The sequence below is a fragment of the Mycobacterium sp. MAC_080597_8934 genome (genome assembly GCF_000523975.1).
In the GTDB taxonomy this organism is placed as follows: domain Bacteria; phylum Actinomycetota; class Actinomycetes; order Mycobacteriales; family Mycobacteriaceae; genus Mycobacterium; species Mycobacterium avium.
In genome coordinates, this window is sequence record NZ_JAOS01000019.1 from 1 (window position 1) to 57,671 (window position 57,671).

General features: G+C 67.8%; 28 protein-coding genes and 4 pseudogenes (1 of these 32 running past the window's edge). 12 read left to right on the forward strand and 20 right to left on the reverse strand.

Annotation, left to right across the window (positions count from 1 at the left end; all coding sequences use genetic code 11):
- A pseudogene (locus NF20_RS08955) lies at positions 1 to 1,837 on the forward strand (AMP-binding protein); the annotation flags it as partial.
- Between the two features lie 6 nt (positions 1,838 to 1,843).
- Here the strand turns inward: NF20_RS08955 and NF20_RS08960 are convergent.
- From NF20_RS08960 to NF20_RS08975, 4 genes and pseudogenes are all read right to left on the reverse strand, one after another.
- The gene (locus tag NF20_RS08960; protein WP_033717284.1) at positions 1,844 to 4,243 is read right to left on the reverse strand and encodes a non-ribosomal peptide synthetase; all 2,400 of its coding nucleotides are present in this window, start codon (positions 4,241 to 4,243) and stop codon (positions 1,844 to 1,846) included.
- 575 nt (positions 4,244 to 4,818) lie between these two features.
- Complete coding sequence (locus tag NF20_RS28685) at positions 4,819 to 12,477, reverse strand: non-ribosomal peptide synthetase (RefSeq protein ID WP_033717266.1); 7,659 nt, start codon at positions 12,475 to 12,477, stop codon at positions 4,819 to 4,821.
- A pseudogene (locus tag NF20_RS28690) lies at positions 12,474 to 22,722 on the reverse strand (amino acid adenylation domain-containing protein). The gene NF20_RS28685 and the pseudogene NF20_RS28690 overlap by 4 nt, the downstream one beginning before the upstream one ends.
- Before the next feature lie 44 nt (positions 22,723 to 22,766).
- On the reverse strand, positions 22,767 to 22,997 hold the full coding sequence (locus NF20_RS08975) for an MbtH family protein (protein WP_003877688.1): 231 nt from the start codon (positions 22,995 to 22,997) through the stop codon (positions 22,767 to 22,769).
- An 891-nt stretch (positions 22,998 to 23,888) separates the two neighbouring features.
- Between NF20_RS08975 and NF20_RS08980 the strand changes: the two genes are divergently transcribed.
- The 6 genes from NF20_RS08980 to NF20_RS09005 all read left to right on the forward strand — a co-directional run bounded on the left by NF20_RS08980 (position 23,889) and on the right by NF20_RS09005 (position 32,873).
- Entirely contained in the window at positions 23,889 to 24,308 is a 420-nt protein-coding gene (locus NF20_RS08980; RefSeq protein WP_003876149.1) for an MmpS family protein, read from the forward strand.
- Positions 24,305 to 27,196 (forward strand): RND family transporter, encoded by a 2,892-nt coding sequence (locus NF20_RS08985; RefSeq protein WP_011725356.1) that lies wholly within the window; start codon positions 24,305 to 24,307, stop codon positions 27,194 to 27,196. Before NF20_RS08980 ends, NF20_RS08985 begins: the two co-directional genes overlap by 4 nt.
- A gap of 58 nt (positions 27,197 to 27,254) precedes the next feature.
- Positions 27,255 to 30,173: an RND family transporter gene (locus tag NF20_RS08990; RefSeq protein ID WP_023861794.1), complete on the forward strand. Its 2,919-nt coding sequence runs from the start codon at positions 27,255 to 27,257 to the stop codon at positions 30,171 to 30,173.
- A 224-nt stretch (positions 30,174 to 30,397) separates the two neighbouring features.
- Positions 30,398 to 31,345: a daunorubicin resistance protein DrrA family ABC transporter ATP-binding protein gene (locus tag NF20_RS08995; RefSeq protein ID WP_011725358.1), complete on the forward strand. Its 948-nt coding sequence runs from the start codon at positions 30,398 to 30,400 to the stop codon at positions 31,343 to 31,345.
- Positions 31,342 to 32,082 (forward strand): ABC transporter permease, encoded by a 741-nt coding sequence (locus tag NF20_RS09000; RefSeq protein ID WP_011725359.1) that lies wholly within the window; start codon positions 31,342 to 31,344, stop codon positions 32,080 to 32,082. The genes NF20_RS08995 and NF20_RS09000 overlap by 4 nt, the downstream gene beginning before the upstream one ends.
- A complete protein-coding gene (locus tag NF20_RS09005; protein ID WP_024636805.1) occupies positions 32,082 to 32,873 on the forward strand; it encodes an ABC transporter permease in 792 nt (263 codons plus the stop codon). Before NF20_RS09000 ends, NF20_RS09005 begins: the two co-directional genes overlap by 1 nt.
- A gap of 24 nt (positions 32,874 to 32,897) precedes the next feature.
- Here NF20_RS09005 and NF20_RS09010 read toward each other — a convergent pair.
- Positions 32,898 to 33,437: pseudogene (locus NF20_RS09010) on the reverse strand (glycosyltransferase); the annotation flags it as partial.
- A gap of 342 nt (positions 33,438 to 33,779) precedes the next feature.
- Between NF20_RS09010 and NF20_RS09015 the strand changes: the two are divergent.
- The 5 genes from NF20_RS09015 to NF20_RS09035 all read left to right on the forward strand — a co-directional run bounded on the left by NF20_RS09015 (position 33,780) and on the right by NF20_RS09035 (position 39,294).
- On the forward strand, positions 33,780 to 35,060 hold the full coding sequence (locus NF20_RS09015; RefSeq protein WP_369798118.1) for an IS256 family transposase: 1,281 nt from the start codon (positions 33,780 to 33,782) through the stop codon (positions 35,058 to 35,060).
- A gap of 93 nt (positions 35,061 to 35,153) precedes the next feature.
- On the forward strand, positions 35,154 to 36,179 hold the full coding sequence (locus NF20_RS09020) for a glycosyltransferase (protein WP_023862304.1): 1,026 nt from the start codon (positions 35,154 to 35,156) through the stop codon (positions 36,177 to 36,179).
- A 2-nt stretch (positions 36,180 to 36,181) separates the two neighbouring features.
- The gene (locus NF20_RS09025) at positions 36,182 to 37,231 is read left to right on the forward strand and encodes a polysaccharide pyruvyl transferase family protein (protein WP_011725363.1); all 1,050 of its coding nucleotides are present in this window, start codon (positions 36,182 to 36,184) and stop codon (positions 37,229 to 37,231) included.
- Positions 37,228 to 37,905, forward strand: coding sequence for a class I SAM-dependent methyltransferase (locus NF20_RS09030; protein WP_099459086.1), 678 nt, complete (start codon positions 37,228 to 37,230; stop codon positions 37,903 to 37,905). The genes NF20_RS09025 and NF20_RS09030 overlap by 4 nt, the downstream gene beginning before the upstream one ends.
- A gap of 132 nt (positions 37,906 to 38,037) precedes the next feature.
- Positions 38,038 to 39,294 carry a glycosyltransferase gene (locus NF20_RS09035; protein WP_011725365.1) on the forward strand — a complete coding sequence of 419 codons (1,257 nt, stop codon included), beginning with the start codon at positions 38,038 to 38,040 and terminating at the stop codon, positions 39,292 to 39,294.
- 6 nt (positions 39,295 to 39,300) lie between these two features.
- Here the strand turns inward: NF20_RS09035 and NF20_RS09040 are convergent, their stop codons facing one another.
- From NF20_RS09040 to mutA, 15 genes and pseudogenes are all read right to left on the reverse strand, one after another.
- Positions 39,301 to 40,080, reverse strand: coding sequence for an SDR family NAD(P)-dependent oxidoreductase (locus NF20_RS09040; protein WP_011725366.1), 780 nt, complete (start codon positions 40,078 to 40,080; stop codon positions 39,301 to 39,303).
- Positions 40,081 to 40,153: 73 nt separating this feature from the next.
- Positions 40,154 to 40,957, reverse strand: a complete 804-nt coding sequence (locus NF20_RS09045; protein WP_023862303.1) for a class I SAM-dependent methyltransferase — start codon at positions 40,955 to 40,957, stop codon at positions 40,154 to 40,156.
- A 114-nt stretch (positions 40,958 to 41,071) separates the two neighbouring features.
- The gene (locus tag NF20_RS09050) at positions 41,072 to 41,878 is read right to left on the reverse strand and encodes a TylF/MycF/NovP-related O-methyltransferase (RefSeq protein WP_023862302.1); all 807 of its coding nucleotides are present in this window, start codon (positions 41,876 to 41,878) and stop codon (positions 41,072 to 41,074) included.
- A 96-nt stretch (positions 41,879 to 41,974) separates the two neighbouring features.
- Positions 41,975 to 43,261, reverse strand: a complete 1,287-nt coding sequence (locus NF20_RS09055) for a glycosyltransferase (protein ID WP_080516362.1) — start codon at positions 43,259 to 43,261, stop codon at positions 41,975 to 41,977.
- Between the two features lie 403 nt (positions 43,262 to 43,664).
- Positions 43,665 to 44,942 (reverse strand): glycosyltransferase, encoded by a 1,278-nt coding sequence (locus tag NF20_RS09060; RefSeq protein WP_009977506.1) that lies wholly within the window; start codon positions 44,940 to 44,942, stop codon positions 43,665 to 43,667.
- Positions 44,943 to 45,064: 122 nt separating this feature from the next.
- Positions 45,065 to 45,871: a TylF/MycF/NovP-related O-methyltransferase gene (locus NF20_RS09065; protein ID WP_009977507.1), complete on the reverse strand. Its 807-nt coding sequence runs from the start codon at positions 45,869 to 45,871 to the stop codon at positions 45,065 to 45,067.
- Positions 45,872 to 46,152: 281 nt separating this feature from the next.
- Positions 46,153 to 47,280, reverse strand: a complete 1,128-nt coding sequence (locus NF20_RS09070) for a class I SAM-dependent methyltransferase (protein ID WP_011725372.1) — start codon at positions 47,278 to 47,280, stop codon at positions 46,153 to 46,155.
- Positions 47,281 to 47,543: 263 nt separating this feature from the next.
- Positions 47,544 to 48,593 carry an NAD-dependent epimerase/dehydratase family protein gene (locus tag NF20_RS09075; RefSeq protein WP_009977510.1) on the reverse strand — a complete coding sequence of 350 codons (1,050 nt, stop codon included), beginning with the start codon at positions 48,591 to 48,593 and terminating at the stop codon, positions 47,544 to 47,546.
- Between the two features lie 131 nt (positions 48,594 to 48,724).
- Positions 48,725 to 49,750 (reverse strand): sulfotransferase family protein, encoded by a 1,026-nt coding sequence (locus tag NF20_RS09080; RefSeq protein ID WP_011725373.1) that lies wholly within the window; start codon positions 49,748 to 49,750, stop codon positions 48,725 to 48,727.
- A 448-nt stretch (positions 49,751 to 50,198) separates the two neighbouring features.
- On the reverse strand, positions 50,199 to 51,113 hold the full coding sequence (locus tag NF20_RS09085; protein ID WP_031347731.1) for a sulfotransferase family protein: 915 nt from the start codon (positions 51,111 to 51,113) through the stop codon (positions 50,199 to 50,201).
- 321 nt (positions 51,114 to 51,434) lie between these two features.
- Positions 51,435 to 52,631, reverse strand: a complete 1,197-nt coding sequence (locus NF20_RS09090) for an acyltransferase family protein (protein ID WP_023861235.1) — start codon at positions 52,629 to 52,631, stop codon at positions 51,435 to 51,437.
- Between the two features lie 174 nt (positions 52,632 to 52,805).
- Entirely contained in the window at positions 52,806 to 54,092 is a 1,287-nt protein-coding gene (locus NF20_RS09095; RefSeq protein ID WP_009977515.1) for a serine hydrolase domain-containing protein, read from the reverse strand.
- A gap of 52 nt (positions 54,093 to 54,144) precedes the next feature.
- Positions 54,145 to 55,136 (reverse strand): annotated as a pseudogene (meaB, locus tag NF20_RS09100) (methylmalonyl Co-A mutase-associated GTPase MeaB).
- An 82-nt stretch (positions 55,137 to 55,218) separates the two neighbouring features.
- Positions 55,219 to 57,471 carry a methylmalonyl-CoA mutase gene (gene scpA / locus NF20_RS09105; protein WP_033710663.1) on the reverse strand — a complete coding sequence of 751 codons (2,253 nt, stop codon included), beginning with the start codon at positions 57,469 to 57,471 and terminating at the stop codon, positions 55,219 to 55,221.
- A 5-nt stretch (positions 57,472 to 57,476) separates the two neighbouring features.
- A protein-coding gene (gene mutA, locus NF20_RS09110; protein ID WP_033710662.1) for a methylmalonyl-CoA mutase small subunit crosses the window boundary here: on the reverse strand, positions 57,477 to 57,671 show its final stretch. It continues 1,683 nt past the right edge of the window; the window shows 195 of its 1,878 coding nt (coding positions 1,684-1,878); its start codon lies beyond the right edge, outside the window; the stop codon is at positions 57,477 to 57,479.

The following is a 57,671-nucleotide window of genomic DNA, read 5'->3' on the forward strand; positions in this document are numbered from 1 at the left end:
CGGGCTGGTCGGTCACCGCATCGCCTCCATCTACTCCGCGATCGTCGCCGCCGGACCCATCCCGACGGCCGTCTTCGGCTCGCTGCGGGAGCTGGTCGAGTGCGAGTCGCACTACGAATCCTCGGCCGACTACCGCGACGACGAGGCCTACTGGCTGGCGAACCTTCCGCCCGAAACCACCCGGCTGCCGGCCGCCCCGGCGCAGCGTGACCCGTGGCCGTCGGCGCCGGTGCCGCTGGACGCCGACGTCGTGCGCCGGGTGCGCCGGCTGTCGGAGGTCTGGGGCGTCTCGCAGACCTCGGTCATCACCGCGGCCTGCGCCCTGCTGGTGCGGGCCTGGGACGGCGACGGCTCCGGCGTCGTGCTCGACTTCCCGGTCAGCCGGCGGGTGCGCCCGGAGCTCAAGACGCTGCCCGGGATGGTCGCCGGGGTGGTGCCGCTGGTGTTGAGCCTGGCGCCGCAGTGCACGGTCGCCGCCTTCTGCCGGCACGTCGAGACCCGCATCGACGAGGCGATCCAGCACCAGCGATTCCCGGTGCACGCGCTGGAGCGCAAGGTCCGCGGCTTGGCCCGGCCGCCCGAACGGGTGAGCGTCAACTTCATCCCGTCGGCATTCACCCTGCCGTTCGGCGGCGTCACCGCGTCGGCGTCGTACACCAACTCCGGCCAGGCCGACGGGTTCGGGTTGATCTTCTCCAGCGACGGCGACGAGCTGTTCTTCAGCACGGCGGGTAGCTGGGCACCGTGGTCGGGGCTGGGCGCTGCCGAGTTGGCCGACCGGCTGCAAGGGGTGCTGACGGCGATGACCGCCGATCCCACCCGGCCGTTGCGGTCGCTGCAGCTGCTCGACCAGAGCGGGCGCGACCGACTCGATCTGTTCGGCCGCCGCGCCGCGCTGTCCGAGCCGCTGGCACCGGTGTCGGTGGTGGACCTGTTCGCGGCGCAGGTGGCCCGCACACCGGACGCGGTGGCGCTGACGTGCCGGGGCCGGTCGATGACGTACCGCGAGCTCGACCTGGCGGCCAACCGGCTGGCGCACGCGTTGATCGATCGTGGCGCCGGCCCGGGCGAGCTTGTGGCCCTGGTGTTTTCGCGCTCGGCTGAGGCGATCGTGGCGATTTTGGCGGTGCTGAAATCCGGTGCGGCGTACCTGCCGATCGACCCGGCACTGCCGGCGGCCCGCATCGAGTTCATGCTGGCCGACGCCGCCCCGATCGCCGCGGTCGGCACCGCGGCGCTGGCCGGCACGTTGGACGGGTTCGAGCTGCCGGTCATCGACGTCGACGATCCGGCGCTGGCCGGCCAACCCGGCACGGCACCGCCGACGCCGGCCCCGGACGACCTGGCCCACCTCATCTACACCTCGGGCACCACCGGCGTGCCGAAAGGTGTTGCGGTGACTCACCATAACGTTGCGCAGTTGTTCGACGACCTGCGCATCGGCATCGAGTTGTCGGCGCAGCAGGTGTGGACCCAATTCCATTCCTACGCTTTCGATTTCTCGGTGTGGGAGATCTGGGGTGCGCTGCTGCACGGCGGCCGCCTGGTGGTGGTGCCCGACGCGGTGACCCAAGCTCCCGACGAGTTGCACGCGCTGCTGGTCGACGAGGGCGTCACCGTGCTGACGCAGACCCCGTCGGCGGTCTCGACCCTGTCGCCGCACGGGCTGGACTCGGTGGCGCTGGTGGTCGGCGCCGAGCCGTGCCCGGCCGAGCTGGTGGATCGGTGGGCGCCGGACCGGGTGATGGTCAACGTCTACGGCCCCACCGAAACCACCATGTGGGCCTCCCACAGCGCGCCGCTGACCGCGGGATCCGGCGTGCCGCCCATCGGCTCGATGCCGTCAACCCCCACGCCCCCAATACCCCACTCCCACACCCACACCCGCCACGTACAACTCCCCGACCACACCCACCGGCACCGGACACAACCAGCCGTCCAACACAAAGAAGGCCGCCCCGCGCACAGGCCAGCCGATGGGCGGCACGCCGGATCCCGCGGTCAGCGGCGCGCTGTGGGAGGCCCACATGGTGGTTTCGGTGGGGCCGTAGACGTTGACCATCACCCGGTCCGGCGCCCACCGATCCACCAGCTCGGCCGGGCACGGCTCGGCGCCGACCACCAGCGCCACCGAGTCCAGCCCGTGCGGCGACAGGGTCGAGACCGCCGACGGGGTCTGCGTCAGCACGGTGACGCCCTCGTCGACCAGCAGCGCGTGCAACTCGTCGGGAGCTTGGGTCACCGCGTCGGGCACCACCACCAGGCGGCCGCCGTGCAGCAGCGCACCCCAGATCTCCCACACCGAGAAATCGAAAGCGTAGGAATGGAATTGGGTCCACACCTGCTGCGCCGACAACTCGATGCCGATGCGCAGGTCGTCGAACAACTGCGCAACGTTATGGTGAGTCACCGCAACACCTTTCGGCACGCCGGTGGTGCCCGAGGTGTAGATGAGGTGGGCCAGGTCGTCCGGGGCCGGCGTCGGCGGTGCCGTGCCGGGTTGGCCGGCCAGCGCCGGATCGTCGACGTCGATGACCGGCAGCTCGAACCCGTCCAACGTGCCGGCCAGCGCCGCGGTGCCGACCGCGGCGATCGGGGCGGCGTCGGCCAGCATGAACTCGATGCGGGCCGCCGGCAGTGCCGGGTCGATCGGCAGGTACGCCGCACCGGATTTCAGCACCGCCAAAATCGCCACGATCGCCTCAGCCGAGCGCGAAAACACCAGGGCCACAAGCTCGCCCGGGCCGGCGCCACGATCGATCAACGCGTGCGCCAGCCGGTTGGCCGCCAGGTCGAGCTCGCGGTACGTCATCGACCGGCCCCGGCACGTCAGCGCCACCGCGTCCGGTGTGCGGGCCACCTGCGCCGCGAACAGGTCCACCACCGACACCGGTGCCAGCGGCTCGGACAGCGCGGCGCGGCGGCCGAACAGATCGAGTCGGTCGCGCCCGCTCTGGTCGAGCAGCTGCAGCGACCGCAACGGCCGGGTGGGATCGGCGGTCATCGCCGTCAGCACCCCTTGCAGCCGGTCGGCCAACTCGGCAGCGCCCAGCCCCGACCACGGTGCCCAGCTACCCGCCGTGCTGAAGAACAGCTCGTCGCCGTCGCTGGAGAAGATCAACCCGAACCCGTCGGCCTGGCCGGAGTTGGTGTACGACGCCGACGCGGTGACGCCGCCGAACGGCAGGGTGAATGCCGACGGGATGAAGTTGACGCTCACCCGTTCGGGCGGCCGGGCCAAGCCGCGGACCTTGCGCTCCAGCGCGTGCACCGGGAATCGCTGGTGCTGGATCGCCTCGTCGATGCGGGTCTCGACGTGCCGGCAGAAGGCGGCGACCGTGCACTGCGGCGCCAGGCTCAACACCAGCGGCACCACCCCGGCGACCATCCCGGGCAGCGTCTTGAGCTCCGGGCGCACCCGCCGGCTGACCGGGAAGTCGAGCACGACGCCGGAGCCGTCGCCGTCCCAGGCCCGCACCAGCAGGGCGCAGGCCGCGGTGATGACCGAGGTCTGCGAGACGCCCCAGACCTCCGACAGCCGGCGCACCCGGCGCACGACGTCGGCGTCCAGCGGCACCGGCGCCGACGGCCACGGGTCACGCTGCGCCGGGGCGGCCGGCAGCCGGGTGGTTTCGGGCGGAAGGTTCGCCAGCCAGTAGGCCTCGTCGTCGCGGTAGTCGGCCGAGGATTCGTAGTGCGACTCGCACTCGACCAGCTCCCGCAGCGAGCCGAAGACGGCCGTCGGGATGGGTCCGGCGGCGACGATCGCGGAGTAGATGGAGGCGATGCGGTGACCGACCAGCCCGACGCCGGTGCCGTCGATGACGATGTGGTGGCAGCAGGCGAACAAGTAGAACTGGTCCCGCCGGGTCGCAAAGAGGGCGAACCGGAACAACGGCCCGGACAGCGGCATCGGCGTGCGCTGGATCGCCAGCGCCCGGCGGCGGGCCTCGGCCACCGGGTCGTCCAGGCCGCTCAGGTCGTCGAAGGTCAGCTCGACGTCCGGATGCTCGATCGCCCGCTGGTAGACCGCGCCGTCCACCTCGAAGAACGCGACACGGGCGGGTTCAGCCTCCTGCACCGCCTGCCGGATCGCCCAGTGCAACGCGTCGCGCTCGACGCGGCCGTCGATGCGCACGAACAGGCCGAGCTGCCACTCGGTGCTGGAGTGACCCGTTGCCTGCGCAAGCCAGATGTCTAGCTGTCCGCGCGTAAGCGGAAGTGCTTGAGCATCAAGCTCCATCCATCTCCCCAACCACAGGGTCTGCCTTTCAACCCCCCGGTTGATGAAGCCGCTCGAGCAAGTGTTCTCTACCCGGTGCGGCCCCGGCGCGCGGCGCGATCCGCTCTGCCGTGCTCCACCCGGCGACCGGCTGGAGCGCCGGCAAAGACGGACCGCAACCGTGGCTGCCCTCGTGGTGGACCGAGGCGGCGAAGCCGGCGGCTGTCGCCACCGAATGCTTGGCGCTCACCGACTCCCAAGGCCTCGTAGTCAACACGAGTGCAACAGTTGGGAAGGCTAGTAGACGACAACCCCGCTGGTCCAGAGTTATTCAAACTTAATGTCCTGTGAATTGGCCAACTCAGTAGATTCGCCACCAGTATTTAGGTCGTATACGTACTTCAGGTACTGCCGAAACGCGTTCCAATGCCATACAGTATGGATTGGTGATGGGGGTATGCGGCCGCGGACCGGGCATCGGGCGTTATTGCCCCGTGATAGGCAGGGGGGTCTCCGTGCAAGGCGACGGGACACGCGCATGCTCCGGCGACGGCGCAGTCCGCGGGGACCAGGCCGTCGCCGGAGTTCTCGGAGGGTTAGAGCAAACCGAGCAGTTGCAGGTCGGTGACGTACTTGACGATCACCGGCGCGCTGATGTGCGGGATGTCATTGTCGGAGCCGACTTTGGCTTCCTGCACCGCGGCCCGGAACCGGTCGGTCGGCGCGAAGGCGCCGCGGGCCGGCTCGGCGAGCTGCAGGTTCTTCGGGTCGCGCAGCAGCAACAGCAACATCTGCAGCACCGAGTTCTGCCGCTGCCGTTCCGGCAGCCCGCGCAGACCGGTTTCGAAGCGTTGCAGCCACTCGCCGAAGTCGTCGACCCGCTCGATCGGGTAGCCCGCCTCGATCAGCCAGTCGACGTACTCGTCGAGCCCGATCCCGTCGTCGTGCGGGTTCATCACGTGGTAGGTCTCGAACCCGTCCATCACCTGGGCGCCGAGCTTGGCGATCGCCTCGGCGACGAACTCGACGGGCAGGGCGTCGAAGTGCGAGCGCTGCCGGTTGCCGTCGGCGTCGAGCCGGTAGAACGACTTGGGCGCGGTGCCGGTGGCCACGATGCTCAGGATCATCCGGGTGAAGATGTCCGTCACGTTGAGCTGGCCGGCGTAGCTGGTGTCGGCCAGGATCATGTCGGAGCGGAACACCGAGACCGGCAGCCCGCACAGGTCGTGGGCCTCGCGCAGCAACACCTCGCCGGCCCACTTGCTGTTGCCGTACCCGTTGGCGTAGCTGCCGTCGATGACGCGGGTGGCGCTGATGACCCGGATGTCGGCGTCCTCGGTGAACGCCGACGGCTCGATCTGGCGTCCCACGTCCGACGTCGACACGTACGCGAACGGCTTCTTCCTCGTGGTCAGCGCCAGCCGGATCAGCTCGGCCGTGCCGCCCACGTTGGGGGTGAACAGCTCGCTGTAGGGCAGCACGCCGTTGACCACGGCCGCGGAGTCGACGATCAGGTCGACGGTGTCGGCCAGCTGCTGCCAGGTCTGCTCGTCCAGACCGAGGTTGGCCTGGCCCTTGTCGCCGGCCACCACCTGCAGGTGTTCCTCGGCCAGTTCCTGGAAGTGCCGCAACAGCTCCGGGTCGCCGGTGTTGAAGGTCTTCTCCAGCCGGCCCCAGGCCTCCTCGTCGGAGCGGGCCCGCACCAGGCAGATCAGCTTGCCGTCGACCTGCTCCAGCTGCTCGAGCCATTCCAGCACCAGGTAGCGGCCCAAAAAGCCGGTCGCCCCGGTCAGCAGGACGGTACGCACCTCGGGGCTGGGACCGGGCAGCGTCGGCGCGGTCGACAGCGTCGTCGCGTCGAGGAACTTGTCCAGGGTCAGGTCCCGGGCGTACACCTCCTTGGCGTCGGCGCCGTGCACCGCCGCGAAGCCGGGGCCCGCGGCGTTCTCGGCGTCGGCGCCGCTGGTGATCCGCTGGCTCAGCGCCCGCACCGACTGCGAGTCGAACAGGGTGCGCACCGACAGCGCGCCGTCGACGGCGGTGTTGATCTCGGCGATCACCCGCATCGCGGACAGCGAGTCGCCGCCCAGCTCGAAGAAGGAGTCGTCGATCGAGACCCGCTCCATCCCGAGCACCCGGGCGAAGATGCCGGCCACGGTCTCCTCGGTCGGATTCGTCGGGGCGATGTATTCGCCGCCCCGCTTCCGGTACTCGGGGGCGGGCAGGGCGCGCTTGTCCAGCTTGCCGTTGACGGTCAGCGGCAGCGCGTCCAGCACCACCACCGCCGCCGGCACCATGTAGGCGGGCAGCCGCTCGGCCAACTGGATGCGGATGCCGACCGGGTCGGCGGTGCCGGTGATGTAGCCGACGAGGCGCTTGTCGCCGGGCCGGTCCTCGCGGGCGATCACCGCCGCCTGCTCCACGCCGTCCAGGCCGGCCAGCGCCGCCTGCACCTCGCCGAGCTCGATGCGGTAGCCGCGCAGCTTGACCTGTTCGTCGGCGCGGCCCAGGTATTCGAGCTGACCGTCCTGGTTCCACCGGACCAGGTCGCCGGTGCGGTACATCCGCGCGCCGGGGCCGCCGAAGGGGCAGGCCACGAACCGCGACGCCGTCAAGCCCGATCGGCGCGCGTACCCGGTGGCCACGCCGTGACCGGCGATGTACAGCTCGCCGACCACACCCGGGGGTGCCGGGCGCAGCCACCGGTCCAGCACGAACAGCGCGGCGCGCGGCACCGGCGACCCGATCGGCGCCGACCCGGTGCCGGGCTGCAGCGGCGTGCTCATCGCGGCGTACACCGTCGCCTCGGTCGGGCCGTAGGCGTTGATCATCACCCGGCCCGGCGCCCACCGGTCCACGATCTCGACCGGGCAGGCCTCACCGGCGACGACCAGCGCCGTCGAGTCCAGGCCCTCCGGCGAGAGCATGCCCACCGCCGACGGGGTCTGGCTGAGCACGGTGACGCCCTCGGCGACCAACAGGTCGTGCAACTCGTCCGGGGAGGCGGCGACCGACTCGGGCACCACCACCAGGCGCCCGCCGTGCAGCAGCGCACCCCAGATCTCGTGCACCGACACGTCGAACACCAGCGAGTGCCACTGCGCCCACACCCCGCCCTCGGGCAGGTCGGCGTGCAGCGACTCCACCAGCTGGGCGACGTTGTCGTGGCTGACCGCCACCCCCTTGGGCACGCCGGTGGTGCCCGAGGTGTAGATCAGGTAGGCAATGTTGTCCGACGACGGGACGGGCAGCGCGGCGCTGGGCTGGCCGTCCAGCGCGGGGTCGTCGACGTCGACGACCGACGGCTTGCAGCCGTCCAGCCGCGACCGCAGCGCGGCCGTGGTGACCACGGCGACCGGCTCGGCGTCGCCGAGCAGGAACTCGATGCGCGCGGCGGGCAGCGCCGGGTCGATCGGCAGGTACGCCGCCCCGGTCTTGAGCACCGCCAGGATGGACACGATCGCCTCGGCCGAGCGGGAGAACAGCAGCGCCACGCACTCGCCCGGGCCGGCGCCCTCCTCGATCAGCAAGTGCGCCAACCGGTTTGACGCCTCGTCGAGTTCCCGATAGCTCATCGAGCGACCCTGGAAGGTCAGCGCCGCCGCGTCCGGGGTGCGGGCCACCTGCGCGGCGAACAGCGCCGGGATCGAGGTGCCGGTGGCCGGCTGGCTCAGCACCGGCCGGTTGCCCCACGCGTCGAGCAGCTCGTGCTCGGCCTCGTCCATCACCTCCAGCGATGTCAGCCGTCGAGTCGGGTCGGCCGTCATCTCCGACAGCACCCGCTGGAACCGCTCGGTCAGCTTCTCGATGCCGGCCGCGTCGAACACGTCGGTGTCGAATTCGACGCGCAGGCCGAGCTCGCGACCCGGCAGCGCCATCACCGACAGCGGGTAGTGGTTGTACTCGCGGTTGGTGACATCGGTGATGGCCAACTCGTGGAATCCCAGCGGCACGCTGGTGTCGATCGGATAGTTCTCGTACAGAAACAGGGTGTCGAACAGCGCGTCGTGCCCGGTCACCCGGTGGATCTCGCTGAGCGCCAGGTGCTCGTGTTCCAGGGTGTCGTTGTGGTGCTGCTGCAGCTGGTCCAGCAGGTCGGCGACGGTGGTTTCGGCGTGGGTGTTGGCCCGCACCGGCACGGTGTTGATCAGCAGGCCCACCATGGACTCGGCGCCGGCCAGGTCGGCCGGCCGGCCCGACACCGCGGTGCCGAACGCCACGTCATGCTGACCGGTCAGTCGCATCAGCAGCTGCGCCCAGCCGGCCTGCAGCACCGTGTTGACGGTGGTGTGGCAGGCGCGGGCCAGCTCGCCCAGCGCGCGGGTGGTCTCGGCGGACAGCCGGTAGGACTCCACGGCGCGCCGGCCGAGCCGCATCCGGCCGGCCGGGCCCACCAGGGTGGGCGTGTCGAATCCGTCCAGCACCTGACGCCAGGCCGCCTGCGCCGCGCTGCGGTCCTGGCCGGCCAGCCAGGTCAGGTAGCTGCGGTAGGTGGCGGGCGCGGGCAGCTGGTCGCCGTAGTAGATGGCCAGGATCTCGCGCAGCAGGATGGGCAGCGACCAGCCGTCCATCACGATGTGGTGGTTGGTCAGCACGAACCGGTGCCGGTTGTCCGCGGTGCGGATCAGCGCGGCCCGGAACGCCGGCCGGTTGGCCAGGTCGCTGACGGCGGCGCGTTCGGCGGCGCACAGCTCCTCCACCTTTTGTTCCGGGTCGACGTCTTCGGGGCCCAGCTGGATGTACCGCCAGGCCATCACCGGGTCGGCCGGGACGACCTGCACGGGTTCGCCGTACTGCGGGCAGAACCGGGCGGCCAGGTTGGGGTGGCGGTTGACGACGGTGTGCACGGCGTCGTGCAGGCGGTGCGAATCCAGGGCGCCGGTCACCGTGATGCCCAGCTGCACCGCGTAGACGTCGTCGCCCGGGTCCTGGGCGAAGCTGGCGTGGAAGAGCAGACCCTGCTGCAGCGGGGTCAGCGGCAGGATGTCGGCGATCTGGTGCTGCTTGCTCAGCTCGTCGATCTGGCGCTGGTTCAGCCGCGCGGGCAGGATGTCGGACGGGGTCAGCCCGCCGCCGCCGGCCCGCACGTGCGCGCAGATCCCGGCCAGCGCCTCGAACCACAGCTGGCTCAACCGGCTGATCTGGTCGCGGTCCACCGCCGAGGGCGCCCACGTCCAGTTGGCGTGCAGGTGCGGGCCGTCCTCGGTGTCCATGGTGCCGGCGTTGAGGTCCACGGTGTGCATCAGCGGCATCGCCACCGCGGCGGCCGCGCCGCTCAGCGACAGGCTGTCCGGGCTCAGCCGCCACAGCTCGCCGGGCAGGTCCGCGGCCGCGCCCAGCCGGCCCAGGTAGTTGAACCCGATGACCGGGTCGGACCCGCCGAGGTCGACGTCCGGGTTGAGGTAGCGCAGCAGCCCGTAGGTCAGGCCGTCGGGCAGGGCGCGCAGCTGCTCCTTGGCGGCCTTGACCGCCGCGCCCAGCGCGTCGTCGCCGGCCACCACGCTGGCCCAGTCCAGGCCGTCGATCGCCAGCGCCACCGGGTATTTGGTGGTGAACCAACCCACGGTGCGCGACAGGTCCACGTGCGGGCCCAGCTCCTCGTGGCGCCCGTGGCCCTCGACGTCGATGCCGATCGGGGTGCCGGCGCCGACGACCTGCGTCCAGGCCATCGCGAAGGCGATCAGCAGGATGTCCTGCACGCCGGCGTGGAACGCGGCGGGCACCTCGCCCAGCAGCAGCCGGGTGGTGTCGACGTCCAGCGAGACCGACAGCTGCTCGGCGCTCTGGTAGGTGTCCACCTCGGGCTGTACCGCCGGCAGCACGGCCGGGGTGGCCACCACCTCGCGCCAGGCGTCGGCCTGCTCGACCACCGCCGGGGTCAGCGCGTGTTCGGCCAGCAGCGACGACCACCGGGCGAACGAGGTGCCGCCGGCCGGCAGTGCCACCGGCTGGCCGCTGTGGTGTTGCGCCCAGGCGATGTTGAGGTCCTCGATCAGGGTCCGCCAGGACACCCCGTCGACGGCCACGTGGTGGATGATCAACGCCAATTGGCTTGTCTCACTTGCCCATACCGCGCTCACCATGACGCCGGCGCCCGGGTTCAGCCGGGACCGTGCCGCGACGAGCACCGCGTCGGACAGGGTGTCGACCGACTGCAGGCAGTCGGCGGCGCGCACCGAGCCCGGCTCGGGCGCCTGCAGGTTCCAGCCGCCGGCGCCGTCGTCCTCGACCCGCAGCCGCAGCATCGGGTGGCGGTCCAGCAGCGCCTGCAGCACCACCGCGACGTCGTCGGCGGTGACGCCCGACGGCGCGGCCAGCACCATGGTCTGGTTGAAGTCGTCGATCGGGCCCTGCACGGTTTGCAGCCAGCGCATGATCGGGGTGGCCTGCACCGGCCCGATGCCCTCGTCGACCACCTGCTCCTCGTCGGCGCCGTCGCTGGCCACCCGGGCCAGCCGGGCCACCGTCTGCTCGACGAACACGTCGCGCGGCCGGCAGATCACCCCCGCCGCCCGGGCGCGGGCGACCACCTGCATGGACAGGATGCTGTCGCCGCCCAGGTCGAAGAAGGAGTCGTCGACACCGACCCGCTCCACGCCGAGGACCTGGGCGTAGATGTCGGCCAGGATCTCCTCGGTGTGGTTGGACGGGGCGCGGTACTGGCCGGCGCGCTTGTGGTATTCCGGCGCGGGCAGGGCGCGCTTGTCCAGCTTGCCGTTGACGGTCAACGGCAGCGACTCGAGCACCACCACCGCGGCCGGGACCATGTAGGCGGGCAGCCGCTTGCCCAGCTGGGTGCGCAGCTCGGCCGGGTCGGCGGTGCCGGTGATGTAGCCGACCAGGCGCTTGTCGCCGGGGCGGTCCTCGCGGGCGATGACAGCGGCCTGGTCCACGCCGTCGAGCGCGGCCAGGGCGGACTGGATCTCGCCGAGTTCGATGCGGTAGCCGCGGATCTTGACCTGTTCGTCGGCGCGGCCGAGGTATTGCAGTTGCCCGTCGGCGCCCCACCGGACCAGGTCACCGGTGCGGTACATCCGCGCGCCCGGCCCGCCGAACGGGCAGGCCACGAACCGCGAGGCGGTCAGGCCCGCCCGGCGTGCGTATCCGGTGGCGACGCCGCGGCCGGCGATGTACAGCTCGCCGACCACGCCCTCGGGCGCGGGCCGCAACCACTTGTCGAGCACGAACAGCGCCGCGCCGGGAACCGGCGAGCCGATCGGCGGGGCGCCGGACTCCGCGGTCAGCGGGGCGCTCATCGCGGCGTACACGGTGGCCTCGGTCGGGCCGTAGGCGTTGATCATCACCCGGCCCGGCGCCCACCGGTCGACCACCTCGGCCGGGCAGGCCTCACCGGCGACGACCAGCGCCGTCGAGTCCAGGCCCTCCGGCGAGAGCATGCCCACCGCCGACGGGGTCTGGCTGAGCACGGTGACGCCCTCGGCCACCAGCAGGTCGTGCAGGTCATCGGGCGAACCGGCCACCGATTCGGGCACCACCACCAGGCGCCCGCCGTGCAGCAGCGCACCCCAGGTCTCCCACACCGAGACGTCGAAGACCAGCGAGTGCCACTGCGACCACACCTGTCCCGGGCCCGACGGCAGCTTGGGGTGCAGGGTCTTCAGGAACTCGGTCACGTTGCGGTGGGTGACCGCCACGCCCTTGGGGGTGCCGGTGGTGCCCGAGGTGTAGATCATGTAGGCGATGTCGTCGGGCGACGGCCCGGGCAGCGCGCTGCTGGGCTGGGTGCGCTCGATCTCCGCGGCGGCCTCGTCGACGTCGATCACCGGCAGGTCGAAGCCCTCCAGCCGGTCGCGCAGGCCGGCGGTGGTGACGGCGGCGATCGGGGTGGCGTCGCCGAGCATGAATTCCATCCGCGCCGCGGGCAGCGCCGGGTCGATCGGCAGGTAGGCCGCGCCGGTCTTGAGCACCGCCAGGATCGACACGATCGCCTCGTCGGACCGGGAGAACAGCAAAGCCACGCACTCGCCGGGGGCCGCGCCCTGCTCGGCCAGCAGGTGCGCCAGCCGGTTCGACGCCTCGTCGAGCTCGCGGTACGTCATCGAGCGACCCTCGAAGGACAGCGCCACGGCCTCCGCGGAGCGCGCCACCTGGGCCGCGAACATCCCCGGGATCGACGCCGGAGCCTTGACCGGCTTGGTCAGGATCGCCCGGTTACCCCACTCGTCCAGCCGGTCGTGCTCGCCGCCATCCAGCAGATCGATCGACAACAATCGCCGTCCCGCACCGACGGTCATGACTGTTCCTCCAAGTCCACGGTCATGGCTTCCAGCACGCGCCGGAATCGTTCGATCAGCTTTTCGATCCTTGCCTCGCCGAACACGTCGGTATCGAACTCGACGCGAAGACCGATCTCATGGCCCGGCACGGCTTGCACCGAAAGTGGATAGTGGTTGTATTCCCGGTTCGTAAATCCAGTAATAGTTAACTCGTCCACAGCCGATAGCGCGGCAGTATCGATGGGATAGTTCTCGTACACGAACATTGTGTCGAAAATCTGGTCGTGCCCCGTTACACGATGGATATCGTTCAGCGCCAGGTGCTGATGCTCCAGCGTGTGGGTGTAAGCCCGTTGTAGCTGGTCAAGCAGGTCGGCGATGGTGGTTTCGGCGCCGATCGTGGCGCGCACCGGCACGGTGTTGATCAGCAGGCCCACCATCGACTCGGATCCGGCCAATTCGGTCGGACGGCCCGACACCGCGGTGCCGAACACCACGTCGTGCTGCCCGGTCAGCCACATCAGCAGCTGCGCCCAGGCCGCCTGCAGCACCGTGCTCACGGTGGTGCGGCAGGAGCGGGCCAGCTCGCCGAGCAGCCTGCTGGTGTCGGCGGGAACGTGGAACTCGGCCACGCCGCGCGGCCCGAGGGCCATCCGGCCCGACGGGCCCACCAGGGTGGGGGTGTCGAAACCGGCCAGCACCTCGCGCCAGGCCGCCTGCGCCGCGGCCCGGTCCTGCGCCGACAGCCAGGTGATGAAGTTGCGGTAAGGCACCGGCGCGGGCAGCCGCACCCCGAAATAGGCGGCGAAGATCTCTTGCAGCAGCAGCGGCTTGGACCAGCCGTCCAGCACGATGTGGTGGTTGGTGAGCACGAACCGGTAGGCGTCCTCCGCGGTGCGGATCAGCGCGCCCCGGAACGGCGGCTGGGCCAGGTCGCCGACGGCGACGCGTTCGGCCGACGACAGCCGCTCCACCTGCTCGTCGAGGTCGGCGCCGGCGTCCAGCTCGACGTACTGCCAGGCCAGCTCGGGCTCGGCGGACAGAATCTGAACCGGCTCGCCGAAGTCCTCGCTGAAGTGGGCCACCACGTTGGGGTGCCGGGTGATGACGGTCCGCACCGCCTCGCGCAGCCGGTCGGGGTCGACGGCGCCGGTCACGGAGATGTCCAGCTGGACGGCGTAGAGGTCTTCGGGTTCCTGGCTGCCCTGCGCGGTGCCGGCGTGGAACAGCAGCCCCTGTTGCAGCGGGGTCAGCGGCAACACGTCGGCGACCCGGTACCGCTGAGCCAGCTCGTCGAGGTCCCGCTGGGTCAGCCGGGCGGCGGCGACGTCCGAGGGCGTCAGCCCGCCGCCGCCGGCCCGCACGTGCGTGCAGATGCCGGCCAGGGCGTCGAACCACAGCTCGGAAAGCCGGCCGATCTGCTTGTCGTCCAGCGCGGAGCGGGCCCACGTCCAGTTGGCCTGCAGGTGCGGGCCGTCCTCGGTGTCCATGGTGCCGGCGTTGAGCTCCACGGTGTGCGGCAGCGGCAGCTCCACCGCCCCGGCCGCGCCGGCCAGCGCGAAGCTGTCCGGGCTCAGCCGCCACAGCTCGGGTGAGAGCTCGGCGGCCCCGCCGCCGAGCCGGCCCAGGTAGTTGAACGCGATCGCCGGATCCGAAACATCCAGCCCCGCTTGGGGATTCAGGTAGCGCAGCAACCCGTAGGTCAGGCCGTCGGGCAGGGCCCGCAGTTGCTCCTTGGCCTCCTTGACCACCGCGCCCAACGCCTCGTCGCCGCCGACCACCTGACCCCAGGACAGCCCGCCGAGGCGCAGCGCCACCGGGTACTTGGCCGTGAACCAGCCCACCGTACGGGACAGGTCGACCTGCGGGCCCAGCTCCTCGCTGCGGCCGTGGCCCTCCACGTCGATGCCGATCGGCGCGCCGGTGCCGATGAACTGTGTCCAGGCCAGCCCGAACGCGATCAGCAGAATGTCTTGCACCCCGGCGTGAAACGCCGCGGGCACCTCGCCCAGCAGCAGCCGGGTGGTCTCCACGTCCAGCGACGCCGACAACTGCCCGGCCGTCGCGTAGGTGTCCCCGGGTTGCGCCCCGGGCAGCACCGCCGGGACGGCGGCCACCTGCCGCCAGTCCTCGGCGCGCTCGACCACCTCGGGCCGGCGGGCGTGGTCCTCGAGCAGCGCCGACCAGCGGGCGAACGACATGCCGCCGGTCGGCAGGGCCACCGGCTGGCCGCTGTGGTGTTGCGCCCAGGCGATGTTGAGGTCCTCGATCAGGGTCCGCCAGGACACCCCGTCGACCGCCAGGTGGTGGATGATCAACGCCAATTGGCTTGTCTCGCTTGCCCATACGGCGCGCACCAGGATGCCGTCGGCGAGGTTCAGCCGCGACCGGGCGTCAACCAGCGCCGCCGGCGACAACGCGTCCACGGTCTCCAGGCAGTCGGCGGCCTGCACCGAGCCGGCCTCGGGCACCTCCAGCGACCAGCCGCCGGCGCCGTCGTCCTCGACCCGCAGCCGCAGCATCGCGTGCCGGTCCAGCAGCGCCTGCAGCACCGCGGCCACGTCGTCGGGGGTGACGCCGGCGGGGGCGGCCAGCACCATGGTCTGGTTGAACTGCTCGACCGGGCCGTCCATGTTCTGCAGCCAGCGCATGATCGGGGTGGCCACCACCCGGCCGGTGCCCTCGTCGACGACGTCGTCGTCGCCGGTGGCGACGGTGGCGACCCGGGCCAGCCGGGCCACCGTCTGCTCGGTGAAGACGTCGCGGGGCCGGCAGATCACGCCGGCGGCCCGGGCGCGGGCCACCACCTGCATGGACAGGATGCTGTCGCCGCCCAGGTCGAAGAACGAGTCGTCCACCCCGACCCGCTCCACGCCCAGCACCTGGGCATAGATGTCGGCCAGGATCTCCTCGATCGCGGTCACCGGGGCGCGGTACCGGTCGACGTCGGAGTATTCGGGCGCGGGCAGGGCCCGGGTGTCCAGCTTGCCGTTGACGGTCAGCGGCAGCGCGTCGAGCACCACCACCGCCGAGGGCACCATGTAGCCGGGCAGCCGCTCGCCCAGCTGCGCGCGGACCTCGGCCGGGTCGGCGGTGCCGGTGATGTAGCCGACCAGGCGCTTGTCGCCGGGCCGGTCCTCGCGGGCGATCACGGCGGCGTGCTCGACGCCGTCCAAACCGGCCAGGGCGGCCTGGATCTCGCCGAGCTCGATGCGGTAACCGCGGATCTTGACCTGCGCGTCGGCGCGGCCCATGTACTGCAGCTGCCCGTCGGCGCCCCAGCGCACCAGGTCGCCGGTGCGGTACATCCGCGCGCCGGGCCCGCCGAACGGGCACGCCACGAAGCGGGTGGCGGACAGGCCGGGCCTGCCGACGTAGCCGGTGGCCAGGCCGCCACCGGCCACGTAGAGCTCGCCGACCACACCGACCGGGACCGGGCGCAACCACCCGTCCAACACAAAGAAGGCCAGATTGGCCAGCGGCACGCCGATCGGGCTGTCGCTGCTATCCACATCGGCATCGACGATCTCCCGGAACGACGCATGCACCGTCGTCTCGGTAATGCCATACATATTGATCATCCGCGGCAACCCCGGATGATGATGCAGCCACGTCGCCAACCGATGCGGTTCCAGCGCCTCACCGCCGAACACCACCGTCTGCAACTTCAACTGCTGACCCAACTCCGGGGCCAACGCATCAGCACTCTGCAACGCATAAAACGCCGACGGCGTCTGACTCAACACACTGACCTGCTCACGAACCAACAACGCGTGCAAGTCTTCGGCCGAGCGCACCACCGCGTCCGGCACCACGACCAGGCGGCCGCCGTAGAGCAGCGAGCCGAAGACCTCCCACACCGAGAAGTCAAACGCCAGGGAGTGACACTGCGTCCACACCTGGCCCAACCCCAGCTGAGCGTCGAGTGTCTCCAGCAGCAACGTCACGTTGCGGTGTGGGATGGCCACGCCCTTGGGGGTTCCGGTGGTGCCCGACGTGTAGATGATGTAGGCGATGTTGTCGGCGGCCGGGACGGGCAGGCCGGTGGCGGGCTGCTCGGCGACGGCGGGGTCGTCGAAATCGATGATCTGGCCGGTGAACCCGTCCAGCCGGTCGCGCACCTCCGCCGTGGTGACCGCGGCGACGGGTGCGGAGTCAGCGAGCACGAACTGCAGCCGGGCCGCCGGCACGCCGGGGTCGATCGGCACGTAGGCGGCGCCGGTCTTGAGCACCGCGAAGATCGCCACCACTGCCTCGGCCGAGCGCGGAATGACCACCGCCACCCGCTGACCTGGGCCCGCGCCCTGCCCGGAAAGCAAGTGCGCCAACCGATTTGCCGACTCCTCGACCTCGCGGTAGGTGAACGACCGCTCGCCGCAGGTGATCGCCACCGCGTCGGCGGCGCGGGCAACCTGCGCGGCGAACAGCGCCGGGATCGAGGCCTGCGCGGCGGGCCGCCGGGTCAGCACCGCCCGGTTGCCCCAGGCGTCGAGCCGCTCATGCTCGGCGGCGTCGAGCAGGTCGATCGCCGACAGCCGCTGCCCGGGATCGGTGGTCATGGCCGCCAGCACCTGGCGCAGCCGCTCGATCAGGGTTTCGATGCCGGCCTCGTCGAACACCTCGGTGTCGTACTCGACCCGCAGGCTCAGTTCGTGGCCCGGGGTGGCCACCACCGACAGCGGGTAGTGGTTGAATTCGCGGCTGCTGAACTCGGTGACGGCCAGCTCGTGCACGTCGAGCAGCGCGCTGGCGTCGATCGGGTAGTTCTCGTAGAGGAACAGGGTGTCGAACAGTTGGTCGTGCCCGGTGACGCGGTGAATTTCGTTGAGCGCCAAGTGTTCATGCTCGAGCGTGTCGGCGTGCGCGCGTTGCAGCTGCTCGAGCAGGTCGACGACGGTGGTCGCGGCGGCGATGTCGGCGCGCACCGGCACGGTGTTGATCAACAAGCCGACCATGGCGTCGGCGCCGGGCAGCTCGGTGGGCCGGCCGGAGACGGCGGTGCCGAAGGCGACGTCGTGCTGGCCGGTCAGCCAGGTGAGCAGCTGCGCCCAGGCGCCCTGCAGGACGGTGCTGACGGTGGTGCGGCTGGAGCGGGCCAGCTCGCCGAGCGCCTTGGTGGTGTCGGCCGAAACCGTATAGGTGGCAACGGCGCGCCGCCCGATCTTGCCCGGCGGGGCCACCAGGGTCGGGGTCTCGAACCCGGCCAGGGCCTCGCGCCACGCGTCCTGGGCGGCGGCCCGGTCCTGGGCGGACAGCCACATCAGGTAGCTGCGGTACGACGGCGGCGCGGGCAGCCGCTGGCCGTAGTAGCCGGCGAACACCTCTTGGAGAAGCACGGGCAGCGACCAGCCGTCGATCACGATGTGGTGGATGGTGAGCAGCAGCCGGTGCCGGTCGTCGGCGATGCGGATCAGCGCGGCCCGGAAGGCGGGCTGGCCGGCCAAATCGCACACGGCGGCGCGTTCGTCCGCGGACAGCTGCTCGAGCTGTCCGTCGATGTCGCCACCGTCGAGTTCGAGGTAGCGCCAAGCCATTTCGGGTTCGGCGGGAATGATCTGCACCGGCTCGCCGAATTCGTCGAAGAAGCGGGCGACCAGGTTGGGGTGGCGGTTGACCGCGTTCTGCACCGCGTCGCGCAGCCTGTGCGGGTCGAGGGTGCCGCTCACGGTGATGCCGAGCTGCACGGCGTAGAGGTCTTCGAGTTCCTGGGCGAAGCCGGTGTGGAACAGCAGCCCCTGCTGGACCGGGCTCAGCGGCAGCACGTCGGCGATCTGGTGCTGCTGGCAGAGTTCGTCGATCTGCTGCTGGTCGAGGCGGGCGGGCGCGATGTCGGACGGCGTCAGCCCGCCGCCGCCGGCCTGCACGTGCGCGCAGATGCCGGTCAGCGCCTCGAACCACAACCGGCTCAACCGGTTTAGCTGCTCGTCGGTGAGCACGGAGCGCGCCCAGCGCCAGTTGGCGTGCAACTGCGGGCCGGCGTCGGTGTCCATGGTGCCGGCGTTGAGTTCGACGGTGTGCGCCAACGGCATTGGCACGGCCGTTGCCACCGCGGCCGATGACAGGCTGTCGGCGCTGACCCGCCACATCTCCTCGGACAGGTCGGCGCCGCGCGCCGAGCCGGCCCAGGTAGTTGAATCCGATCACCGGATCCGGCCCCTGCACCTCGATCTCGGGGTTCAAGTAGCGCAGCAACCCGTAGCTCAGGCCGTCGGGCAGCGCCCGCAACTGCTCCTTGGCATCCTTGATCACCGCGCCCAGCGCGGCCTCCCCCGCCACCACCCGCGCCCAATCCAGACGCCGGCTCATCCTCAGTGCCACAGGATATTTCGTGGTGAACCAGCCCACCGTACGAGACAGATCCACCCCCGAGGCGATCTCCTCGTGCCGCCCGTGACCCTCCACGTCGATACCGATCGGCGCGCCACCACCCACGAACTCCGTGCAGGCCAACCCGAACGCAATCAACAAAATGTCTTGCACCCCAGCGTGAAACGCCGCCGGCACCTCCCCCAACAACAACCGGGTGGTCTCCACATCCAGCGACGCCGACAACTGCCCCGCCGACGCATACGTGTCATCGGGCCCCACCGCCGGCAACACCGCCGGCGTGGCCACCACCTGCTGCCACGCCGCCGCCGCAGCCACCACCGCCGGACTCTTGGCGTACTCGGCCAGAATCGACGACCACCGCGCAAACGACGTGCCCGGCACCGGCAACGCGATCTCCTGACCACCCTGATGCTGCGCCCAGGCGATGTTGATGTCCTCGATCAACGTCCGCCACGACACCCCATCAACCGCCAGGTGATGAACAACCAACGCCAATTGGCTTGTCTCGCTTGCCCATACCGCGGACAGCAGGACGCCGTCGGACACGTTGAGCCGGGACCGCGCCTCGACGAGCGCGGCGTCGGACAAACTGTCGACCGCGCGCAGGCAGTCGGCCGCGCGCACCGAGCCGACCTCGGGCGCCTCCAGCGACCAGCCACCGGCGCCGTCGTCCTGCACCCGCAGCCGCAGCATCGGGTGGCGGTCCAGCAGTGCCTGCAGCACCACCGCGACGTCGTCGACACCGACCCCGGCGGGCGCGGCCAGCACCATGGTCTGGTTGAACTCGTCGATCGGGCCGTCGATGTCCTGCAGCCAGCGCATGATCGGGGTGGGCCGCACCGGCCCGATCCCCTCGTCGGCCGCGCCCAACTCGCCGTCGACAGCCACTTGGGACACCCGCGCCAGCCGGGCCACCGTCTGCTCGACGAACACGTCGCGCGGCCGACAGATCACCCCCGCCGCGCGGGCGCGGGCCACCACCTGCATGGACAGGATGCTGTCGCCGCCCAGGTCGAAGAACGAGTCGTCCACACCCACCCGCTCCACGCCCAGCACCTGGGCGTAGATGTCGGCCAGGATCTCCTCGATCGCGTCGCCGGGCGCCCGGTATTCGCCGGCGGCGTATTCCGGCGAGGGCAGCGCGCGCTTGTCCAGCTTGCCGTTGCCTGTCAACGGCAGCGCGTCGAGCACCATCACCGCGGTCGGGACCATGTAGGGCGGCAGCCGGTCGGCCAGCTGCGCGCGCAGCTCGGCCGGGTCGGCGGTGCCGGTGATGTAGCCGACCAGCCGCTTGTCGCCGGGCCGGTCCTCGCGGGCGACCACCGCCGCCTGCTCCACCCCGTCCAAACCGGCCAGCACCGACTGGATTTCGCCGAGCTCGATGCGGAAGCCGCGGATCTTGACCTGCTCGTCGGCGCGGCCCAGATACTGCAGCTGCCCGTCGGGGCCCCAGCACACCAGGTCGCCGGTGCGGTACATCCGCGAGCCGGGGGCCCCGAACGGGTTGGGCACGAACCGCGAGGCGGTCAGGCCGGGCCGGCGCACGTAGCCGTGCCCCACGCCGCGGCCGGCCAGGTACAGCTCGCCCACCACGCCGGCGGGCACCGGCTGCAGCCACTTGTCGAGCACGAACATCGCCGCCCCGGCGATCGGCGAGCCGATCGGCACCACGGGGTCGCCGGCCGTCAGCGGTGTGCTGATGGACGCGCACACCGTGGTCTCGGTCGGGCCGTAGGCGTCCAGCATCACCCGACCGGGCGCCGCCCACCGGTCGACCACGTCGGTCGGGCAGGCCTCGCCGGCCACCACCAGCGCGGTGGACTCCAGGCCCTCGGGTGAGAGCATCGCCACCGCCGACGGCGTCTGGGTGAGCACGCTGACCTGCTCCGCGACCAGCAGGGCGTGGAAGTCTTCCGGCGACGACGCCACCGACTCGGGCACCACCAGCAGCCGCCGGCCGCGCAGCAGGGCGCCGAAGATCTCCCACACCGAGAAGTCGAACGCCGACGAGTGGCATTGCGTCCACACGTTTCCGGGCGGCAGGCCGGCGTCCAGCGACTCGATCAGCCAGGTGACGTTGAGATGAGGAATGGCAACACCTTTGGGGGTCCCGGTGGTTCCCGAGGTGTAGATGATGTAGGCGGTGTTCTCCGGCGCCGGCCACGGCAGTGCGGTGCCGGGCTGGGCTTCGACGGCCGGGTCGTGCACGTCGATGACGAGGAGGTCGTGATCGTCCAGCCGCGAGCGCAGGTCGGAGGTGGTGATCACCGCGCTGGGGGCGGCGTCGGCGAGCACGAAGTCCATCCGCGACGACGCGTGCGCCGGGTCGATCGGCACGTAGGCCGCCCCGGTCTTGAGCACCGCCAGCATCGAGACGATGGCGTCGGCGCAGCGGGGGAACATCACCGCCACGCAGTCGCCCGGGCCCACGCCGTGGTCGGCGAGCAGATGGCCCAGCCGGTTGGACGCCTCGTCGAGCTGGGCGTAGGTCAGCGAGGTCGCCCCGAACGTCACCGCCACCGCGTCGGGGGTGCGCTGCACGTGTTCGGCGAAGGCCTGGGGGATCGACACCGGGGCGGGTGCGGGCTCGGTCAGCGCCGGACGGTTGCTCCACCGGTCGATCAGCGCGGGCTCGTCGCCGGTCAGCAGTTCGATCGAGGACAGCGGGCGGTCCGGGTCCTCGGTCATCGCGGCCAGGATCTGCTGCAGCCGACCGGCCAGGTCCGCGACGCCGAAGCTGGCGAACGGTTGGCCCGGGCCCGCGGTGCTGAGGAACAGCTGGTCGCCGGCGCCCAGGAAGAACAACCCGAAATGCCCCACCGGGCCGTGGTTGGTGTACGACGCCGTCGCCGGGGAACCGGCCAGGTCCAGCGTCAGCCGGGACGGGATGAAGTTGATCCCGACCCGGTTGGGCGCCTGCCGCAACCCGTCGCCTTCGAGGGTGTGCACCGGGAAGCGCTGGTGCGCCAGCAGCTCGCGGATGCGCTTGTCGACGTGCTTGCAGAAGTCGGCGACCGTCGACTCCGGCGCGGTGCTGAGCACCAGCGGCACCACGCCGGCCAGCATCGCGGGCAGCGTTTTGGACTCCGGACGCACCCGCCGGCTGACCGGGAAGTCCAGCGCCACCTCCGATCCGCTACCCGACCAGCCGCGCACCAACAGCGCGCACGCGGCGGTGGTGACCGAAAAGCGGCGGATGGCAAGCTTTTTGGACAGCTCCTTGATCCGGTTGGCGACGGACGGGTCCAGCTGTACCGACGCGGACGGCGAGTAGTGGTCGCGCTCCCCTTCGGCGTCGGGCAGCCGGTCGACCGGCCCGCTCTCCGGCGGCAGGTGCTCGCTCCAGTACGCCTTGTCCTCGGCATAGTCCGGGGAGGCCTCGTAGCCCGACTCCAGGTCGATCAGGTCCTGCACCGTGCCGAAGTAAGCGTCCGGAATCGGCTTACCGGCCACCATTGCCGAATAAATGGTGGCCACCCGTCGGCAAACAAGAGCCATGCCCAGACCGTCGATAGCTATGTGGTGGCAGCAACCAAACAAATAGAATTCGTCGTGCCCTGTTTGGAAAAGCACGAATTTGAACATTTGGCCGTTCAACGGCATCGGCGTGCGCTGAATGGCGGACGACATCTCCCGCGCCTCGGCCACCGGGTCGGCGTGGTCGGTCAGGTCGTGAAAAGCCAGCTCGACGTGCGGGTAGTCGATCGGCTTCTGCACCACCTGGCCGTCGACCTCGAAGAACGAGACCCGGCCGGGTTCGGCTTCGGCGACGGCCTGGGTGATGGCCTGCTCGAGCGCGTCGCGATGGACCTTGCCGTCGATCTTGACCAGCAGACCGAGCTGCCACTGGGTGCCGGCGAAACCGGCTTCCTGGGATAACCAGATATCAAGCTGCCCTCGCGTCAGCGGAAACGCCCGATCATCCCTCGCCATCGACTCCCCCAAGTCTCCACCCACCCGCCCCGTACCCCGGCAGGTTACTGATCAAAACCCCGACCCGTTGCGAGCTTGTCCCGCAGGCTCTTCGGCCGAATGTCGGGCCAGTGCTGCTCGATGTACTCCAAACACGCAGCGCGGTCCGCTTCCCCGTGTACCACCCTCCAGCCAGCTGGAACATCGGCGAAGGCCGGCCACAAGCTGTGTTGCTCCTCGTCGTTCACCAGGACGAAAAAGCTGCCGTTGTCGTCGTCGAATGGATTGATGCTCACAATTCTCCAGAATGCATAGTGGACATGAGTGGAACAGGTCCAAACCATAGTTCAGGGCAACAGTGCCCGTCGGTGGTTTGGCCAAAGTTCCTGCTGTGACCTGCAAGGCTGTTGTCGCCATCGGGTGATCGGTGTGCGGTGGGGCCCCGATGCCCCTTTATTCGCTGCAGCGACCTGCATCAATGGCGTTGACTGCGAAATTTCGCTATTGGAGCAGGCACGTCCTTGCGGCCGATGAAGTTATTGTGCTTGTGGCTCACAGCCTAGCCGAAGTCGCGGGGGTCGGGAAAATCACCGCGAGCCCAACGCGCGACGCGTACCTGGCAGGCTGCTGGCAACAAGCCCCGAGACGAACCGGGCGGTGACACGGCGCGGGCGGCTGTGCTTAGGTAAGTGGGCGGCCTTGCGAAGGACATGTGTACGGAGCAGATTCGTCGCTTCAGCAAAATGCCGTTTGCGCACGCGATAGGCATTACGATCGCGTATCGCGTTGCCAAAGCAGTGATATGGACGTCAATGGCATGGTTTACTCATCAAGATCTGGTCGCGCTCCCGGGGGGCGGGGCTCGCATGAGGTGACGGATGCACGGCTAGTCTGCGACGGGCACCGCATCGCGGCACCGCAGTCTGGCGTGTCGCGACCGACGTGCAGTTGGATGTTCGGGCGACGGAAACGGCGCGGGCGTGGATACGGGTGAAGGGGGTGCAGTGGTCGAACCCGACGTACGGGCCCGGCCCGACAACGCATTCACGGAAGGACAGGACGTTAGCCGATCGCCTCGCCGTCGACGTGGCTTCCTGGGCTTTGCTCGTCGATCATCGACTCGCCCCATACAGCAAAGTCGCCCCCGCAGGGGTGGCCGGAACCTGGGCACCACGTTTGTCGGGTTTTTGAAGCGGCTGTGGATTCCGCTGGTCATCGTGGCGGTGGTGGTTGCCGGCGGTTTGACCGTCTCGCGACTGCACGGGATTTTCGGTTCGGAGAAGCGCCCGTCGTACGCCGACACCAGGCAGCAGGACACCAAACCGTTCAACCCCAAGCACGTGAAGTACGAGGTCTTCGGGCCGGCCGGCGCGATGGCCGACATCAGCTATTTCGACGCCAATGGCGAACCGCAGCACATCAACGGCGTCGAGCTGCCGTGGACGTTCGATATCTCGACGACGTTGCCGTCGATCGTGGGAAATGTGGTGGCACAGGGCAATAGCGATAGTCTCGGCTGCCGCATTCTGGTGGACGGCGTTGTCAAAACCGAGAGGATCTCGCACGAATTGAACGCATTCACCTACTGCGTGTTGACGGCCACATGAGTACCCAGCAATTGGAGACCCAGCAGGCCGCGCGACCACGGGTGGCGCGGATCATTCACCGTTTGTCCGTTCCCATCATTTTGGGCTGGCTGGCGGTTGCGGTGCTGATCACCATCGGCGTTCCCTCGCTGGAGCAGGTCGAGGCCGAGCACGCGGTGTCGCTGAGTCCCATTGGGGCGCCGTCGTTCAAGGCGATGGAGCGCCTCGGCGAGGACTTCAAGGAAACCAACACCGGCGCGCTGGCCATGATCCTGCTGGAGGGCCAGCAGCAACTCGGCGACGACGCGCACACCTACTACGACCGCCTGATTCGGCTGCTGGAAAACGACCACAAGCACGTGCAGCACGTGCAGAACTTCTGGGGCGATCCGCTCACCCGCGGCGCCGCGCAAAGCCAAGACGGCAAGGCCGCCTATGTTCAGGTGAACCTGAACGGAAATGCGGGCGCGGCCGCCGGTGACGAATCCGTAGCGGCAATTCGGAAGCTGGTCCAGGAGGCTTCTCCCCCGCCAGGTCTCAAGGTTTATGTCACCGGTCCCGCACCGATCGTCGCGGACATGAACATCGCGGGGCAAAAGACGGTCATGCTGGTGACGCTGGCCAGCCTGATCGTCATCTTCGTGACGCTGCTGCTGGTGTATCGATCGGTCATAACCGTCATTCTGCTGTTGCTGATCGTCGGCCTGGAATTGCAGATCGCGCGCGGAATGGTCGCGCTACTGGGCCATCTCGGGGTGGTCGGTCTCACCACGTTCGCGGTCAACCTCTTGGTGGCCGCCGTCATCGCGACCGGCACCGACTACGGCATCTTCTTCGTCGGCCGATATCAGGAGGCACGGCAAGCGGGCGAGAGCCGGGAAGAGGCCTTCTACACCACGTTCAACGGGGTGGCCAAGGTGGTGCTGGCCTCCGGCTTGACCATCGCCGGTGCGGTGCTGTGCCTGAGCTTCACCCGACTCCCCTACTTCCAGCCGCTCGGTATCCCGGTTGCGGTGGGCATCTCGATCGCGGTCCTGGTCGCACTGACGCTCGGGCCGGCGCTGCTGGCCGCCGGGGCCCGGTTCGGCCTGTTCGAGCCGCGCCGGGCGGTCTCGGCCCGGCGGTGGCGGCGCATCGGCACCGCGATCGTGCGCTGGCCGGCGCCTATTCTCATCGCCACCCTGGCGGTCTCGCTGGTCGGACTGCTGGCGCTGCCGAATTACCGGCCCAGCTATGACGACCAGAAATTCATTCCGGACAGCATCCCGGCGAACGTGGGCTATGCGGCGGCGGCGCGGCATTTCCCCGGGCAGCGGATGCAGATGCCGGAGATCCTGCTGGTCGAGACCGACCATGATCTGCGCAACCCGACGGACATGTTGGTGATCAACAAACTCGCCAAGGGTGTTCTTGCGGTCCCCGGCATCGCCACCGTGCAGACGGTCACCCGCCCCGAGGGAGTTCCGTTGCAGCACACGACGATTCCCTGGATCATCAGCATGGGCCAGGCCAGTCAGCTGCAGAACATGGCCTTCCAGAAGGACCGGATGAACGACATGCTCGTCCAGGCCAACGAGCTGGGCAAGATGATCGGCATCATGCAGCACATGCTGGACCTGATGCGCGAGCTCGTCGCAACGACGCACCACATGGTCCAGACGACACATGAAATGCAGGAGATCACCGGAGAATTGCGCGATCACATCTCCGATTTCGAGGACTTCTGGCGTCCGCTGCGCAGCTACTTCTACTGGGAGAAGCACTGCTACGACATTCCGATCTGTTTCTCGCTGCGGTCCATCTTCGACGCACTCGACGGCGTCGACGAGATCAACGACAAACTGGGCGATCTGGTGAAGAACCTCGATCAGCTTGACGCCATCCTGCCGCAGCTGGTCATGCAGATCCCGCCGATGATCGAAACCATGTCGGGCATGCGCACCATGATGCTGACCATGCACAGCACCATGTCCGGCGTTATCGGCCAAATGGATTCCAGCGCAAAGGATCCCAGCGCGATGGGGCAGGCTTTCGACGCCTCCCGCAACGACGACTCGTTCTACCTGCCGCCGGGCATCATCAACGGCTCCGACTCCTTCAAGCGGGTGGAGAAGGTGTTCATGTCGCCGGACGGCAAGGACGTCCGGCTGCTTATCACTCAACGGGGTGACCCCGCCACACCCGAGGGTCTGTCCCGGGTGGAACAGATCAAGACCGCGGCCGAAGAATCGCTCAAGGGAACACCGCTGGAGAATTCCAAGATCTATCTGACCGGCACGGCGGCGATCACCAAGGACCTGGTGGATGGATCGAAATTCGATCTGTTGATCGCAGGCGTCTCCGCGCTCTGCCTGATCTTCATCATCATGCTGATCATGACGCGCAGCTTCATCGCGGCCATGGTGATCGTGGGCACGGTGTTGCTGTCGCTGGGGGCGTCGTTCGGGTTGTCGGTGCTGGTGTGGCAGTACCTGCTGCACATGCAGCTGCACTGGACCGTGCTGTCGACTTCGGTGATCGTGTTGTTGGCGGTGGGGTCCGACTACAACCTGCTACTGGTGTCCCGGATGAAGGAGGAGCTGGCGGCCGGGATCCACACCGGCATCATCCGCGCGATGGGCGGCACCGGGAAGGTGGTTACCAACGCCGGTCTGGTGTTCGCGTTCACCATGGGCGCGATGGTGGTCAGCGACCTGCGCAGCATCGGCCAGGTGGGCACGACGATCGGCCTGGGCCTGCTGTTCGACACGTTGATCGTGCGGGCGTTCATGACGCCGTCGGTCGCCGCGTTGCTGGGCCGCTGGTTCTGGTGGCCGCAGCTGGTCCGTCCCCGCCCGGCCAGCACCATGCTGCGCCCGACCGGTCCCCGTCCGTTGGTGCGTTCACTGCTCCTGAAGCAGCCGCAGTAGGCGGCGCCTTCCACTTCAGGATGGAAACGGCAACCGTGGTGAACAACGTGAGGGCAGCATGACTACCGAACGCGTCCGGCCTCCCGGGGCCTTTGCGCGGGTCATCCGCCGACTGGCGGTGTTCATCATCCTCGGCTGGGTGGCGCTGACGCTGTTGGTGACGTTCGGCGTGCCAAGGCTGGAGATCGTCGGTCAGCAGCATTCGGTGCCGCTGGCGCCGCAGGACGCGCCGGCGGTGCAGGCCATGCAGCGCATGGGCCGGGACTTCAAAGAGTCCGATTCGGACAGCTTCGCCATGCTGGTGCTCGAGGGGCAGCAGCAGCTGGGCGATGACGCGCATGCCTACTACGACAAGCTGGTTCGTGAATTACGCAACGACACAAAGCATGTCGAGCACGTGCAGGACCTGTGGGGAGATCGCCTCACCCAGGCGGGCGCGCAAAGCCCGGACGGCAAGGCCGTTTACGTCCAGTTGAATCTGGCCGGCAACCAGGGCACCACACTGGGGCAGGAATCGGTGGCGGCCGTCCGCGACGTGATCGCGCGGATCCCACCGCCCGCCGGACTGAAGGCCTACGTCACCGGGCCCGCGGCGCTGTTCTCCGATATGCAGCTCGCCGGTGACCGCTCGATCCTGAAGATGACCCTGATCGGCGCGCTGATCATTTTCATCGTGCTGCTGTTCGTCTACCGCTCGGTGACCACCGTCGTGTTGCTGTTGCTCACGGTGGGCATCGAAGTCTTCGCCGCGCGGGGCGTGATCGCCTTCGTCGCCAACAACAATCTGATGCCGTTGTCGACGTTTGCCGTCAACCTGCTGGTGGCCCTGGCGATGGCGGCCGGAACCGACTACGCCATCTTCTTTTTCGGCCGTTATCAAGAGGCGCGTGAGGCCGGCGAGGACCGCGCGACGGCGTACTTCACCACCTATCGCAGCGTCGCCCCGGTCGTGTTGGGTTCGGGTTTGACCATCGCCGGCGCGATGCTGTGCCTGAGCTTCACCCGGATGCCCATCTTCCAGACCATGGGCCTGCCGTGTTCGGTGGGCATGCTCATCTCGGTGTTCATCGCCTTGACGCTGGTTCCGGCGGTGCTGACCGTCGGCGGCGGCTTCGGCCTCTTCGATCCCAAGCGCGCCATCGGCTTCGGCCGGTGGCGCCGGATCGGCACGGCCATCGTCCGCTGGCCCGCGCCCATCCTGACTGCCACCATCGCGGTCGCCCTGGTCGGCCTGGTGACCCTGCCGGGCTACAAGACCAGCTACAACAACCGGCTCTACATGCCCGACAGCGTTCCGGCCAACGTCGGATACGCGGCCGCCGACCGGCATTTCACCCAGTCGCGAATGATGCCCGAGCTCTTGATGATCGAGTCCGACCACGACATGCGTAACCCCGCCGATTTCCTGGTGCTGCATCGACTTGCCAAGGGAGTCTTCGGCGTTCACGGGATTTCTCGTGTGCAGGGCATCACGCGTCCCGAAGGCACGCCGATCCAGCACACCTCGATCCCGTTCCTGCTCAGCATGCAGCAGGCCACCATGCATCAAGACATCCAGTACATGAAGGCTCGGATGGACGACATGCTCGTGCAGGCCGACTTGATGCGCAAGCAGATCGAGATCATGAGGCACATCTACGAGCTGCAGAAGCGGCTCACCGACATCACGCACGACTCGATCGTCAAGACCAAGGAAATGGCCGCCGTCCTTTGGGAATTGCGGGACAAGATGTCGGACTTCGAGGACTTCTGGCGTCCGCTGCGCAGCTACTTCTATTGGGAGAAGCACTGCTACGACATCCCGATCTGCTGGTCGTTGCGGAACATCTTTGAAACGCTCGACGGCGTCGACACGCTCAGCGACAAGATGACGTATCTGCTGCAAGACCTCGATCACATGGACCGGCTGATGCCGCAGTTGCTTGAGCAATACCCGCCGATGATCGCGATGTCGGAGGACATGCTCAGGATGATGCTGACCAACCACAGCACCATGTCCGGGATCATCGGCCAGATGGACAGCAACAACAAGGACGCCACCGCCATGGGCGAGGCGTTCGATGCGTCCAAGAATGACGACTCGTTCTATCTGCCCCCGGACATCTTCGACAACGCGGACTTCAAGAAGGCGATGAGCCAGTTCCTGTCGCCCGACGGGAAGGCGGCCCGCTTCATCATTTCGCACCGGGGCGACCCGGCCACCTCGGAAGCCCTGAACCGGATCGACAAGATCAGATCGGCGGCCGAGGAGGCGCTCAAGAACACTCCCCTGGAGAACGCCAAGATCTACCTCGCCGGCACCGCGTCGACGTTCAAGGACTTCCGGGACGGATCCACCTACGACTTGTTCATCGCCGGCGTCGGTGCGCTGTGCCTGATCTTCATCATCATGCTGATCCTGACCCGAAGTTTCATCGCCGCGCTGGTCATCGTCGGCACGGTGACGCTGTCGCTGGGCGCCTCGTTCGGGTTGTCGGTGCTGATCTGGCAGTACATCTTCGGCATCCAGCTGTACTGGATGGTGCTTCCGATGTCGGTCATCGTCCTGCTGGCGGTGGGCTCGGACTACAACCTGCTGCTGGTGTCCCGGATGAAGGAGGAAATCTCCGCCGGGATCAATACCGGGATCATTCGGGCGATGGGCGGCACCGGCAAGGTGGTGACCAACGCCGGTCTGGTGTTCGCCTTCACCATGGCCTCGATGGTGGTCAGCGACCTGCGCATCATCGGTCAGGTCGGTACCACCATCGGTCTGGGTCTGATGTTCGATACCTTGATCGTGCGCTCGTTCATGACCCCCACCATCGCCGCGCTGCTCGGACGCTGGTTCTGGTGGCCGCAGCTGGTGCGACGGCGGCCGGCCAGTCAGCTGCTTCGGTCCGAGGGAACCCGGCGGTCGGTGCGCGTGCTGCTGCACCAGAACGACGACGCGGACGCCGACACGGCCGAAATCCCGGTCCCCAGGCCGACCGCCTAGGTGCTTCTCGTCGCCTCACCCGGCGTTGGCCGCGAAACGGTCGGCGCGTTTGGCGAAAAGCGCAGCGAAAAGGATTGGACGTCAATGGTTTTGCTCCGGACATTCGGAACTCCCCCGCCGCGAACGGGTTTGGCGAGCGGTTCGGCAAGGGCCGGTGCCCTGCCCCGGGTCGCTTTCCACCTATACCGCCGACACGGCGGTGCGCACCGTGAAATACTCCTACCGTGAGCGCACCGGCGATCGAGGTCGAAGGCCTCACAAAGAAATTCGGGGGGAGCACGCTCGCACTGGCCGGGGTGGACTTCTCGGTTCCGGCCGGGACGGTGTGCGGGCTGCTCGGCCACAACGGCGCGGGCAAAACCACTACGATCAACATCTTGTCCACGCTGATCCGCCCGACGTCGGGCCGGGCCCGTGTCGCCGGGTATGACGTCGTTCGCCAGCCGGCCGAGGTACGCGCCAGCATCGGGATGGCCGGGCAGTTCACCGGAATGGACCCCATGCTGACGGGCCGGGAGAACCTGGTGTTGTTCGGCAGGCTGCGGGGACTCAATCGGCGGCGGGCGAAGGCCCGCGCCGACGAACTGCTCGAACAGTTCAACCTGGTCGACGCCGCCGACCGGCGGCTGTCGACCTACTCCGGGGGCATGTACCGCCGCGTCGATCTGGCCAGCGCACTGGTGGTGCCGCCGAAGGTGCTCTTCCTCGACGAGCCGACCACCGGGCTGGATCCGCGCAGCCGCCGCGACGTGTGGGCCCTGGTGAGTTCGCTGCGGGTGCAGGGCATCTCCGTGCTGCTGACCACGCAGTACCTGGAAGAGGCCGACGTGCTGAGCGACTCGATCGTCGTCATCGATCACGGGCGGGTGATCGCCAGCGGCACGTCCGAGGAGCTCAAGCGGGCGGTGGGGACCAGCTACTGCCAGGTGACCCCGGCCAACCCCGCCGAACTTCCCCAGGTAGCGGCCGCGCTAACAGGGCTCGAAGGGATCGAGATCGACAGCGACACCGGCTCGGTGTCGGTGTTCGCCCCCGACGGGGTGGCCACCCTGGTCGAGGTGTTCCGCCGCGTGGACGCGCTGGGGCTCGAGCTCGCCGACATCTCGCTGCGCAAGCCGTCGCTGGACGAAGCGTTCCTGCACCTGACCGAACGGACCGTCGCCCGGTCATGAGTGCCCTGGCCGCCCTGACCGAGCGTTCGCTGAAGTCCGCGGCGCGCGACGGCGAGATGATCTTCGAGATACTCTCGCCCGCAGCGTATTTGGCGGGTTTCAGTGTGGCGCTGCACGGGTTGATCGACACCGGCCGGATCAGCTATTCGCAGTACCTGCTGCCGGCCGTGGTCGCCCAGTCGATGATCTTCGTCGGGCTGATGACCGCGGACCGGGCGGCACGCGACCACCTCTTCGGCTTCGGGGAGCGGATACGGACCCTGCCGGTCCCCGCGGCGGCGACGGTGACCGCCCGCGTCACCGCGACCCTGATGCGCGGTTCGTTCTGCCTGGTGATGGCGTTGGTGGCCGGCTATGTGCTCGGTTTCCGCTTGGCCGGTGGGCTGGTCTATTCGGCGGCGTTCGTGTTCATCTCCTTGCTGCTGTGCTTGGCGGTGACGTTGGGGGCCGACGCATTGGGCTCGAGCGCGAAAAGTGTGCAGGGGGCCAGCCACCTGCTGTTCGTCCCCCAGTTGCTGCTGTTCATGCTCTCCACCGGCATCGCGCCCGAGCAGACCTTCCCCGGCTGGTTGCGCCCGTATGTCCGCAACCAGCCGGTGTCGCAGTTCGCCGAAACCCTGCGCGGCCTGGCCCGCGGGCATGTGATCGTCGGCAACGTGGCGGCCACCCTGGCCTGGTGTGTGGGCGCGGTGCTGGTTTTCGGCGCGATCACGTTGCGGATGCAAAGGCGCGGGTGATGGCGCATCGGCTCGAGACGCAGGGATCGCTGCTGACCGAAAGCTGGGTGCAGGCGGGGCGACTCCTGCTCCGGTGGCGGCGCGATCAAGCCGTCCTGATGGGCTCGCTGTTGCTGCCCGTCTTCCTGTTGTTCTGCTATCAGATCGTGCTGGGCGAGCAGGTGCACCGGGTGACCGGCGCCCAGAGTGTCTACGGCGTGGTCCCCATGTGCGCGGTGATATCGGCGCTCTTCGGCTCCCTCGGCAACTCGGTGGGCATCACCATGGACCGCCAGTCGCGCCTGCTCAGCCGCATGTGGGTGCTGCCGATTCACCGCGCGAGTGCGATCACCGGATGGGTGATGGCGGAGGTGGTGCGCGCGCTCATCGGCACCACCCTGATCACCGTGATCGGCCTGGCGATGGGCTTGCGTTTCAGCCAGGGCTGGCCGGCTGCCCTGCTGTTCCTTCTGGTCCCGTCGATCGTGGTGACCGGTTTCACCGCCCTGGTGATGGCGATGGCGATCCGCAACAACGGCCGCGCCGCGATGACCTGGCTGCTGGGCATCACCTTCGCCCTGGTGTTCGTCAACCCAGGCGCCACTCCGATCAAGCTCTTTCCGCACTGGGCCCAGCCGTTGATCCGCATGCAACCGGTCTCGCCTCCGATCGAGACGATGCGCGCACTGGCCCACGGCGGGCCGATCGCCTGGCCGCTAGAGATCACGGTGGCATGGGCGGTGGTCCTGGTCGCGGTGTTCATCCCGGTGGCCGTGCGGGGCTACCGGTTGGCCGCTGAGGCCAGCGGTTAGGGGAAGCGCTAGGTCGTATTGTGGCTAGCGCCGCGCACGCGCGTGCGAGGCCGCTCTTGTCCTGATCACGAACGCACGCAACGCCAATCGACGGTTTTCCCGCTGTTTGAAAAATCCCATCATTCGGCGGCCGGTTTCCCAGGCAGCAACCCAGAAGTACATTGGAAGTCGCTTCCGGAATTCCCGATCGGTGCTCTCCCTCATGCTAAGCCCGGTCATGTCGTTGTATCGGGCGACCACGATGTCCATATAGCAGGTGACCAGTGCCGGATTGGAAAAGCACCGGATGTTGAAATCCCAGTCGGCCCAGATTGGGTAGCGCAGGTTGTAGGGTCCGATGCCCTCAAACAGCTTGCGGCGATAGAAGATTGACTGATGACACATATTGGTTTCGAACAGCAGACGGTCGAGGTCGAATGGGCCGGCGTGACGAGTTCCGGTGGAGCGCATAACGACGTCGCCGTAGACAAGGTCGCAGGTCTCATGATCGTCAATGAATGCAGCGACGCGAGCAAGCGTGTCCGGTTGATCGAGAGCATCATCAGCGCCCAGGAAGAGGAGCCACTCCTGCGGGCGGGGGCCGTCGCCCCGACGCCGAACATGTGCAGATGGGCTCGACCCCGAACTCCTCGAGGATTCTGTGGAAGGTTGACTCGAAGGATCACGCGGTGGCCGCTTTACGTCCATCACCGACACGATGACGAACCCAGCAACCGCGCTACACCACTATGCGGGACTCAACTTGCAGTGTTCGCAAGTCGATGACAGGATATTTCTCTACCGCGTGGAGGCAACCGGCGCGCGGAGGAGAGGCTCGCAATGACCGCCACAGGGCGTGTCTCATTGACTGTGTAAGTGGTTGGGCCTGAATGGTGGTCAGGCATGCTGGCCACCGGACAGGAGTGAATCGCTTTGTCTCGATCGGATTCATCGCGTGATGAGGCTGCCAAGCAGTTAGCGCAGGTGCTGCCCCCGGCGGCACTTGATGCCTTGCTTGCCGACGCCGAGGCCTCCGGCACCCCTATCGACGGCCCTGATGGACTGCTGGCCCAGATCACCAAGAGCGTGCTCGAACGTGCCCTCGATGTCGAGATCGCCGATCACCTTGGCTATGAGCACGGCGATCCGGCCGGCAATGGCTCGGGCAATTCGCGCAACGGCCACGGACGCAAGACCGTGCTGACCACCGCCGGCCCGGTTGATCTTGAGGTGCCTCGCGACCGCAATGGCACCTTCGATCCGGTCATCGTGCCCAAGCGCAAACGCCGACTCGGCCAGGTCGAGGACATGATCTTGTCGCTCTACGCCCGCGGCATGAGCACCCGTGACATCACCGAGCACCTGGCCGAGGTCTATGGCGCCAGCGTGTCGGCGGCCACGGTCTCGCGGGTCACCGAGGTGGTGGCCGACGAGATCGCCGCCTGGCAGTCCCGCCCGGTCGACCCGGTCTATCCGATCCTCTACATCGACGCGATCCGGCTCAAGATCCGCGACGGCGGCGTGGTCTCCAATAAGGCCGCCCACGTGGTCATCGGGGTCGATGTCGAGGGGATCAAGCAGGTCCTGGGGGTATGGATTCAGCAGACCGAAGGGGCGAAGTTCTGGCATGGCGTGCTCACCGAGCTGCGCAACCGGGGGTGCCGGGATGCGTTGTTCGTTTGCTGTGACGGCCTGGCTGGGCTGCCGGAATCGATCGCCGCCGTTTGGCCCCAGGCGGTCATCCAAACCTGTGTCGTGCACTTGTTGCGGGCCAGCATGCGCTACGCCTCCTACACCGACCGCAAAAAGATGGCCGCCGCGTTGCGCCCGATCTACACCGCAGCCACCGAACAGGCCGCTGCGGTCGCCCTTGAGCAGTTTCGGACCGAGTGGAAGGCCAAATCGCCTGGGGCGGTCGCGGTCTGGGACCGATCCTGGGCTGAGTTCGTGCCGTTTTTGGCCTTCCCCGTCGAGATCCGCAAGATCATTTACACCACCAACGCCATCGAATCGCTGAACTACCAGCTGCGCAAGGTCACCAAGGCCCGCGGCTCGTTCCCGTCGGACGCCGCGGCGATGAAACTGCTGTATCTGGCCATCCGCAACATCAACCAGAAACGAGGATCAGCCCAAGGACAAGGAACCTACCGCTGGACCGAAGCACTCAATGCCTTCGCGATCCAATTCCCCGACCGCCTCCCACTATGACAACCCACTAAACACCAACGGCCACAACTACTTACACAGTTATCTTGACAAGCCCCCGCCACAACCAGGGCAGCGGACGCACCCAAGGTCAGCGTGGTGTCAACCACCCACAACCAGCAGGCCTATGTCCGCGACACGTTGGACGGCTTCCTCGCCCAGCGGGTCGACTTTCCGATGGAGGTCATCGTCGCCGACGATGCCTCGACCGATGCCACACCCCGAATCATCCAGGACTACGCCGACCGCCATCCGAACCTCTTCCGGCCCATCCTGCGGTCGAGAAACGTCGGCCTCAACGCCAACCTCACCGGTGCCCTGTCCGCCGCGCGTGGCGAGTACATCGCGCTGTGCGAGGGCGACGACTACTGGGTCGACCCGTTGAAACTGACCAAACAAGTGGCGTTGCTGGACGAAGATCCCGACACCACGGTGTGTTTCCACCCGGTGCAGGTGGTCTGGACCCACGAGTGCGCGGAGGACGAGAAACTCGTCCACACCCTGTATCGCAAGTTCGAAGAGATCTTCCTGCCCAAGTTTCCGCCGCCCTTTCGGGCGGGTGACCTCAGCTTCGAGACGCTGATCTCGCGCAACTTCATCCAGACCAACTCGGTGATGTACCGCCGCCTCCCCCGCTACGACGACATCCCGGCCGATGTCATGCCCCTGGACTGGTACCTGCACGTCCGGCATGCCGCCGAAGGCGCCATCGCCATGCTGCCGGAGACGATGGCGGTCTATCGCCGCCACCCGCGCGGCATGTGGTACAAGTCGATCACCGATCCGGCCACCTTCTGGCGGATGCAGGGTCCCGGGCATGCGGCGACATTGGACGCCATGCTCGACGTCGTCTCCGGCGACCCCGTGCACGAATCCATCGTGGCCAAAAACGCCGACTGGGTGCTGGGGGCAATCGCCAAGCAGGTCCCGGACCCCGAGGGCCAGCAAGTCCTGACGCAGACCACCGCCAAGTACCCGCGGATCGCCGCGCTGGCGCTGCGCAACCGCTGCACCAAGACGCTCGGCGGACGGGTGAAACGGTTGCGGCGCAAGCTTTCTCGCAATGCCACTGCACCGAACAGCGATGCCGAGCGCCGAATCGACGAGCCACTGAGCGCCTGAGAATGGGTGTCACCGGCGAGCCGACCGTGGCGTACCTGGGCTGGCATGGGCTGGGCAACCTTGGCGACGATGCGATCTATGACGCGGTCCGGAGCCAATTGCGTGGCGCCACCTTTCTCGATCTGCCGCGCCTCCCACACCAGCTGATCTACGCAACCGCCACGGCGGCAATGGGTTTGAACCGGTCGCTGCGGCGCAGCAGGCAGCTCGTGGGTGGCGGCACGCTGGTCGGCAGGAGCCAGTGGCGGCTCTTGGTCAATCGGGGGTTGGCGCTCACCAAAGACAACGGAAGTTACGCGATCGGCGTCGGCGTGGAAGACCCGGTATTCGGGGGCCGCAACAGCGGGTCGGGCAACGGCGAGCTGAAACGTTGGGCACCGATACTTTCCAAATTTCGCACCGTGTCGGTGCGCGGGCCACGCAGCGCCGAACTGCTCGCCGACATCGGGCTGGACGTCGAGGTATCCGGCGATCCGGCGCTGCTACTCCCCCGGCCCGACGTCACCGCCGAAGACGACCTGATCGGTGTGAATCTCGGCTTCGGCGACGACCTTTGGGGACACGACCCGAAGCGGCTGGCGGACGAGGTCGCCGGCGCCGTCAAGCAACTGGCATCGCACGGCTACCGCTTCGTCGGCATTCTGATGAATCCGGCAGACCGACGCTGGACCGAGACCGCGCTGAGAGACGTTCCGCACGCACCGATCGTGCTTCCGCCCGATCCCGGCGCCGCGGCGCAGGAACTGGCCCGCTGTTCGTCCGCCATCGTCACCCGCCTGCACGCCAGCGTCCTGGCATCACTGTCCGATACACCCGTCGTTTCGCTTGAATACCAACCAAAATGCCGCGACTTCGCGCTCGCCATCGACGACGAACCGGCACTGATTCGCACCAATCAGGTGCGCGGCGGCGCCGTCGCCGACCGGGTGTTGGACACGATCGCAAACGCGTCGAACATCCGCGCCAGGAAGCGCACCGCCGTCGCGCGGCTGAAAACGCGGCTGGGGGTCGAGTACGCGGATTTGGCCCGTGAGTTGGGGCTCGCCTCGTGATATCGCTGCGAAAGCCATTGGAGCTGAAGTGGGTCAAACGCGGCGGGCGCATCGCGGGCCTTCCGCGCCGGTTGCCGCCGGCGGCGCGCAAATCGGGGATCGAATCATCGGCACGGGGAACCGACAAGCTCGGCGCCCTGCCCCTGGCCGAAGCGTATGGTCAGCCCGGCGCGGCCCGGAAACCCAAACAGGTCCGGGCGGCCTCGTGGCAGGGCGACTTGTACGCCTACCTGGTGCGCTGGCGCGACCCCGGGATCGTCGTCGAGTTCGGGTCGGCGTTCGGGGTGTCCGGGATGTACCTGTCGTCGGAGCTGCGGCGGGGCTGGCTGTATTCGTTCGAGATCAACCCCTCCTGGGCCGACATCGCCGAACGGAACATCAAATCCGTCACCGATCGCTGCACCCTGACGCGGGGCGCCTTCGAGGACCATGTTGACGACATCCCCGCACCGATCGACATGGCGTTGGTCGACGGAATCCACAGCTACGACTTCGTCGCGCGACAGTGGCAACTGCTGAAGCCCCGAATGGCGCCGGGTGGGTGGGTGCTGTTCGATGACATCGACTTCAACCCCGGGATGGGCAAGGCATGGCAGGACATCTGCGCCGAGCCGCACGTGGTGGGGGCCGTCGAGGTGTCCAAACGGCTCGGCCTCATCGAATTGGCGCCCTAGCTGTGCCCGGCGCGCGTCGGCGCGCGAGCCTGACCAGCACAATGGCGATCCGCTGACGGCCGGCGCGGCGAACCGGCGATAATGGCCCCGGCGTCGCCGACAGGCAGAACCACCCGGAAGGCAGGATGTGTCGTGAGATTTGCCCTGGCCAGTTACGGAACTCGCGGCGATATCGAGCCGTCCGCCGCGGTGGGCCGTGAACTGCTGCGCCGGGGCCACGACGTTCGCCTGGCCGTCCCCCCCGAGCTCGTCGGCTTCGTCGAGTCGACCGGGCTGGCGGCGGTGCCCTACGGCCCCAATGTGCAGGAGTTCCTCGACGAGGAATTCCTGCGCAACATGTGGCGAGACTTCTTCCGCAACCCGATCAGGCTGGTCCTCAAGGTGTGGGATCCGATCATCAAGTACTGGGCCGAGGCGAGTGCCACGCTCAAATCGGTGGCCGAGGGGGCGGACCTGCTGAGCACCGGCCTGAACTTCGAACAGGCCGCCGCCAATGTGGCTGAGTACTACGACATTCCGTTGGCATCGCTGCACCACTTCCCGATGCGCGCCAACGGGCAGCTGGTCCCCAACATGCCGTCACCGTTGGTGCGCTCGACGATGACGGCCATCGAGTGGCTGTTCTGGCGTTCGACGAAGAAGGTCGACAACGCGCAGCGCCGCCAACTCGGGCTGCCCAAGGCGACGCGACGTTCGCAGCGACGGATCGCCGAGCGCGGCTGGCTGGAAATCCAGGCCTATGACGAGGTGTGTTTCCCCGGCCTGGCCGCCGAATGGGCGCACTGGGGCGACCGGCGCCCGTTCGTCGGCGCGCTGACGATGGAGCTGCCCACGGAATCCGACGACGACGTCGCGTCGTGGATCGCCGCGGGAACCCCGCCGATTTGCTTCGGCTCAGGAAGCATTCCGCTCGAATCTCCCACTGCCACAGTCGAAATGATCGGCGCCGCCTCTGCGCGGCTGGGAGAGCGGGCGCTGATCTGCTTCGGGGGCACCGACGTGCGCGGAGTACCGCGTTTCGACCACGTCAAGGTGGTCGGGCCGGTGAACTACGCGTCGGTCTTCCCAGCCTGCCGGGCCGTCGTTCACCACGGCGGCTCGGGCACCACCGCGGCGAGCCTGCGAGCGGGCATCCCGACCCTGGCCCTGTGGAGCTCGGCCGATCAACCCTATTGGGCAGCGCAGATCAAACGCCTGAAAGTGGGTACGGCCCGGCGTTTTTCGGCCACCACGTCCGAGACCCTGGCGGCCGACCTGCGCACCATCCTGGCGCCCGACTATGCGACCAGGGCGCGCGACTTGGCCGCCCGGATGACCAAGCCCGCCGAAAGCATCGAGACCACCGCCGATCTCCTAGAAGAAGCCGCCCGCCGGAAAACCTTGGGCTGAGCGCGATTACCGCCGGCCCGCCGGTGTGGAATTCACCCGGCTGGCAGCCGCTTTCCACGAGTCGGGGAGGAACCGCAGCGCCACCCCGACCGTCTTGGTGGTCAGTGAGCCCCCGACGACCTTGCGGTGGCCCCGCATCATCGCCTCGAACCCCTGCCTGGCCACCTCGGCCGGGTCGTCCTTCGGCTTCTGGCCCGCCCGGGTCTGATCCATGCCCGCGCGGCTGAAGAAGTTGGTCTCGATGGTGCCCGGCATCAGCGAGGTGACGGTGATTCCGGTATCGCGCAATTCGTCCCGCAGCGCCGCGGCGAACGACTGAACGAACGACTTGGAGGCGTGATACACCGCCTCGAACGGCCCGGGCGCCATCGACGCCAGCGACGACGTGAACAGGACCTTGCCGGTGTTGCGCCGGGTCATGTTGCGCAGCACCAGCTTGGCCAGGTGTACGGTCGAGCGCACGTTCAGGTCGATGATGGACAGATCGTGCGCCAGCTCGCCCTCGACGAAACTGCCCCCGCCGCCCACGCCCGCGTTCAGCGCGGCCGCGTCCAACCCGCGACCACCCTCGGTGGCCTCACGATAGAGCTTCTCGACGCCATCGGGAGTGCGCAGATCGACCTGTACCGGCCGCACGTCGACACCCCAGCGGGACAAGCTGTCCGACGCCGGGTAGATGCCGTCGTTTTCGGCGGCCACCACCAGGTCATAACCGCGCTGGGCGAACAGTTCCGCGAGTTCGAGTCCGATTCCGCTCGACGCGCCGGTGATCATTGCCAAAGCCATAGCGCACGCCTACCCGTGCGCATGACCGTGAAACCCTTGAGAGACGGCTTGTTTGGTGTATCCGGCGCGTCGTTCAGCGGGCCGGCTTGATGAGCAGGCCCTGCCCGGTGGGCAATGTGCAGATCTTCACACCGAATTCGGCGGCGACCTCGTCCATGGCGCGGCGCTGTTCGTCGCGTCCCCGGTTCGCATAGTCGTCGAGCAGCACGAAGGCGCCGGGAGTGAGGCGCGGCCAGAAGAAGCGCAGCGCGGCGACTTCGGGCGGAGCGCAGTTCATGTCGATGTGCAGGTAGGCCACCGAGGGCGCATCGACCTGATCGAGGGTCTCGGGGACCGCGCCCACGATGATGCGGTGGTTTTTCCATTCCGCGAAATTGGCGCGGACACCGTCGACTCCGTTGGCATACATGCCGTTGCGCAGATGCCCCTTGCTGATCTCCAGCGCCCCGGCCGCGCGTTCGTTGTCGGTGACGAACCGCGGGTCGATGCCGGCGAAGGTGTCCAGCAGGTAGAACGTCTTGCCCAGCCGGTCCCAGTCCAGGTACTCCATGATGGCGCTGCTCAAGAAGCCGTAACTGACGCCGCACTCGACGAAGTCGCCGTCGAGCAGGCTGGCGCTGGCCGCCGCCCATAGCCCCACGTGCACCCGCCACGGCCACTGGTACCAGTCCTCCTTGCCCAGCGAGCGGGCGCCGCGCCGGTAGGCGCGCTGGAATTCGGGATCGTCCAGGAATGCATGAAAGTTGTTGAACGTGATCAGCGCATCGTTGGCGTAGACGTCCGGCAGCAGCGTGCGCGCCAGCCAGTATTCGGTGCGCACCCACCACATCCGCAGGCGCGTGCCGGGGGTCAGCCCTGTAGCCACGGCGGCAACCATAACATCGGCGTGCATCCGGTCCGCAAAATACGCGAAGGGTTCGACGTGACGCTCTTGCGCCCGTCCCCGACCGGAGGGCAAATCGTTTCGTACACCGAGGGTTTCAGCGATCTCTCAGGGCTTGCGCCACAGCACGCCGGTGCCGTCGATCTCTACGATCTCCGCGGTGACACCGTGCTGGGTGCGGTAGTCCGTCACGGCCTGCGCGCACGCCTTGATGGCGTGGTAGTCGTCGACGATGCAGAAGCCGCCGGGGGACAGTCGCGGGTACAGCGCGTCGAGCGCCTGGATGGTGGATTCGTACAGATCGCCGTCGAGCCGCAACACCGAGATGCGATCGATCGGGGCGTCTTTCAGCGTGTCCTTGAACCAGCCGGGCACGAAACGCACCTGGTCGTCGAGCAGCCCGTAGCGCTCGAAATTCGCCTTGACGTTCTCCAGTGGCACACCCAGGATGCGCGCGTGGCGGTGCAGCCTAATCCCCTTGTCCGCCTTGTAGTTGACGGTGTCCGGCGGCGGCACTCCGGCGAAGGAATCGCACAGCCACACGCAGCGCTTCTCGTCGCCGTAAGCCGCCAGCACGGCACGCATCAAGATCGACGCCCCGCCACGCCACACGCCGCACTCGACCAGATCGCCCGGAACGTCTTCTTCCAGAACCGTTTCCACACAGTGCTGCAAGCTGGTCAGCCGCTTCATGCCGATCATGGTCAGCGCGTCCGCCGGCCAGTCCAGGCCCAGGTCGCGGGCCTGCTTGTTGAACGGGCGCTTGCGCACCAACATCAAGTTGCGGGTGCTGAACAGCGGGCGCCCGAGCCGGTACAACCCGACCGGCACCAACTCGTCGCTGCCATACCTGGTCAGATCACGCCGGAGCAGGTCGAGGTATGCAAACCGCGTGTCGTGATCGGTCACGGCCAAAACTGCCCCTAACTCCGCAAGCCTGTATTACCGGTAGAGAGCCTAGACGCCCTTCGACGCCGTCAATGCGTTTCGCACGGTATCGGTCAACGGTTCTCAGCGACTTCGCTGCGCTTCGGCCCGCGGAATGCAGCGGCCCGAGCGAGCGAATTCCTCCAACAGGTCGACCGCCCGGCCCGCGCTCTCGGCGGGCTTGCTCATCCGCGAGGACAGTTCGCGCGCGCGGGTGAGGTATTCGGGCGCCAGGATCTTCCGCAGGTCGGCCACCAACGTTTCGGGCGTGGTGGCCGAGAACCGCCGCGAGGTGCCCACCTTCAGCCGCTTGATGTGCGACCCCCACAGCGGCTGATCACCGGCGGTCCACAGGATCAGGCTGGGAATTCCCGCCCGCAGGCCGGCGGCGGTGGTGCCCGAGCCGCCGTGGTGCACGACCGCGCGGCAGGCCGGGAAGATCTTGGTGTAGTTGACCACGCCGACCACCTTGACGTGGTCTGGGTGCGGGACATTGCTGAAGTCACTCCAGCCCGAGCAGATCAACGCCCGCTCCCCCAGTTCCGCACATGCCGCGCCGATCATCTCGACCGTGTCGGCCGGGGATTCGGCCACCGGCATGCTGCCGAAGCCGAAGCAGATCGGCGGCGTTCCCTGGCCGATCCAGGACAACACCTCGTCATCGAAGTCGGTGGGCAGCTCCATGGTCAGCGAGCCCACGAACGGCCGCTGCCCGCCCCATTTCGCCCACTCCTCGGCCAACCCGGGAAAGCAAACCTCGTCGTAGGCCTGGATTTCCAGCGACCCGCGCTCGGCGATCCGGCGCGGTGAGGCCACCGTGGCGGTCGGTAGGCCGAGTTCGCGGCGCTGCCTGTCCTCGGCCTTCTTGTTCATCCGCCAGCACATCCAGTCGTAGACCGCCATCCCGGTGCGGACCAGCGGTCCCGGCACCCGCGGCAGCAGCTGGCCGTTGGGGCGCATCGGAATGTAGTGCAGCGTGGCCATCGGGATGCCGTAATAGTCGGCGACATTGATGGCCAGGTCCTGGTAAAGCTGGCCGGTGAACAGCAAATCAGCTCCGGCGCCCACCGACATCAACGCCGAGCTCATTTCCTGCCAGTTCTTCAATACCGGTTCCCAGGCTTCGCGGATCAATGTGACCGGGCCGCGCAGGAAGTTTTTGAAGAAGTCCCGGATGAACTCGTCGCTCCAAAAGTCGTGCATATCCGGCCCATACGCGATCGCGGACAGTCCGGCGGCTTCGGCTAAATCGACCAGATTGGGCGGGACGGCCATGCGTACCGAATGCCCTCTGCGCATCAGTTCACGACCGATGGCGAGGCAAGGCTCGATATCGCCACGCGTCCCATAACTTGCCACAGCAAATTTCATCGCGATTATTACCTTAATCAATCTCCGACAGCATGGGCAACTTTGGCGGCGGCGTTTCCTCTCGGTGATCTGCGGCCCGCCGTCGGCCCCGGGGCCCGGTCGAAGTCATTGGTTGTAGTTGTTTCGCAACGGATTTGGAAACACCCCACCCAGCGGGAAGATCACGGCGCATCGGAGTAGCCGAGTGCGACAGAGCCAACCTCATCGGCCTTCCCCCCGACCGTAGAAACAAGACGACCCTTGGGCGGTGTGGCTGTACCCAAGCGTCGTCGCCTGATCCTACGTCAGTGTGCCAGACGATCGATCGGGTGTCTTGGAAAACGGGAAGTCAACCGGCGGGTGTGCGGGCACCTGCGGGGTAGCAATCCTGGCCGTTTGCCCAGCGCAGCGGCCATGCGCCAGGTTAGCTGCGACCGGTGCGGCTGCGGGATTGGACGAAGTCCTCCACGACATCGGCGGCCTTCATGACGCTGTCGGCGGGCTTGGTCATCCGGGCGGCGATCTCGCGGGCGCGCCGAGCGTAATCCGGGGCCAGGATCTTGCGCAGATCCTGCACCAGCGAGTCGCGGTCGGTTGCCGAAAAACGCCGTGTGGCACCGACTTTCAGCCGTTTGAGCTGTGCGCCCCAGATGGTCTGGTTGGCGTCCATGGACAGGATCAAGGTGGGCACGCCGGCGCGCAGGCTCGCGGCCGTGGTGCCCGAGCCGCCGTGGTGCACGACCGCGCGGCAGGCCGGGAAAATGGTGGCGTAGTTCACCGGGCCCACCACCTTGACGTGATCGGGCGCCGGGACGCCGCTGAAGTCACTGCGGCCGGCGCACAGCAGCGCGCGCTCGCCCAGCTGGGCGCAGGCCGTGCCGATCATGTCGACCGTGTCGGCCGGCGATTCGACGGGCATGCTGCCGAACCCGAAGCAGATCGGCGGCGTTCCGCCGCGGATCCAGGACATCACCTCGTCGTCGGCCTCGGTGGTCAACTCCATCGTCAGCGTGCCGACGAAGGGCCGTTGGCCATCCCATTTCGCCCATTCCTCGGCCAGGCCGGGGAAGCAGACCTCGTCGTAGGCCTGGATTTCCAGCGAGCCGCGCTCGGCGATCCGCCGCGGCGACGGTCCGGTCGCTTTGGGCAGGCCCAGCTCGCGGCGCTGGGCGTCCTCGACCTTCTTGTTCAGCCGCCAGCAGAACCAGTCGAACGCCGTCATCGCCGAGCGGGCCAGCGGCGCCGGCAGCACCGAAACGACCTGGCCGTTGGGCCGCATCGGCACGTGGTGCAGGGTGGCCAGCGGAAGGTCGTAATACTCGGCGACGTTGGCGGCGGGCTCCTGGTAGCTCTGCCCGGCGAACAGCAGGTCGGCTCCGTCGGCCAGCGACAGCAGCGTGGTGTTCATCTGCGCCCAGCACTGGTCGCTGAGATCCCACATCTCGCGCCACATGCCGCGCATCTCCCCCATCTTCCAGAACCCCCGGAAGAACGACGTCCAGAAGTTGCGGTACACGTCGAGCCAGGCCTGCGAGTCCAGCCCGTAGGGGACGGCCGTCAACCCGGCCGCCTCGGTGAAGCTCACCGAGTCGGGCGGCACGGCCATGATCATGTCGTGGCCCCGGCGCTGCAGTTCGCGGGCGACCACCACGGATGGCTCGATGTCCCCGCGCGTCCCGTAGCTGGCCAGCACACATTTCATCGCGAATCCAAGCCCTTCGGTTGCGTCCTCGACGGTGATGCACCGACCACTCTAGGTATCGACGAATCCGCACAGCACCGGTTTACGGTTCTGCGCCGACGCGGCCCCGATAAAGGTTGCCCTCAGGACTTGCGCCACAGCACGCCGGTGCCGTCGATCTCCTCGATCGGCGCGGTCACGCCGTGTTCGGAACGGTAGTCGGTCACCGCCTGCCGGCAGGCGTCGATGGCGTGGTAGTCGTCGATGATGCAGATGCCGCCCGCCGAGAGCCGCGGGTAGAGCGCGTCCAGGGCCTGGATCGTCGATTCATACAGGTCGCCGTCGAGGCGCAGCACGGCGATCCGTTCGATCGGCGCATCCTGCAGGGTGTCCTTGAACCACCCGGGAACGAAGCGGACCCGGTCGTCGAGCAGACCGTAGCGCTCGAAATTCGCCCGGACCTGCGCCTCGGGTACGGCCAGTATCCCGGCGGCGCGATGCAGCTTGATGCCCTTGTCCGCCTGGTAATGCGCGGTGTCCGGCGGCGGCACGCCCTCGAACGAATCGCACAGCCACACGCAGCGCTTCTCGTCGCCGTAGGCCGACAGCACGGCACGCATCAGAATCGACGCCCCACCGCGCCACACTCCGCACTCGACCAGATCGCCGGGAATGTCGTCTTTGAGGATGGTTTCGACGCAGTGCTGCAAACTGGTCAGCCGCTGCATGCCGATCATCGTCAAGGCGTCGGCCGGCCAATCCAGGCCGAGGTCGCGGGCGTGCGCATTGAACGGGCGCTTGCGCACCAGCATCAGTTTGCGGGTGCTGAAAAGCGGACGGCCCAGATAGTTCCAGCCCACCGGCACCAACTCGTCGCTGCCATACCGGGTGAGGTTGCGCCGCAGCAGGTCGAGGTAGGCGGAACGGGTATCGAGGAATGGAGATCGCATGTCACGATCAGTCACGGTCAAGGCTGCCCCCTGGTTCAGATGAAGTGTCGGTGATGGCCTCGGGATCGCCGAAGCCGTCGATGCGTTTTCCGCATTCGCGCTACAAGCTCGCCTGACCGGCCTCCTTGACCTGCCCCCGCAGCCACCGGGGCTGCCCCCATCCGTGCCCTACCGGGCAGTAGCAACCATCATATGCTGGAAATCCGCGTAACCTGGGCCGCTGTCCCCGACCGTTCGCCGTCCGGGCGCCGGGCGGACACCTGCCACGCGCGCATGCACCATTAGTGCGGCACGGCGAGTTTGCCCAAGCCGGTGATCTCGATGCTCACCGATTTTCGTGACCCGGCCGCGCCGAGTATGAAGAAGATGTCCTCGGCGGGGGCGTTCAACCAGAATCTCCAGAACGGCTCACGGAAGCACGCCCAAAGGAAGCGGCCGTCCCCAAGGAGCAAATACCCGGGGATCGCGGCAATGGAATACAGCCAGCGCTTCCATCGTGAGGTGACCATCTCGACGTTCATTTCGATCATCTCGAGGCCCCAGGCCCGGTATTGCCATTCCAATTCGTAACGCTTCTGGAAGTCGTAGAAGGCCCGCATTTCACCGTTGGTGACGAGATATTCGTCGAACACGAGGATGGATCCGACGACGAAGTGATCCTTGCAGGTCTCCAGCGCGTGCAGGCAGCTTTCGTAGGTGTCCAGGTCCATGTGGAAGAGCCTGATGGGGGCCGCCGGCCGGTCCGCCAGGAACGGCGCCAACGTGTCATAGGTGCTGCCCTTGATGAATCTCACGTCGCGCCCGAGCGCGGCCGGGACGCCGTCGTCGTTGATCGTCACGCCGGTATCCCGGATGAAGCGCTGCGCGAACGGTTCCGAGAGGGAAAAGGCCCCACGCTTGACGATCCGGTCCTCGAGTCGCCAATCTTCGACCAGTCCGGAAAAGGTGTCGAACCCGTACACCGTGCGATGGCACGTATCGAATATCAGCCTGGTCGACCAGCCGATCCAGACGCCCAGATCTAACAGAAGCTCCTCGGAATTCTCCGCGCCGGGCTGCGGCAATTGCGATGCTTCCCATAACAGGGTGTGGCCGCCAATTCTGCGGCGCCGTAATTCCGCGAGGGTCCGACGGATGAATTCGCGATATTGGTCGTCATAGATTCTGGTGTCCCGGGCATACAAATTGGGAATGTAGCGGTCCCGATCCCTGCCGGGAATGCGCGCGCAGAGCAGCAGCAACAGGATTGCGCCGATCCCGACGGCCAGGACCGGCCAGAAGTAACAGGCGGCGGCCAGCAGGAGCGCGCCGCCGAGCAGCACCGCTTTCCATAGCCAGTGAATGCGGGTGCGATCCGGCGCCCGGTGAAGCTTCGTTGGAACCATTGTCCGTCGGTCGACAATGCCCACCGCTTCACCTCTTGCCGCGTCGTAGCCCGTGTATGAAACCTCGCCGAACGATTCAGTAAATTACTCGGTTGCGGGCCATATCAATAGGCCCGAGTTCTCAAAGACAACGGGCTCGGACGGATCCGCGCTGTTCACGAGGCTTTACGCGCGGCGTTACCGGTGGGCGAATGCGTCTTTTTGCCGGTATTTGAAGGTTGCGAAAATTTCGGGGAATCGCCCGATTTGTGCTCAGTCGCCGGATTTCCGGCCGAGCCGCCGGCGGCTTACGGCCGGTTGCCGATCCATTCGAGCAGGGCGCGCAGACCGTCCTCGAGTGTCCACTTGGGGTGCCAGCCGAGCTGGCTGGTTGCCGGCTCGATGTCGCAACTCGCCGCTCGCACGTCGCCGTCCCGGAATTTTCCGACGACCACTGGTTCGGGCGCCTCGCACATGGCGGCGATCGTGTTGGCCAGCTCCTGGATGGTGGTGGCCCGGCCGGACCCGACGTCCAGCCGGCGCTGCGGGCTGGCCGGTCGCTGCACCGCCGCGAACAGCGCGTCGACGACGTCGTCGATGTAGACGAAATCGCGGACGATCCGGCCGTCTTCGTAGACCTCCAGCGCCTGCCCCTGCCGGGCCAGCCGGGCGAACAACGCGACGATGCCGGTGTAGGAATTGGTCAGCGACTGGCCGGGGCCGTAGACGTTCTGCAGGCGCAGCACGCTGAGGTTGGTGTCGTGCGCGGCGGTCCAGGCGGCCAGCAGGTGCTCCTGGGCGAGCTTGGTCGCCGCGTAGACGTTGGTGGGCCGGGGCTCGGTGCGGTCGGCTCGGCTCGGCAGCGGCACCGCCTGCTCACCCGCGGGTCCTTGCGGGTCCCAGCGGCCAGCGACCAGCTGGGCATGGCTGCGGGGTTGCGGATAGAAGACCTCCGCGCCCGACTGCCACGCGCCCTCGCCGTAGACCGCGCGGGAGGACGCCAGCACCAGCTGCTCGGGAACCAGGCCTGAGCGGCTCAGCGCGTCCAGCAGCTGAGTGGTTCCCACGACGTTCACCGAGCCGTGCCGGGTGGCCTCGGACAGCGACTGCGCGGTGCCCGTCTCGGCCGCCAGGTGGACGATCTGGGTGGGCCGGAACAACCGCAGCACCGCGTCGAAGTCGGGCGCGTGGGTGACGTCCCCGGTGAACAACCGCACCGAGGGCGCCAACTCGACGGGCCGGTCGCCGCCGTGCACCTGCGGATGCAGCACGTCCATCAGGGCGACGTCGTATCCGGCCTCGACGAGACGACGTGACAGCGCCGACCCGATGAACCCTGCCCCGCCGGTGATGAGCACGGACGCTGACACGAATCGAGGCCTGCCTTTCGGGCGTAGCGAGAAAATTCAGCGACCGGCGTCTGGTATCGCGGTCCGGTCGATCATATCGGGGACCTTTCCCCGCATCAGACGATTCCGCCAACCGCCGCCTAGGCCCAGGTGCCGCGGTTCCGGTGGAGCATCGCGAAGATTTCCATCACCGGCCGTGCGACGGCCGGCCGGAAAACCCGGAAGAGCATGCTGTTGGACAAGCCGTGAAAGTCCTCGTGCGCCTTGCGGAAATCACGCTCGCTGGCCCGGTAGGAATCGAAAACGCGGTCCAGCGTTGCGGTGTCGACGGGCTCGTCGTGCGCGGCGTCGCGCAGCGCCGCATAGACCGTGGAAATCCAGTCGGCGCCGAAACGATTTGTCACCGACCCGCTGTGCCGCTGCCGATGCAGGCCGGGGGTGAGGAACTTCTCGATGGCGTCCTCGTCCTGGGTGTGCAGCTCGACCGGCAGCTCGGCGGAGATCCGCTTCGTCTCCCGGCGCCAGTCGTCGAGAAGGTTTGCGTAGTCGACGAACACGCGCGGCATGCCCCGCGTGTTTCGTTCGGCCAGGATGTTGCACTTCAGCCACAGGGCGCTGGCGAGTGCCGGCGAGACTCGCCAGGACTTCGCGATCGAGCAGATGACTTCCTGCGGATGACGAACCGCGATCACCGCCGCGACATCGAACCCGGCCCGCCGCGCCGCCTGGAACCACAGGTCGGACAGCGTGGTGATGCGCGGTTCCTTGATCACCACCAGCGGCGCGGCCGGCAGCGTGGACAGATAGGCCGCGATTTTGTTGATACAGGCCGTGTTCGCCGACTCGTCGGCTGCCTGCTCATCCAGAAAACGAAACGACGGGTCGTACCAGTTGGTCCCGAGGCGACGCAGGATCGCCTCGTTGAGCGAGATGGCCGCTCGCGGCTCCCAATAGCCGAGCGGGTTGTTGGCGTCGGCGCCCAGCAGCGCGGTGGGCAGGGTCCCGCCGCACAGCGACAGCACCCGGGTGAGCGCCGACGTTCCGGACCGTTGCGGCCCCAACACGAACAGGGCAACCGGGCGGTTCGGAGGGCCGGCGAGATCAGCGAGCGGACCGGAGGAATTGGCGGCGGTTTCGGCGGGCTTGATCGTCCGGGCCAATCTCATCGCAACTCCAAACCTTTCACTTGTCCTGCGTCTGAGCGACTTTCGGAGTTCGGTTGCCATCCACGGTTTTCCGATTCGGCCAGGCCGCGGGCCAGCCGGCACTCGGCAATCCAGCCGGAATCGACACCGTCGCGCAGACTACGACGTCAGGGAACTAAAACTCAGCCGTATCAACAGCTTTGGCAAAAGAGGCGACGATTTCGTTCGTGCCTCTCGGACCGAGTCAGGCTTGACTTGTGACCGGCAACTCTGCCCCCCTGGCTGAGAATGATCGGATCATTGCGCCCGCTAAAGACTATAGCCGCAGCGGATGAGGCGGGACAGCATTTTCACGAATCCGTTTTGCTTACTTAACCTTTGGTCGGTCTCATTGCATGGAATGGTGCAAAGGCGCTCACCGCGGCGTCGTTACCGTAACAAACGATCTCGGCGGCCGGGCCTTGGCGCGTTAGGCCCAGGCTCCCCTGCGCCGGTGCAGCACCGCGGCAACCTCGAGAATCCACTTCACCAGGAACGGCCGGAACACCCGGCGAACGACGCTGTTGGTCCGGGCCTGAAAATCCGTGAAGGCGGTGCGAAAGTCGCGCTCACTCGCCCGGTACGACTCGAAAACCCGATCCAGCGTGGCCGTGTCCAGCGGGTCGTCGTGCGCGGCGCCGCGCAGCGCCGCATAGACCGCCGACATCCAGTCCGCGCCGAACAGGTCCGTCACCGGCCCGCAGTGTCGCTGGCGTCGCAAATCCGCGGTGAGGAACTCCTCGATGGCGCCCTCTTCTGCGGTGTCCAGCTCGATCTCCAGCGCGCCGGCGATCCGCTTCATCTCCCGGTGCCAGTCGTCGAGCAGGTTCGCGTAGTCCACGAACACCCGCGGCACCCCGCGGGTGTGCCGCTCGGCCAGCAGGTTGTATTTGAGCCACAGTGCACTCGAGAGCTCCGGCGAGGTCGACACGTATTTGGCCGCCGACGCGATCACCTCCTGCGGGTGGCGCACGGCGATCACTGCCGCCACGTCGAACCCGACTCGGCGCGCCGCCTCGAACCACAGGTCGGACAGCGCCGTGATCCGCGGTTCCTTGATCACCACCAGCGGCGCCGCCGGCAGCGTGGACAGATACGCCGTGATCTCCGCGATGCAGGCGGCGCGCTCGGCGGCGCCGAAGGCGGCCTCCTGCTGCAGCCGCAGCGTCGGGTCGTACCAGTTGCTGTCGTGGCGGCGCAGGATCGTTTCGTTGAGCATGATGGCCGTGCGCGGTTCCCAATAGCCGCGCGGATTGTTGCCGTCGGCGCCGCACATCCCGGCCGGAAGCGTGCTGCCGCACAGCGACAGCACGCGGGTCAGTGCCGAGGTCCCCGACCGCGCCATGCCCAGCACGAACAACGCGACGGGACGAACGTCGCCCGGGAGGCGGGTGGGGTGCCGCGGGAGGTCGGGGCCGTCGGCGGGTTGACTCGTCCGGGCAGCTCTCATCGGGGACCCACACCCTTTCAGTTGCGCATCTGACGGCCCCCGGGTTCCCGGCCATTATCCATGACATTGCGAGTTCTCGCGCGGTGTTGAATTACCGGTATCCGGCAACGCGCAATGGGCGGATCGGAAAGCGTCAATCCGGGCTTTTCCAAGCTCTCTGGCTAAAGGTGACAGTGAGGGTTTTGCTATTGCGCAAAAGCCGCGGCTATGACTTTCCTATGAGCCTGGTGTGGAAATGCGTGAGCCACTGGAGACGACGGCGCCCCACCCGCGCGCTCGGCGCTTGATGCGAGATTTGAGCGACAGGGCGCGCTTTTCCACCAGAAACCAGCTCAGTGCGGCCAGCGGAAGGGTGACGACGACGGCGACGACGGCGAACACGACGGGAGGCAAGAAGCTGAGCCCGCAGATGGCCAGCAGCTGCTGCATGGGCCACGCGTAGATGTAGACGCCGTAGGACAGGTCGGTGCGCAACCTCAACCGCTCGTGGTGGATCAGCGCTCCGGAGACGACGACGGCGTAGGCCAGCGGAATCGCGGCCAGCACCCGGTAATTGGGCATCAGCAGGCCGGCCGCCAGCACGATCACCGCGCTGAGCGCCACCAGTGACCAGCGGGCGGGGATCTTGTCCTGGAACTGATGCAGCAGTGTTCCCGCCGCGAACACCAGGGCGAACCGCCCGATCATCTGGAAGACGGTCTGCACCTCGACCGGGTAGGCCACCAGTGCCGAGAAGACCACCAGAAGGATGAATACCACCACCGCCGGCCACCGGCGCTTGAGCAGTCCGGCCACCCCGGCGACGGCAATGGCGATGTAGCAGAAGATTTCGAAGATCAGGGTCCACAGCACGCCGTCCCACACGCCCGGGAACGGCACGTGGCGCGGCGTTCCGTCGATGCCGGCGAAAAAGACGTGCAGGACCGCGTTGTGGAGCACGTACTCGATGGGCGCGCGCGACATCAGCAGCTTCGCGGCCGAGCCTCCTTGGATCGCCACCCCGATCGGGGCGATGACGAACGCGATCACTACCAGGCAGACCCACAACCCGGGCAGAATGCGCAGCGCCCGCGCCGCGACATACTCGCGCAGCCGCGGATTGCGCACCCAGCTCGCCGCGATGAGGAATCCCGAGATCGCGAAGAACCCGTCCACCCAGACCTGGGGGAACAGTTGGTCATACGGTGGGTGCACCTTCCGGCCGGTCAGCGGCCAGGAGTGTTGCAGGATGACGCCGGAGGCCAGCACCAATCGCCACACGTTCAGCGCGTTGATCCGGGTGTCGAAAACCTGGGCGAGTGTCGGGCCCGGGACCCGTCGCCGGGCAGGCCCCCGCGCAGCGATGGTAGTGGGATCGGAAACGTTCGGGTCGGCGCTCACCGGCGCGATTCCCGCACCCTCGGCTGGCCGCACCGAGTTTGACCGGCCCGGTATTCTCCGGCGACACCGCGGGAATGCGCGGGAATGGTCGGAGCAAACACCCGCACAGAGTACATTGCGTGCGAACTACTGCGCAGCGGCGTTCCTGCGAAAGGGATTGCCGATTTAAGCGCCGTGTTCAATACCGGCCATTCCCGTGACGGCGCCTCAGCCGGCGACGGCTCCCGGCTCGCGAAACGGCGCGCCGAATTCGGTGACCGGCCGGAACCCGTGCTTGCGCACCTGCTCGGCCGCCCGGCGGATCAACGCGTAGATCCCGACGAACGCCGCATGGTCCGTCATCACCAGGGGCGTCAGCAGCCGGTTGTGCACCAGCGAGAAGGCCACCCCGGAGGCCGGGTCGGCCCACCCGAGCGAACCGCCCATGCCCACGTGGCCGAACCCGGGCATCACACCGCCGATCGGCACACTGTGATAGCCCAGATGAAAAGCCAACGGCACGTACAGGTTTCGGTCCGGCCGCAGACTCCGCTCACCCGTCAGACCCGCCACCAGGTCGCGGGAGAGGAACCGGATGCCGTCGACCTCGCCGCCGTTGGCGATGGCGCCGTACATCCGCGCCAGACCACGGGCCGTCGCCACCCCGTTGGCCGCCGGGATCTCGGCGTCCAGCAGCGGGGTGTCGCCCTGCACGGCGGCGATCATGCCCGGGAAGTACATGGCCCGGAATCCGCCGGAAAGCTGGTTGGCGACCTTGCGGGACACGTAGTTGACGATCGAGCTGCCCACCAGGTTCTGCGGCGCGACGATCTCGGCGACCCGCGTCGGTGCCCCCGCCGGCGGGCGGCCCAGGTACAGGCCGTCGGTGCCCAGCGGCTCGGCGAGCTCCTCCCGGATCAGCGTGCGCATCCCCTTACCGGTGACGGCCCGGCCCAGGCCCGACATCAGCCAGCCGAACGTCAGCGCGTGGTAGGCCGATTTGCCCAGCAGCCGTCCGGGCGCCGCCGCGGCCAGCCGCTCCTCCATCACGAGGTGATCGAGCAGCTCCTCCTTGGTGGCGCCGCGCAGCCCGGACAGGCCGGCCTGGTGGCGCATCACCTGGCGCACCGTCATGTTGGCCTTGCCGTTGGCCGCGAACGCGGGCCAGTACTCGGCGACCGGGGCCTCGTAGTCGATCAGCCCGCGATCGACCAGCCGGTGGATGACCGTGGCGGCCATTCCCTTGGTGGCCGAGAACACCATCGGCGCGGTGTTCTCCGACCACGGCCGCTGACCGGCCCGGTCGGCCCACCCTGTCCAGACGTCCACCACGGGCTGGCCGTCGACATAGACGGCCAGCGCCCCACCGCCGAACCGGCGGGCCGGGAACATGCTGGCGAAACTGCGAACGACGCAACCGAAGTGTGAGTCCGCCGCGCCGGACACACGATGACCTGCGTCAAGGTCATCGTGGACACGGACCGCGCGGCGATCGACTCGGGCATCCACCGTCACACTTCCGAATCTACTTGGATTACACACCCGGCAGGAGCGAAATCCGGATTATTTACCTATCCGTTAGCGCGACGCGGCCGCCAGGATTTCCTGGGCCGCCAGCGCCGGGGTGAGCTCCCCCGCCTTGACCCGTCGCTCGACATCGGCGCGCATCGTGCGGACCGCCGGGTTGGACAGCAGCCGGTCCAGCACCGTGTCGCGCACCATCTGCCAGGTCCAGTCCACCAGCTGCGACCGGCGCCGCGCCTCGAACTCGCCGGCCTTGCTGAGCACCTGACGGTGCCGTTCGATGGTCTCCCACAGTTCCGGCAGGCCGGTGCCCTGCGCCGCGCTCATCGTGAGAACCGGTGGGCGCCAAAGGGTTTCGCGAGGGTGGATCAGCCGGATCGCGCCGGACAGTTCACGCGCGGCGGACCGCGCCTCGGCCAGGTGCTCGCCGTCGGCCTTGTTCACCACGACGATGTCGGCCAGCTCCAGCACGCCCTTCTTGATGCCCTGCAGCTGATCGCCGCCGCGGGCCAGGGTCAGCAGCACGAATGTGTCGACCATGTTGGCCACCGTCACCTCGGACTGGCCGACCCCGACGGTCTCGATCAGGATGACGTCGAAACCCGCGGCCTCGAGCAGGACCACCGTTTCGCGGGTGGCCTTGGCCACGCCGCCCAGCGTGCCCGACGTCGGCGATGGCCGGATGTAGGCGTCCGGATGATTGGCCAGCCGGGCCATCCGGGTCTTGTCGCCCAGGATGGAGCCACCGGTGCGGGTCGACGACGGGTCGACGGCCAGCACCGCCACCTTGTGGCCGAGCCCGATCAGGTGCATGCCGAGCGCCTCGATGCTGGTGGACTTGCCCACCCCGGGGATGCCGGTGATGCCGACTCGATGCGCGTCGCCGCCATCCGGCGTCAGCTCCAACAACAGCTGCTGGGCCTGCTCCTGATGGTCGGCGCGGGTGGACTCCAACAGCGTGATGGCCCGCGGCAGCGCCGCGCGGTCGCCGCTGCGGATCGCCTCGGCGAGCTCGGTCACCGTCCGCCCGCTCATGGGACCGCCGCCTGTAACGCCATGGCGAAAATCGGTGCCATTCTTCGCCGTAGCGTTACGAGAGCGGCAGGAATCGCGGCCATCAGCCGAGGTCGTACCCGAGCCGTTCGGCCAGCTTGTGCAGCAAACCGATTGCGGCGTCGGCGATTACCGTCCCGGGCGGGAAGATGGCGGCGGCCCCGGCGGCGTACAGCTCGTCGAAGTCGCCGGGCGGGATGACCCCGCCGACCACGATCATGATGTCGGGCCGCCCCACCTCTTTGAGCGCGTCGCGCAGCGCCGGCACCAGGGTCAGGTGGCCGGCGGCCAGCGAGGACACTCCGACCACGTGCACGTCGTTGTCGGCGGCCTGGCGGGCCACCTCCTCGGGGGTGGAGAACAGCGAGCCGACGTCGACGTCGAAGCCGATGTCGGCGAAGGCCGTCGCGATCACCTTCTGGCCGCGGTCGTGGCCGTCCTGGCCCATCTTGGCCACCAGGATCCGGGGCCGGCGGCCGTCGGCCTCGGCGAACTTCTCGACCAGTTCCGTAGCGGTGGCGATGTTGGTGGCCTTTCCGGCTTCGTCACGGTAGACGCCGGCGATGGTGCGGATCTCCGCCTGATGGCGCCCGTATACCTTTTCCAGCGCGTCGGAGATCTCCCCGACCGTGGCCTTGGCCCGGGCGGCGTTGATCGCCAGCGCCAGCAGATTATTACCCAGCCCGTCCTCACCGGCGCGGCCCTGTGCCGCCGCCGCGCGGGACAGCTCGGCCAGCGCGGCGTCGACGGCCGACTGGTCGCGGCTGTCCCGCAGTTCCTTGAGCTTGGCCAGCTGCTCGGCGCGCACCCGGCTGTTCTCCACCTTGAGGACCTCGACCTCCTGGTCCTCCTCGACCTGGTACTTGTTCACCCCGATCACCGGCTGGATGCCCGAGTCGATGCGGGCTTGGGTGCGCGCGGCCGCCTCCTCGATGCGCAGCTTGGGGATGCCGTCGCTGATGGCCTGGGCCATGCCGCCGTGCTCGGCCACCTCGGCGATGTGCGCGCGGGCCTTGCGGGCCAGGTGGTGGGTCAGCCATTCCACGTAGTAGGACCCGCCCCAGGGATCGATCGGCCGAGTGGTGCCGGACTCCTGCTGCAACACCAGCTGGGTGTTGCGGGCGATGCGGGCCGAGAAGTCGGTGGGCAGCGCCAGCGCCTCGTCGAGCGCGTTGGTGTGCAGCGACTGGGTGTGTCCCTGGGTGGCGGCCATCGCCTCGATGCAGGTGCGGGCGACGTTGTTGAACGCGTCCTGCGCGGTCAGCGACCAGCCCGAGGTCTGCGAATGTGTGCGCAGCGACAGCGATTTGGGGTTCTTCGGGTTGAACTGGGAGACCAGCTCGCTCCACAGCAGCCGGCCCGCGCGCAGCTTGGCGACCTCCATGAAGAAGTTCATCCCGATGCCCCAGAAGAACGACAGCCGCGGCGCGAACTTGTCGATGTCCAGCTCGGCGTCCAGGCCGGCCTTGATGTAGTCCACCCCGTCGGCCAGCGTGTAAGCCAGCTCCAAATCGGCTGTGGCCCCGGCTTCTTGGATGTGGTAGCCGGAAATCGAGATGGAGTTGAACTTGGGCATCTTCGCGCTGGTGTAGGCGAAGATGTCGGAGATGATCCGCATCGACGGCTTGGGCGGATAGATGTAGGTGTTGCGCACCATGAACTCTTTGAGGATGTCGTTCTGGATGGTGCCGGCCAGCTTCTCCGGCGGCACCCCCTGCTCCTCGGCGGCCACCACGTACAACGCCAGGATGGGCAGCACCGCGCCGTTCATGGTCATCGACACGCTCACCGTCGACAGGTCGATGCCGTCGAACAGCTGCCGCATGTCGAGAATGGAATCGATTGCCACACCGGCCATTCCGACGTCGCCCTGCACGCGCGGATGATCCGAGTCGTAGCCGCGGTGGGTGGCCAGGTCGAAGGCCACCGACAGGCCCTTCTGCCCGGCCGCCAGGTTGCGCCGGTAGAAGGCGTTGGACTCCGCGGCGGTGGAGAACCCGGCGTACTGCCGAATGGTCCACGGCTGGTTGACGTACATCGTCGGGTAGGGGCCGCGCACGAACGGCGGCTCGCCGGGGAAGGTGTGCAGCGGGTACCCGTCGGCCTCGACGGCGGCCCGGTCGGCGCCGATGTAGACCGGTTTGACGACGATGTCTTCCGGTGTGTGCCAGTGCAGTTGGTCGGGCGTGTACAGGTGCGCGGCCGCGATCGCCGCGACGTGTTCCTCGACGGCGGCCTCGGTGGCCGGCGCGACGGGCCGCTCGCTGCGCAGTGGCACGTCGGCGAAGCTGCCGACAGCAGGTGCAGTGGTCGTCATGGTAGCTACGCCCCCAGCCTTGTGAGCAGATCCGACAGTGCTTCGACCGCATTGATTTTCGCGGTCAGGAATTGGTCCGGCCGGTGCTCGGCGTCCGCCACGGCTTTCTCCGGCCCGGCTAGATAGACCCGGGAGACGCCGGCGCCGCGCGCTGCCTGCACGACGCCCGACGCCTCGTCCTGGTAGCGCTTGTCGGTGCC

What these genes read in the sequence shown, in the direction of transcription:
- NF20_RS09065 (WP_009977507.1), bottom strand. Translation starts at nt 45,871, where the DNA reads ATGCGATCTCCATTCCTCGATACCCGTTCCGCCTACCTCGACCTGCTG.
- NF20_RS08985 (WP_011725356.1), top strand. Translation starts at nt 24,305, where the DNA reads ATGAGTACCCAGCAATTGGAGACCCAGCAGGCCGCGCGACCACGGGTG.
- NF20_RS08960 (WP_033717284.1), bottom strand. Translation starts at nt 4,243, where the DNA reads ATGGAGCTTGATGCTCAAGCACTTCCGCTTACGCGCGGACAGCTAGAC.
- NF20_RS09060 (WP_009977506.1), bottom strand. Translation starts at nt 44,942, where the DNA reads ATGAAATGTGTGCTGGCCAGCTACGGGACGCGCGGGGACATCGAGCCA.
- NF20_RS09080 (WP_011725373.1), bottom strand. Translation starts at nt 49,750, where the DNA reads ATGAGATTGGCCCGGACGATCAAGCCCGCCGAAACCGCCGCCAATTCC.
- NF20_RS09000 (WP_011725359.1), top strand. Translation starts at nt 31,342, where the DNA reads ATGAGTGCCCTGGCCGCCCTGACCGAGCGTTCGCTGAAGTCCGCGGCG.
- NF20_RS09055 (WP_080516362.1), bottom strand. Translation starts at nt 43,261, where the DNA reads ATGAAATTTGCTGTGGCAAGTTATGGGACGCGTGGCGATATCGAGCCT.
- NF20_RS09045 (WP_023862303.1), bottom strand. Translation starts at nt 40,957, where the DNA reads ATGGTTGCCGCCGTGGCTACAGGGCTGACCCCCGGCACGCGCCTGCGG.
- scpA (WP_033710663.1), bottom strand. Translation starts at nt 57,471, where the DNA reads ATGACGACCACTGCACCTGCTGTCGGCAGCTTCGCCGACGTGCCACTG.
- NF20_RS09025 (WP_011725363.1), top strand. Translation starts at nt 36,182, where the DNA reads ATGGGTGTCACCGGCGAGCCGACCGTGGCGTACCTGGGCTGGCATGGG.
- NF20_RS28685 (WP_033717266.1), bottom strand. Translation starts at nt 12,477, where the DNA reads ATGACCGTCGGTGCGGGACGGCGATTGTTGTCGATCGATCTGCTGGAT.
- NF20_RS09085 (WP_031347731.1), bottom strand. Translation starts at nt 51,113, where the DNA reads ATGGCGCGGTCGGGGACCTCGGCACTGACCCGCGTGCTGTCGCTGTGC.
- NF20_RS08990 (WP_023861794.1), top strand. Translation starts at nt 27,255, where the DNA reads ATGACTACCGAACGCGTCCGGCCTCCCGGGGCCTTTGCGCGGGTCATC.
- NF20_RS09040 (WP_011725366.1), bottom strand. Translation starts at nt 40,080, where the DNA reads ATGGCTTTGGCAATGATCACCGGCGCGTCGAGCGGAATCGGACTCGAA.
- NF20_RS09005 (WP_024636805.1), top strand. Translation starts at nt 32,082, where the DNA reads ATGGCGCATCGGCTCGAGACGCAGGGATCGCTGCTGACCGAAAGCTGG.